The 56878-nt window shown below is 61.0% G+C and carries 52 protein-coding genes (1 of these 52 running past the window's edge); 23 read left to right on the forward strand and 29 right to left on the reverse strand.

The features are described from left to right. The 15 genes from ANTHELSMS3_RS20335 to ANTHELSMS3_RS20405 form a co-directional block, all read right to left on the reverse strand. On the reverse strand, positions 1–1069 hold the 5' portion of the coding sequence (locus ANTHELSMS3_RS20335; protein WP_094036461.1) for a sigma-54-dependent Fis family transcriptional regulator. Its footprint begins 899 nt before the window's first position; 1069 of the gene's 1968 nt are visible here — the first part of the coding sequence; its start codon is at positions 1067–1069; its stop codon lies off the left edge, out of view. A 103-nt stretch (positions 1070–1172) separates the two neighbouring features. Beyond that, entirely contained in the window at positions 1173–1661 is a 489-nt protein-coding gene (locus ANTHELSMS3_RS20340) for a hypothetical protein (protein WP_094037267.1), read from the reverse strand. 249 nt (positions 1662–1910) lie between these two features. Then, positions 1911–4127 carry a catalase/peroxidase HPI gene (gene katG, locus ANTHELSMS3_RS20345; RefSeq protein ID WP_094036462.1) on the reverse strand — a complete coding sequence of 739 codons (2217 nt, stop codon included), beginning with the start codon at positions 4125–4127 and terminating at the stop codon, positions 1911–1913. 110 nt (positions 4128–4237) lie between these two features. Then, complete coding sequence (locus ANTHELSMS3_RS20350) at positions 4238–5809, reverse strand: GMC family oxidoreductase (RefSeq protein ID WP_094036463.1); 1572 nt, start codon at positions 5807–5809, stop codon at positions 4238–4240. 15 nt (positions 5810–5824) lie between these two features. Next, on the reverse strand, positions 5825–6349 hold the full coding sequence (locus ANTHELSMS3_RS20355; protein WP_094036464.1) for a Twin-arginine translocation pathway signal: 525 nt from the start codon (positions 6347–6349) through the stop codon (positions 5825–5827). Positions 6350–6375: 26 nt separating this feature from the next. Beyond that, the gene (locus ANTHELSMS3_RS20360) at positions 6376–6771 is read right to left on the reverse strand and encodes a VOC family protein (protein WP_094036465.1); all 396 of its coding nucleotides are present in this window, start codon (positions 6769–6771) and stop codon (positions 6376–6378) included. 126 nt (positions 6772–6897) lie between these two features. Then, positions 6898–7941 carry an NAD(P)-dependent alcohol dehydrogenase gene (locus tag ANTHELSMS3_RS20365; protein WP_094036466.1) on the reverse strand — a complete coding sequence of 348 codons (1044 nt, stop codon included), beginning with the start codon at positions 7939–7941 and terminating at the stop codon, positions 6898–6900. Positions 7942–8008: 67 nt separating this feature from the next. Further along, entirely contained in the window at positions 8009–9640 is a 1632-nt protein-coding gene (groEL, locus tag ANTHELSMS3_RS20370; protein ID WP_094036467.1) for a chaperonin GroEL, read from the reverse strand. 67 nt (positions 9641–9707) lie between these two features. Then, positions 9708–10511 carry a metal-sulfur cluster assembly factor gene (locus tag ANTHELSMS3_RS20375; protein ID WP_094036468.1) on the reverse strand — a complete coding sequence of 268 codons (804 nt, stop codon included), beginning with the start codon at positions 10509–10511 and terminating at the stop codon, positions 9708–9710. Positions 10512–10515: 4 nt separating this feature from the next. Next, on the reverse strand, positions 10516–11541 hold the full coding sequence (locus ANTHELSMS3_RS20380) for an amidohydrolase family protein (RefSeq protein ID WP_089279104.1): 1026 nt from the start codon (positions 11539–11541) through the stop codon (positions 10516–10518). A gap of 83 nt (positions 11542–11624) precedes the next feature. Beyond that, complete coding sequence (locus ANTHELSMS3_RS20385) at positions 11625–11996, reverse strand: MmoB/DmpM family protein (protein WP_094036469.1); 372 nt, start codon at positions 11994–11996, stop codon at positions 11625–11627. Between the two features lie 21 nt (positions 11997–12017). Next, positions 12018–13079 carry an aromatic/alkene monooxygenase hydroxylase subunit beta gene (locus ANTHELSMS3_RS20390; RefSeq protein WP_094036470.1) on the reverse strand — a complete coding sequence of 354 codons (1062 nt, stop codon included), beginning with the start codon at positions 13077–13079 and terminating at the stop codon, positions 12018–12020. Positions 13080–13130: 51 nt separating this feature from the next. Beyond that, on the reverse strand, positions 13131–14189 hold the full coding sequence (locus ANTHELSMS3_RS20395; RefSeq protein ID WP_094036471.1) for an NADH:ubiquinone reductase (Na(+)-transporting) subunit F: 1059 nt from the start codon (positions 14187–14189) through the stop codon (positions 13131–13133). 80 nt (positions 14190–14269) lie between these two features. After that, entirely contained in the window at positions 14270–15934 is a 1665-nt protein-coding gene (locus ANTHELSMS3_RS20400) for an aromatic/alkene/methane monooxygenase hydroxylase/oxygenase subunit alpha (RefSeq protein ID WP_094036472.1), read from the reverse strand. A gap of 646 nt (positions 15935–16580) precedes the next feature. Then, positions 16581–17825 carry an RNA polymerase factor sigma-54 gene (locus ANTHELSMS3_RS20405; RefSeq protein WP_254694796.1) on the reverse strand — a complete coding sequence of 415 codons (1245 nt, stop codon included), beginning with the start codon at positions 17823–17825 and terminating at the stop codon, positions 16581–16583. A gap of 95 nt (positions 17826–17920) precedes the next feature. Between ANTHELSMS3_RS20405 and ANTHELSMS3_RS20410 the strand changes: the two genes are divergently transcribed. Continuing rightward, a complete protein-coding gene (locus ANTHELSMS3_RS20410; RefSeq protein WP_094036473.1) occupies positions 17921–18886 on the forward strand; it encodes a hypothetical protein in 966 nt (321 codons plus the stop codon). On the opposite strand, the gene ANTHELSMS3_RS20415 is transcribed toward ANTHELSMS3_RS20410, so the two are convergent. From ANTHELSMS3_RS20415 to ANTHELSMS3_RS25660, 4 genes are read right to left on the reverse strand one after another with little or no spacing between them, the layout of a single operon-like run. After that, positions 18883–19062 carry a hypothetical protein gene (locus tag ANTHELSMS3_RS20415; RefSeq protein WP_094036474.1) on the reverse strand — a complete coding sequence of 60 codons (180 nt, stop codon included), beginning with the start codon at positions 19060–19062 and terminating at the stop codon, positions 18883–18885. The two genes, ANTHELSMS3_RS20410 and ANTHELSMS3_RS20415, sit on opposite strands and share 4 nt — an antisense overlap. 25 nt (positions 19063–19087) lie before the next feature. Then, the gene (locus ANTHELSMS3_RS20420; protein WP_094036475.1) at positions 19088–20224 is read right to left on the reverse strand and encodes a WD40 repeat domain-containing protein; all 1137 of its coding nucleotides are present in this window, start codon (positions 20222–20224) and stop codon (positions 19088–19090) included. After that, positions 20225–20515 carry a hypothetical protein gene (locus tag ANTHELSMS3_RS20425; RefSeq protein ID WP_094036476.1) on the reverse strand — a complete coding sequence of 97 codons (291 nt, stop codon included), beginning with the start codon at positions 20513–20515 and terminating at the stop codon, positions 20225–20227. It lies immediately after the preceding gene. Then, positions 20512–20886, reverse strand: a complete 375-nt coding sequence (locus ANTHELSMS3_RS25660) for a hypothetical protein (RefSeq protein WP_157733595.1) — start codon at positions 20884–20886, stop codon at positions 20512–20514. Before ANTHELSMS3_RS25660 ends, ANTHELSMS3_RS20425 begins: the two co-directional genes overlap by 4 nt. A gap of 290 nt (positions 20887–21176) precedes the next feature. Between ANTHELSMS3_RS25660 and ANTHELSMS3_RS20435 the strand changes: the two genes are divergently transcribed. Further along, on the forward strand, positions 21177–22010 hold the full coding sequence (locus tag ANTHELSMS3_RS20435; RefSeq protein WP_094036478.1) for a GNAT family N-acetyltransferase: 834 nt from the start codon (positions 21177–21179) through the stop codon (positions 22008–22010). Here ANTHELSMS3_RS20435 and ANTHELSMS3_RS20440 read toward each other — a convergent pair. Then, positions 22007–23827 (reverse strand): sigma-54-dependent Fis family transcriptional regulator, encoded by a 1821-nt coding sequence (locus ANTHELSMS3_RS20440; protein WP_198319846.1) that lies wholly within the window; start codon positions 23825–23827, stop codon positions 22007–22009. The genes ANTHELSMS3_RS20435 and ANTHELSMS3_RS20440 overlap by 4 nt on opposite strands. Before the next feature lie 288 nt (positions 23828–24115). On the opposite strand from ANTHELSMS3_RS20440, the gene ANTHELSMS3_RS20445 reads away from it, so the two are divergent. Continuing rightward, entirely contained in the window at positions 24116–24946 is an 831-nt protein-coding gene (locus ANTHELSMS3_RS20445) for a bifunctional allantoicase/(S)-ureidoglycine aminohydrolase (RefSeq protein ID WP_094036480.1), read from the forward strand. A gap of 17 nt (positions 24947–24963) precedes the next feature. On the opposite strand, the gene bhcR is transcribed toward ANTHELSMS3_RS20445, so the two are convergent. Then, complete coding sequence (gene bhcR, locus ANTHELSMS3_RS20450) at positions 24964–25812, reverse strand: HTH-type transcriptional regulator BhcR (protein ID WP_094036481.1); 849 nt, start codon at positions 25810–25812, stop codon at positions 24964–24966. A 169-nt stretch (positions 25813–25981) separates the two neighbouring features. On the opposite strand from bhcR, the gene bhcA reads away from it, so the two are divergent. From bhcA to bhcD, 4 genes are all read left to right on the forward strand, one after another. Then, positions 25982–27172 carry an L-aspartate--glyoxylate aminotransferase BhcA gene (bhcA, locus tag ANTHELSMS3_RS20455; protein WP_094036482.1) on the forward strand — a complete coding sequence of 397 codons (1191 nt, stop codon included), beginning with the start codon at positions 25982–25984 and terminating at the stop codon, positions 27170–27172. Next, positions 27172–28143: a beta-hydroxyaspartate dehydratase BhcB gene (bhcB, locus tag ANTHELSMS3_RS20460; protein ID WP_094037269.1), complete on the forward strand. Its 972-nt coding sequence runs from the start codon at positions 27172–27174 to the stop codon at positions 28141–28143. Before bhcA ends, bhcB begins: the two co-directional genes overlap by 1 nt. A 40-nt stretch (positions 28144–28183) precedes the next feature. Next, the gene (gene bhcC / locus ANTHELSMS3_RS20465; RefSeq protein WP_094036483.1) at positions 28184–29347 is read left to right on the forward strand and encodes a 3-hydroxy-D-aspartate aldolase BhcC; all 1164 of its coding nucleotides are present in this window, start codon (positions 28184–28186) and stop codon (positions 29345–29347) included. A 211-nt stretch (positions 29348–29558) separates the two neighbouring features. Beyond that, the gene (gene bhcD / locus ANTHELSMS3_RS20470) at positions 29559–30524 is read left to right on the forward strand and encodes an iminosuccinate reductase BhcD (protein ID WP_094036484.1); all 966 of its coding nucleotides are present in this window, start codon (positions 29559–29561) and stop codon (positions 30522–30524) included. A 69-nt stretch (positions 30525–30593) separates the two neighbouring features. Here bhcD and ANTHELSMS3_RS20475 read toward each other — a convergent pair whose 3' ends face one another. The 4 genes from ANTHELSMS3_RS20475 to puuE form a co-directional block, all read right to left on the reverse strand. Then, positions 30594–31343, reverse strand: a complete 750-nt coding sequence (locus ANTHELSMS3_RS20475; protein ID WP_094037270.1) for a sulfite exporter TauE/SafE family protein — start codon at positions 31341–31343, stop codon at positions 30594–30596. 90 nt (positions 31344–31433) lie between these two features. Next, positions 31434–32858: a uracil-xanthine permease family protein gene (locus ANTHELSMS3_RS20480; protein ID WP_094036485.1), complete on the reverse strand. Its 1425-nt coding sequence runs from the start codon at positions 32856–32858 to the stop codon at positions 31434–31436. A gap of 55 nt (positions 32859–32913) precedes the next feature. Then, on the reverse strand, positions 32914–33399 hold the full coding sequence (locus ANTHELSMS3_RS20485) for an ureidoglycolate lyase (RefSeq protein WP_094034350.1): 486 nt from the start codon (positions 33397–33399) through the stop codon (positions 32914–32916). Next, positions 33396–34808, reverse strand: coding sequence for an allantoinase PuuE (puuE, locus tag ANTHELSMS3_RS20490; protein WP_254694797.1), 1413 nt, complete (start codon positions 34806–34808; stop codon positions 33396–33398). Before puuE ends, ANTHELSMS3_RS20485 begins: the two co-directional genes overlap by 4 nt. A gap of 149 nt (positions 34809–34957) precedes the next feature. Here puuE and uraH point away from each other — a divergent pair, with 149 nt between their 5' ends. Beyond that, entirely contained in the window at positions 34958–35311 is a 354-nt protein-coding gene (uraH, locus tag ANTHELSMS3_RS20495) for a hydroxyisourate hydrolase (RefSeq protein WP_094034348.1), read from the forward strand. Positions 35312–35318: 7 nt separating this feature from the next. Here uraH and ANTHELSMS3_RS20500 read toward each other — a convergent pair whose 3' ends face one another. After that, a complete protein-coding gene (locus tag ANTHELSMS3_RS20500) occupies positions 35319–36239 on the reverse strand; it encodes a LysR family transcriptional regulator (RefSeq protein ID WP_094036486.1) in 921 nt (306 codons plus the stop codon). A 99-nt stretch (positions 36240–36338) separates the two neighbouring features. On the opposite strand from ANTHELSMS3_RS20500, the gene ANTHELSMS3_RS20505 reads away from it, so the two are divergent. Beyond that, the gene (locus ANTHELSMS3_RS20505) at positions 36339–37571 is read left to right on the forward strand and encodes a urate hydroxylase PuuD (RefSeq protein WP_094036487.1); all 1233 of its coding nucleotides are present in this window, start codon (positions 36339–36341) and stop codon (positions 37569–37571) included. Between the two features lie 19 nt (positions 37572–37590). On the opposite strand, the gene ANTHELSMS3_RS20510 is transcribed toward ANTHELSMS3_RS20505, so the two are convergent. Continuing rightward, the gene (locus ANTHELSMS3_RS20510; RefSeq protein ID WP_094036488.1) at positions 37591–38550 is read right to left on the reverse strand and encodes a LysR family transcriptional regulator; all 960 of its coding nucleotides are present in this window, start codon (positions 38548–38550) and stop codon (positions 37591–37593) included. Between the two features lie 136 nt (positions 38551–38686). Between ANTHELSMS3_RS20510 and ANTHELSMS3_RS20515 the strand changes: the two genes are divergently transcribed. The 13 genes from ANTHELSMS3_RS20515 (at position 38687) to ANTHELSMS3_RS20575 (ending at position 54456) form a co-directional block, all read left to right on the forward strand. Beyond that, complete coding sequence (locus tag ANTHELSMS3_RS20515) at positions 38687–39475, forward strand: transporter substrate-binding domain-containing protein (protein ID WP_094037271.1); 789 nt, start codon at positions 38687–38689, stop codon at positions 39473–39475. 60 nt (positions 39476–39535) lie between these two features. Next, positions 39536–40330: a creatininase family protein gene (locus tag ANTHELSMS3_RS20520; RefSeq protein ID WP_094036489.1), complete on the forward strand. Its 795-nt coding sequence runs from the start codon at positions 39536–39538 to the stop codon at positions 40328–40330. Positions 40331–40372: 42 nt separating this feature from the next. Further along, a complete protein-coding gene (locus tag ANTHELSMS3_RS20525; protein WP_094036490.1) occupies positions 40373–41020 on the forward strand; it encodes an amino acid ABC transporter permease in 648 nt (215 codons plus the stop codon). 33 nt (positions 41021–41053) lie between these two features. Next, a complete protein-coding gene (locus ANTHELSMS3_RS20530) occupies positions 41054–41710 on the forward strand; it encodes an amino acid ABC transporter permease (protein WP_094036491.1) in 657 nt (218 codons plus the stop codon). 15 nt (positions 41711–41725) lie between these two features. Continuing rightward, positions 41726–42487 (forward strand): amino acid ABC transporter ATP-binding protein, encoded by a 762-nt coding sequence (locus ANTHELSMS3_RS20535; protein ID WP_094036492.1) that lies wholly within the window; start codon positions 41726–41728, stop codon positions 42485–42487. A gap of 13 nt (positions 42488–42500) precedes the next feature. Further along, entirely contained in the window at positions 42501–43838 is a 1338-nt protein-coding gene (locus tag ANTHELSMS3_RS20540) for an aminotransferase family protein (RefSeq protein WP_094036493.1), read from the forward strand. 9 nt (positions 43839–43847) lie between these two features. Continuing rightward, positions 43848–44774, forward strand: a complete 927-nt coding sequence (locus ANTHELSMS3_RS20545; RefSeq protein WP_094036494.1) for a 3-keto-5-aminohexanoate cleavage protein — start codon at positions 43848–43850, stop codon at positions 44772–44774. 70 nt (positions 44775–44844) lie between these two features. After that, complete coding sequence (locus tag ANTHELSMS3_RS20550) at positions 44845–45873, forward strand: histone deacetylase family protein (protein ID WP_094036495.1); 1029 nt, start codon at positions 44845–44847, stop codon at positions 45871–45873. A 266-nt stretch (positions 45874–46139) separates the two neighbouring features. Further along, entirely contained in the window at positions 46140–48881 is a 2742-nt protein-coding gene (locus tag ANTHELSMS3_RS20555; protein ID WP_198319847.1) for a PAS domain-containing protein, read from the forward strand. 272 nt (positions 48882–49153) lie between these two features. After that, positions 49154–51319, forward strand: a complete 2166-nt coding sequence (locus ANTHELSMS3_RS20560) for a PAS domain-containing protein (RefSeq protein WP_198319848.1) — start codon at positions 49154–49156, stop codon at positions 51317–51319. 181 nt (positions 51320–51500) lie between these two features. Then, entirely contained in the window at positions 51501–52667 is a 1167-nt protein-coding gene (locus tag ANTHELSMS3_RS20565; RefSeq protein WP_094036498.1) for a D-alanyl-D-alanine carboxypeptidase family protein, read from the forward strand. Continuing rightward, positions 52664–53311: a dTMP kinase gene (gene tmk / locus ANTHELSMS3_RS20570; protein WP_094036499.1), complete on the forward strand. Its 648-nt coding sequence runs from the start codon at positions 52664–52666 to the stop codon at positions 53309–53311. Before ANTHELSMS3_RS20565 ends, tmk begins: the two co-directional genes overlap by 4 nt. Continuing rightward, on the forward strand, positions 53308–54456 hold the full coding sequence (locus tag ANTHELSMS3_RS20575; RefSeq protein ID WP_094036500.1) for a DNA polymerase III subunit delta': 1149 nt from the start codon (positions 53308–53310) through the stop codon (positions 54454–54456). Before tmk ends, ANTHELSMS3_RS20575 begins: the two co-directional genes overlap by 4 nt. Before the next feature lie 107 nt (positions 54457–54563). Here ANTHELSMS3_RS20575 and ANTHELSMS3_RS20580 read toward each other — a convergent pair whose 3' ends face one another. Further along, entirely contained in the window at positions 54564–55628 is a 1065-nt protein-coding gene (locus ANTHELSMS3_RS20580; protein ID WP_094036501.1) for an Mrp/NBP35 family ATP-binding protein, read from the reverse strand. A gap of 13 nt (positions 55629–55641) precedes the next feature. Then, positions 55642–55797: a hypothetical protein gene (locus ANTHELSMS3_RS25665; protein WP_157733596.1), complete on the reverse strand. Its 156-nt coding sequence runs from the start codon at positions 55795–55797 to the stop codon at positions 55642–55644. Positions 55798–55850: 53 nt separating this feature from the next. Here ANTHELSMS3_RS25665 and ANTHELSMS3_RS20590 point away from each other — a divergent pair, with 53 nt between their 5' ends. After that, positions 55851–56069 (forward strand): DUF1127 domain-containing protein, encoded by a 219-nt coding sequence (locus tag ANTHELSMS3_RS20590; protein ID WP_094036503.1) that lies wholly within the window; start codon positions 55851–55853, stop codon positions 56067–56069. Positions 56070–56878 lie beyond the last annotated feature (809 nt).

Genomic DNA, 56878 nt, shown 5'->3' on the forward strand with positions numbered 1-56878 from the left:
GTTCCGCCAAACCGATCGCATCGACCATTTTCGGCGAAGACCCGACGATCTGGATTTGCGCCTCGGCGACATTGGCGCGCGGCTTGATCTTGCAACTTGCCCCGGTCTGTTGTGGCAGCTTGCGCCTGTCCTTCAGGAACAGCGCCGCGCCGCGAAACACGCCTTCGAGTTTCAGCCTCTCGATGCCCTCGGCCTCGACGTTGAGCGGTAGAAGTTTGGGGATATCCTGATCTGACAGACCTTCGAGTTTGGGAAGCAGCTTGTGCCCGACCGACAGCTCGCGGGCACTGCGCAGTGGGCCATCCTCTATCCCCCGGCGAAATAAAACCCGACCGGATTGATCCACCAGAATAACGCCATCATGCGCCCGGCTGTAGTCCGACATCAGAAAGGCTTCGAGCAATTGGGTGCGTTCTGCCTGTCTGTGTTCAGCCAGCGCAATTTCGATTTCTCGCGCCATGGCCAGGACTAGGGCCACGTTGTGTTGTTGAAAGATTTGTGGCGGGCCGGACAGATCGACTACTCCGATCACCATCTGGGTCAACGGGTCATGGATCGGGGCACCGGCACATGTCCAAGACTGCACACCCTCGACGAAGTGTTCGCTGGCATGAACATAGGCCGGTTTCCCGGTTCGAAGAACGGTTCCGATCCCGTTGGTGCCGATCATGTTCTCGTTCCAGTCGCCGCCGATCTCCAGATGGATCTCTTGGCCTTCGTCCAGAACGTGTTCATCCCCGATTGCATCGATAATGACGCCCTGATCATCAGCCAGGATCAGGATCGTCTGGGCATCCGTCAGATGGGGCTCCAGCCGTCTAAAGGCTGCGGACGCTGCCTGACGTAAGGCGGCATTACGTTCACGTCGCAAAAAAATCTGGTTCTCATCGACGATCTTACGCGATGCTGGAATGCAGGCATCGACGCCCAATTCTCTGCTGCGTTTCCAGGAATCCAAGATCTCTTCGCGCACGTTTACGGGCCGATCATCGACAGCCGTTCCGGAGGAAACAAAGCGTTCCCAAGCGTCACGGGTGTCGGTTTCCGAATAGCTGGAGTTGTCAGGCAATCACTTGGCCCCCTTGCTTTTCGATCCTGTTGGGTTGACCCGTTTTAGGGTCGATACGTCTTTTCCTTTGACTCGTTAAGCTGAACACCACCCGGCCGGTCGGTCAGGCCTCTGTTGGAACAATCAGAGCTTCCAGTTTCGACGCAAGATCCGCTTCGGTAAACGCATCTGATAGCTCGACGTTGTCAAGATGTCCGATCAGATCAATCATCTCAGCATCGACCGGAGAAAAGAACCCATTCTCTTTAGTGCACAACGCAAACCGCTTCGACATAAAGTTGCCCCGGATTTCTCCCAGCATCTGGAGTTGCAGGCCACTGGCCTTGTCGACCAAAACAACGCGATTGTTCAGACTGACCTTCACATACGGTTCCGGGACATCGACCCGGGTGCGCGCCTTGAGGTCGTGGATGATCAGACCGTCTGGTTTCGGGGGTTCCTTACGCCGCGCCTCATCGGCGCGCATCTTGGAATAGCCACCACCGCTGATCTGATCAGCCAGCTTGCGGATCGTACCCGCGTTTTCGGACAATATGCGCTTGGCCTTCACGTCTTCTAGACGCGGACCATCGCGTTTTGAGAATATGTCCACCGCTGTTTCCTCCCGTTGCAAGAACCTACCAAGCAGGCAGGTCAATATCCAATGTTATTCCCATAAAACACCTTTTGCGGGCACAGGCCTGTTCTGGGTGTTTTCGGGCCGTCCAATTCGAACCGCGTCGTTTTCCCCACAGGGTCAACAGGTTCGTAGTCACACTGCACGACCGAGGGCCAGAACACCGGCCCTCGGACTGTTCAAAAACTCAACACAAGTTTTTTCGTCTGCTCCGGTCCCGAGGTCTTAGTGCAAGTCGAAACGGTCAGCATTCATGACCTTAGTCCAGGCAGATACGAAGTCGCGGACAAACAATCCTTCGTTGCCTTTACTTGCGTACACCTCAGCAAGAGCCCGCAGTTGCGAGTTGGAGCCAAAGACCAGATCGACCCGCGATGCGGTCCATTTCTTTGCCCCACTTGCGCGGTCACACCCTTCGAACACACGCTCTGCGCCATCGACCGGCAGCCACTCTGTATCCATGTCGAGAATGTTGACAAAGAAGTCTGGGCTAAGCGTGCCGGGTCGTTTGGTCAGAACGTCAAGGCCGGACTGGCCGCAGGTCACACCCAGACTGCGCAGACCGCCAACCAACGCCGTCATCTCCGGCGCACTCAGGCCCAATAGCTGTGCCTTGTCGATCAGCAGCGCCTCTGCCGGGACGGTATAGGCCGCCTTTTCATAGTTGCGAAAGCCGTCGGCAATCGGTTCCATCGGCTCAAAGGAGGCCGCGTCTGTCTGTGCTGCGGTGGCATCACCTCGTCCGGGTGAGAACGGCACATCGATGTTGTGTGCGCCGTCGCGGGCCGCTTCTTCGATTGCGGCGTTGCCGCCAAGGACGATCAGATCCGCAAGCGAGACCTTCTTGCCACCCGATGCACCGCCATTGAAATCGGATGCGATACCGGACAGCACATCCAGAATGCGCGACAGGCGGGCGGGTTCATTGGCCGCCCAGTCCTTTTGCGGTGCCAGACGGATGCGCGCGCCATTGGCGCCACCGCGCTTGTCAGAGCCACGGAATGTCGAGGCAGAGGCCCAAGCGGCCCAGACCAGATCGGCAACCGACAGGCCAGAGCCGAGGATCTCGGCCTTGAGTGCGGCGATGTCCTTGTCGTCGATCAGGGGGTGGTCGACCGCGGGCACCGGATCCTGCCAGATCAGGTCTTCGGCAGGCACCTCTTTGCCCAGATAGCAGGCCTTTGGCCCCATGTCGCGGTGGGTCAACTTGAACCACGCGCGGGCAAAGGCATCGGCAAACTCGTCCGGGTTTTCGTGGAACCGCTTTGAGATCGGCCCATAGATCGGGTCCATCCGCATCGCCATGTCGGCGGTGGTCATCATCACAGGCACCTTCGCGGCAGAGCCATCGACCTGTGGTGCGTGGTCGATGTCCCGCAATTTTTGGGCGTGCCAGATGTGTGCGCCAGCGGGGCTTTTCGTCAACGCCCAGTCATAGCCGAACAGCACATCGAAATAGCCCATGTCCCATTGGATCGGGTTTGCTGTCCACGGTCCCTCGATGCCAGAGGTAGTTGTATCGGCGCCCTTACCCGTCTTGTGGGTGTTCTTCCAACCAAAGCCCATATCCTGCAACCCGCAGGCTTCGGGTTCAGAGCCGACCAGCCCGGGATCGCCCGCGCCATGCGCCTTGCCAAAGGTGTGCCCCCCTGCGACCAGCGCCACGGTTTCCTCGTCGTTCATTGCCATGCGGCCAAAGGTGTCGCGAATGTCCCGGCCAGAGGCCAGCGGATCTGGATTACCGTCAGGCCCCTCGGGGTTCACATAGATCAGCCCCATCTGCACGGCGGCCAACGGGTTTTCCAACGCGCGGTCCCCTGAATAGCGGCTGTTGGCCTTGTCGGATGTGGCCAACCATTCCCCTTCGGCCCCCCAATAGATGTCTTCCTCTGGCGCCCAAATGTCTTCGCGGCCACCGGCAAAACCAAATGTCTTGCCGCCCATGCTTTCAATTGCGACATTCCCGGCCAGGATCATCAGGTCCGACCACGACAGGGCGTTCCCGTACTTCTCCTTGATCGGCCATAGCAGACGTCGCGCCTTGTCCAGATTGCCGTTGTCGGGCCATGAATTCAGCGGCGCAAATCGCTGGCTACCGGTCGAGGCGCCGCCACGTCCGTCGGCGGTGCGATAGGTGCCCGCGCTGTGCCACGCCATTCGGATGAAAAATGGGCCATAATGGCCATAATCTGCGGGCCACCAGTCCTGACTGTCGGTCATCAGAGCGGTCAGATCCGCCTTGACCGCGTCCAGATCCAGCGCCTTGAACGCCTCGGCATAGTCAAAGCCTGCAGGCATCGGGTTCGATGCGGGCCCATGCTGATGCAGGATGGCAAGGTTCAGTTGGTTGGGCCACCAGTCACGGTTGCTGCGCCCGGATGTGTTTGTCGCGCCGTGCATGACGGGGCATCCGCCCCCCTGCCGCATGTCATTTCCGTCCATCTTTGTCGGTCTCCCTCAGTCGGATATTGGAATTTTGTTGCCCGCGCCTTTGCCACGGGGTTGGGCATCCCGCGACGCGGAATGCCCTGAGTGTTTTCGGATCAGTCAGATCAAAGCGTCTGCTTGTTCATCTCTGCCGCGATGAAATCCGCCTGACGGATCGCCAGCGCCACGATGGTCAGCGTCGGGTTTTCCGCCGCGCCAGAGGTGAACTGGCTGCCATCGGACACAAACAGGTTGGCAATGTCATGCGTCTGGCCGTGGGCATTGACCACACCGTCGCGCGCGTTGGCCGACATGCGATTAGTGCCCAAATTGTGCGTCGATGGATAAGGCGGCGTCGGGAACACCCGTGTGGCGCCGACCGCCTCGTAGACCGCTATTCCCTGCTTGTAGGCGTGGTTGCGCATGGCGACATCGTTGGGGTGGTCGTCAAAATGCACATCCGCGACAGGCAAACCATGCTGGTCGGTCACTGCATGGTTCAGCGTGATACGGTTGGTTTCCTGAGGCATGTCCTCACCCACGATCCACATCCCGGCCATGTTCTCGTAGTGGTCCAGCGCGGTGGTGAACTCACGCCCCCAACCGCCGGGATCAAGGAAGGCCGCCATGAACGGCAGGCCAAGCGCCAGCGTTTCCAACTCATACCCGCCGACAAACCCGCGCGATGGATCGTTGATCGCCTCATCCTGAATGATGCCCGCCATGGTGGTGCCGCGCCACATGCGCACCGGTTGATCAAACGTCGCATAGACCGATCCGGTGACGTGGCGCATGTAGTTACGTCCCACCTGACCCGAGCTGTTGGCAAGTCCGTCCGGGAACATCGCAGACGCCGAGTTGAGCAGCAAACGCGGGCTTTCGATCGAATTGCCCGCCACACAGACAACGCGCGCCTTTTGTTGTTGCTGATTGCCATCGGCATCGACATAGACAACGCCCGTCACCTTGCCCTGCTGGTTGTGCTCGATCCGCATGACGTGGCAGCGCTCGCGCACTTCCAGATTTCCAGTTGCTTCGCCGCGCGGAATGTCGGTGTAGGCGGACGACCACTTGGCCCCCCATTTGCAGCCTTGAAAACAGAACCCCGTCTGCTGACAGGCCATCCGGTCGTCATTGTCCGCGGAATTGATCGCCATGCGCCCAGTGTGGACATGTTCATAGCCCAGCGCCTTGGCACCCTTTTCGAAGACCTTGTAGTTGTTGTTGCCCGGCAGGCCCGCACGACCGCCCGTGCGGGTCACGCCCAGCTTGTCTTCGGCTTTGGTGTAGTAATCGTCCATCTCACGCGGGTCGATGGGCCAGTCCAGCAGGTTGGCCCCCTGCACATCGCCGTAGTTCGTCTTGGCCTTCCATTCGTGATCCTGAAAGCGCAGCGAGGCACCCGCCCAGTGCGTCGTGGTGCCGCCCACCGCCTTGACGATCCACGCAGGCAGGCCACTGAAATCCTTGGCCACCCGCCAGTCGCCCGACGTGGTGCGCGGATCGGTCCAGGCCAGTTGGCCAAAACTGTCCCATTCGTCGTTTATGTAGTCCTCTGGCAAATACCGCCCGCCTGCTTCAAGCGCGACAACTGACACGCCTTTCTGGGCAAGCTCATTTGCCAACACGCCGCCGCCAGCGCCGGTTCCGATAATGACAACGACGTTGTCGTCGTTCAGGTCAAATGGTGCACTCATTGGTCAAGCCCCCCCTCAAAGCCAGTTGATGTCGTCAAAGCCGCGGTACATGTAACCGCCTTGGGAATAGCTCTCGCCCTCGTATCCGAAGATCGGCCAGACCGCTTTCTGGTTGTACAAACCGGTGACAAGCCCGCCCCGGATCTGTTGGAAGAACGCGCTGTTTTCCATCCCGCGCAACAGATCCACCCGGTCCCGTTCCCAACCAACGTCGATGTAGCTGGCGTAGCCGATGCCCTGCGCGGCGGCGTTCAATGCGGCGATACCGGTCTCGGTCGCATCGGCGGCCTCGGCGCTGTCATAGCCCTTGACCGCTATGGCATAAAATTCGTCCGACACCTGATCGTGTGGATAGATGTCGCGCGCCATCTGAATCAGCGTAGCCATCGTCTCCGGTTTCAGATGCACAACCTCAAGCGCCCAGTTGGCAGCATCGGCCCGACCAGCGACAAAGCTGGCACCAATGGCAAAACTGGTGCCCATCATCGCGCTTTGCGACAACAGTTGGCGCCGCGTCAGCGTTTGTTTACGAATTGACATGGTGTCCTCCCTCTTTCGATTTGGCGTTATTTGAAGCGACCGGCCCGTTGCAGGACCTCGATCTCGTACCCGTCAGGGTCCTGAACGAAAAAGAAATGGGCCAGCGATCGGCCGTCGTGTTTGAAATCGACCAGCTTGCGTGGGGAGAGGCCCGCGGCCTCGAACCGGGCGTGTTCTGCTGCCACATCCTCGACACTGACGGCCAGATGGCCGTAGCCGTTGCCCAGATCATACGGCTCGGTTGTGCCCTTGTTGATTGTCAGCTCAAGCTCGAAACCGGTTTCGTCGTTGGACAGATAAACGAGCGTGAACCCGTCAAAATCGATCCGGTCCGCGACGGTCAGTCCAAAAGCCTTTTGATAAAAGGCGACAGAACGGTCTTCGTCCAGCACGCGGATCATGGAGTGTATTGCTTTGGCCATTACGTCCTCGGCGGTTTTGATTGGAATTGAGGCCCTGCGGCGAAGACAGGAGGAGCGTGCCGCAGGGCGGGCGCATTGGGCGGAGGATTAGACCCCCAAGGCGCATCCGGATGGCAAGACGGGCGATCAGGGGACGATCACGCCCCGCCCGGTAAACTTGCGATCCTTGAAGTCGGAAATCGCCTGATTGATGTTCGCAAGGCTGTATTCCGTCTGGTGCATCTTCACCAAACCGTCGGCGTTCAGCTCCATCAGTTCGACCAGTTCGACGAAGTCACCCACAAGGCTGCCGCCGATCTTGATCTCATTGGCGACCAGCTCCAGCGTCGGCACCTCGACCGTGCCGCCGTAGCCAACCATGATCAGTTCACCGCCTTGGCGCAGCAGTTTCCAGCAGATGTTCTCGGTACCATGCTCTCCGACGAAATCGATCGCCACATGCGCGCCGCCGCCGGTGGCCTCTTTGACCTGCTCAATTAGATCCGGGCCGCCGTCCAGAATGATATCGGCGCCCAGTTCACGCGCCAGTTCCTGCGCCGCTGGTTCGCGGTCCACCGCGATGATCCGCGCACCAGAGGTGTGCTTGAGCACCTGAAGCGCGATGTGCCCCAGCCCGCCAATGCCCAGAAGCAGGATGTAACCGCCGGGATTGACCAGCTTGGCGGCCTTCTTTGCAGCGCGGTAGGCGGTGATGCCCGCGTCGGCCATCGGTGCCACGGACAACGGCGTGATGCCGGTGTTCAGCTTGATCAGGGATTTTTCGCTGGTCTTGAAATACTCGGCAAAGCCGCCGTCCAGACCAAGGCCGGGAAACAGCCCATGGTCGCAGTACATGTCGTGCCCGTAGCGGCAGTTCAGACAGATGCCACAGCTGTTGAACGGGTGGCAGATCACCGCGTCGCCGGGCTTGACCGATGTCACGGCGCTGCCGACATCCTCGACCCAGCCTGCGTTTTCATGACCCAGCGTATAGGGCAACAGGCTGCCCTCTCCGTCCATGATGTCTTTCCAGACGCCTTCGATGATATGCAGGTCGGTGCGGCATAGTCCGGCCGCACCGACCTTGACGATCACCTCGTTGGGGGCAGTGATCGTAGGGGCGCTCACGTCTTCGATCCTGAGTTGGACGTTCATCGCGGGGTCGTATTCGTATAGTCTTGCTGCTTTCATGATCTCATTCCTTCAGTCTGATCGGGCCGGTTCCGATATGGACCGGCCCCGTGATGTCACAGAGCGGTCAGGCCCGGCCCAGCAGTTCAGCGCCACCACCAAGGGCGGGTCCTTCGGTCGGATCGGCCTCACCTTCGTCGAGATCGCCAACAAGGGTTTCGGTAGTCAGGATCAGGGTTGCGACAGAGGCCGCATTGACCAATGCGCTGGCGGGCACACGCGCCGGATCGATGATCCCGGCCTCGTACATGTCGCCAAAGACGCCCGTTGCGGCGTTGTAACCATGACCCGGCGCGCCTTCGGCCACCGCCTGCGCCACAGCGGCGACATCCGCCCCCGCATTGCGCGCAATGCGACGCACTGGGTCGGTCAGGATCGACCGGACAAGCTGAATGCCCTTGGCCACGTCACCCAGCGCATCAAGGTTGTCGAGACAGGAGCCGATCTGTGCCAAGGCCGTGCCGCCACCGGCAACCACACCGTCCTCCGCCGCCGCCTGAACCGCGCACAGCGCATCTTCGATCAGTTGGATCGTCCGTTTCTGTTCCACCGGGGTGAACCCGCCCGCGTAGATGATCGCGCTGCCGCCGGTCAGTTTGGACAGGCGCTCGCGCAGTTTGTCCTTGTCGATGTTGGGCGGCGCGTTGTCATGCTGACGCTGCACCTGATTACGACGTGCCGTGATGGCATCCGGATCACCCTCTCCGCGCAGGATAGATGTGCCAGAGGCGTGAGACCGCACAGTTTCCGCCCCGCCAAGCTGCGCCCGGGTGACATTCTCGATCTTCTTGCCCAGATCGCGCGCCAGCACCTCGCCGCCGGTCAGGATGGCCAGATCGTCCATCATGGCGGTGCGCCAGTTGCCGTACTCTGGCGGATGCACAATCAGGTATTTCCCTGCCCCACCGTGTTCGAGCAGTTTGACCACCACTTCGGGCGCGATCTCTTCGGCGACGATCAGCAGGGGCCGGTTTTCGCCATCCGCGATAGAAATTGCCTGATCCAGAAGCTCGGGCTTGAGGATCTTTTGGTCGGTCAGCAGGATCAGCGGATTGCGCAGCACCGCTTCCATGTTCTCGCGGTCGGTGACCATGTGGTGCGAGATGTAGCCGCGCTCAAAGGACATGCCTTCGACCACTTCCATCGTCGTCTCGATGGTCACGCCGAAATCTGCAGAAATCACGCCATCCCGGCCCACACGGCTATAGGCCTCGGCGACCAGTTCACCCAGCTTGGGGTCGGTCGACGACACCCGCGCCACCGCCTCCAGGTATTCGGGGTGGTCGTCGCAGCTGAGCGATGAGGCATCAATTGCGGCGACGACCCGCGACACCGCAAGGTCGATCCCCTTGCACAGGTCCACAGGTTTCGCGCCAGCGTCAGTCAGATCAACGCCACGCTGGATCAGTGCGTTGGCCAGCACAATTGCCGTCGTGGTGCCGTCCCCTGCCACATCGTTGGTCTGCATCGACACTTCGCGGACAACCTGCGCGCCCATGTTTTCAAATCGATCGCGCAACGCAATCTCGGACGCGATGCTGACGCCGTCACGGGTGACAAGCGGTGTGCCCACCGGGCGGTCGATCATCGCGTTCAGCCCCTTGGGGCCAAGGGTGGGTTCCACCGCCGCGGCCAGCCGGGCGACCCCGCGAGCCAGACAGTTGCGAGCAACCTTGCCGTGTACCATGAGTTTAGCCATATCTTCCTCCTTCGCCGCGGGGCCTGACCCGGGCGTCCTCCCTAAAGTTTCTTGGTGGTTCCGCGACCTAGCGGCGCGCGCCGACGTCGTCGCGGGGCGGCACGCGCCCGGCGATGAAATCGACCAGCGTCGGACCGTCGGGCCCGATCTCGACCTCTTTGTAGCGTGTTTTTGCAAGCCCTCGGCACAGCGCGCCGTTGAACTCCATGTTGATCCGCGTGCTGCGCAGACGGGCCAGATGCTCTGACAAGGCCATCGGCTGGATCGGTTGCCCGTCCCAAGTGGGAAAGGCCAGATCTGCCGAGGCTTTCGCCAGCCCTTGATCCAATAGCAGCTCGATGTAACGCGGCAGCTGACGCAGCTCTTCCTCGCCGTCGAACCGCACCATGCGCAATTGGCCCAGCGTCATGGTCACGATCTCTGCCGGACACAGACCAATCGCCTGCAACCCCAGCACCACGGTTTCTTGGCGGCGATCGAAGGCCTTGGCCAGAAACGTCTGCACCACTTCGTCCAGCCGGGCACCATCACAGTACTCGGCAAAAACGTCGTGATACTCACGCCCGCTGTTGACCCCTTCGTTGACCTTGTCACCAAAGCAATGGTCGTTCAGGTGCACATTGGCCTCAACCACCCACGGAAGGGCCATCACCTCGCGCCGGATGCCGAACGCCATCAGAAAGGCGAAATTCGGCGAGCACCAGTAGGTGGGGAGCCGAAAATCGACTCTCACCTGTCTTGCATCCGTCACCTCGATCCGCTCGACAAAGCCCATGTCAGTAATGGGCTCGTCGAGTTCCGGGTCCGTCACCGCATCGAGACGTTCCCAGACTTCGATCTCCAGTTCTGCCTGTAGATTGGCAACCAGCATTGGATCACTCCGCCGCGATTTGAACAGGGGAACCGGCGAGTTGAGACTTCTTCGCCTCGACGTCGATGTTGTACAGCTTGGCCGCGTTCAACCCGAGGATCTTTTCCTTGATCTCATCGGTCAGTTGCACGCCACCACGCTCGGCAGAGATGTCCTCGGGGATCTGATAGTCCCAGAACTTTTCGACCAGCCATTTCGGCGTCCAGATCGCATAGTCCGAGCCGAACAGGATCTTGTCCTCACCAATCCACCACAGCAGTTCAGCCATCACTTCGCCAAAATAGCGCGGGCGCGAGTGGATGAAGGGCATTGCCACCGCAAGACCAGCGTAGACGTTGGTTTCCTGCGTCGCGATCCAGCAGAAATCATCCAGACGCGGCAGACCACAGTGTTCAACGATCCAGTTCAGGTTCTGGAAATCGGTGGCGGCATAGTCCACGTCATCGACGCTGAAGGCGTCCTTGGACAGCGGGATGATGGTCGGGCCCTTGTGGACGTGGATATTCTTGATGCCCAGCTTGTCGCACAGCTCAAAGCACTTGTAAGCCGCAGGATCGTTAAGCGCCCAGCCCTTGGAGTCCCCGTTCCATTCGGCGGTGTACATCTTCACGCCGGAAATGTCGTAGGTTTCCTTCATGTAATGGATGTATTCCAGCGCCTGCTCACCATCGCGCGGGTCGAAAGATCCGTTGACGATAAAGCGTTCGGGATGACGCTTGGCCATCTCGTTCGACCGTTCCAGACAGCCAAAGCCGTTCTTGTAGAAATCCTTGAGCACGGTGGTCTGGATGATTGCCATGTCGTTGGGACCGTCCACAAACAGGTCGCGATAGATGTCATCCTCGGACTGCTTGTCGAATTTGGCCTTTTCCCACAGCTCTTCGGGCGGGCTGAGGTTGGTGTGATAGGCATAAAAGCAGTCAATGAACTGTTTGCCGTGCACGTTGGCCTGATTTTCCGGGCTCCCGTCCCAGAAATGGGTGTGGCCATCGAGTACGAATACCTCTTTGCCCTGCGGTGTCTTGAACATGGTGTCCTCCCTAGATCGTCAAATGTGTGTCTGGACTGTCTCCGGGGCCGCGCGGTGCGGGCCCCGGAGGATGTCAAAATGGGTCAGATGTATTCCATGACCTCGTTCATGTCGCCGAAGAGGATCACCGTATCGTCGTCGATCCGGACCATCCGCCCGTAGTGGGTGGAGGTGTTGACCTCAAAGGTCTCGGCCGTCATTTCGCGGCCAAGGAATTCGGTGATCTCATCCATCTTGAAGATCAGCTTGCCTTCGCCGTCGATCCGGATGGTTGCCGGGTTGTAGGTCACGGTCACTTTCGGATCCTGACCCATGAACTCGGCGATGGCGCGTGCCTCGACGCTGTCGTTCATGGTGACGCCGCACTGGTGCGAAACTTCGCGCGAGGTCAGGTCGATGTCCTTCATCTCTTTGAAAATGTTCTGCTTGGTTGCATTGCGCGCTACGCTAGACATGTTTCTATTCCTTTCAGGAGGTTATTCGAGGCCCAGCTCGGCAACGATGTGGTTCAGGCGCTCATGAGAGACGGCCTTGACGTCCTCGAAAGAGACCGGCTTGGAATGCGGCTGCGACCAGATGGGTTGCAGCGCGGCGGCGGCCTTGTCGGCAAGGTCGCGATGCTTTGTCAGCCAGGATTTGAACAGCGCCTTATTATGTGCGCCGTGCTTTTCATCGTTGGCCAGCAGATAGATCAGGTCGACCGTGTTCGCGAGATTGCGCTCATAGTCAGCCTCTGCAGCGGAAATCACCGGCGGCGTGATGAAGTCATTGTTGGCTGCGGCCGCTTGCATGAAAAAGCCAGAGCGGATCAACTCACCCACCAGCGGTTCGAACACGATGTTGATGGCAAAGTACTGTTCGAGGTAATCTTCACAGCCCATGATCGTCTCGACCGCCAGGCGGGTCGGCTGCCAGATCGGATCTTCCAGCCACGTCTTCTTGCCCAGTTCGTCGTTCCACCCGTCGATATCCATGCCAATTTCGGCCAGATACAGCGTGACGTCCTGCGTCAGGCGCATCTTGTAGGACGAGTTGGTCAACGTGGCGTTGTTGATCATCTGGGTATAGCCGTAGCGCTGCGCCTGCATGAGCGAGGTGCCAAGGCCGAATTCCGCATGTTTCCACGCACCCAGGTGTTTTTGCAGAATGCTCTGCCAGTTCTTGTCAAAGACCTTGTGCGCCCCTGCCTTACGAGCGTTGGTAATGACGTTCTGCACCATCGTCTCGATCTTGGACTGGCGCTGATAATGGGTGCGTTCCCATTCTTGGTCGGGCGCGCGGAAGGCGTGCCAATTCGATGACAACGCAGCGGTCGAGTCCTTTTGATAAGCGCCACCGCCCTTGCCGCCTTCGAACTCGATGATCCAGTTCTGGATCAGATAGCGCTCGGGATCGGGTTGCACGTCAACGGTGACGTCTTCGTAGTGGGTCGCTCGCTTTCCGCGCGGTTCAAAGTAGTTGTACTTGCGGCTGGTAGAGCCAACGAATTGCGCGGCACCGGCGGCACCGGATCCGACTGAGCTGGATGTAGCTACCATGGTAGTCTCCCTTGGTTTCTTTTGTTCACGTCACTAGCGTCCGGGCCGGTATCAGTGGCCCGAAGAACCGGAAGTGGGCGTAAACTTGTCGTAGAAGATGCGGTCGGTTTCGAAGTCGTGCATGAACAGCACAGGCGACAGGGCATCGATCATCGGCGGCGGACCACAGGCATAGACATCGCCCTCACCGTCAATCCCAAGTGCCTTGAGCCGGGTATCGACACACTCGTGAACAAAGCCGCGTTCGCCGGTCCAGCTTTCGTCATCATCGGCATGGCTGAGGACCGGAATAAACTCGACGTTCGGATGGGCGGCGGTCAACGCGCCGATTTCATCCAGCTTGAACAGGTCGTTCTGACTGCGCGCGCCATAGAAGAAATAGATCGGGCGATCCTCTCCGCTGGTGACCTGATCGTTCAGGATCGACCAGACCGGCGACATGCCGGACCCGGCGCCCACAAGGATCACCGGTCCTTGTCGTTCTTCCCGTCGGAAACACATCCCGTAGGGTCCTTCGACGCGCACTTCGGCACCGGCTTTGATGCCTCCATCGTCGAGTTCGTTAGAGAACCGTCCGTCTGGGTACTTTTTGATGATGAAGCCAAGTTTTTGGGTTTCGCTCGGCGGATTTGCCATGGAGAACGAGCGTGTAATCTCCTCCCCCATTTCTGTTTTGACCGTGATGTCGACATATTGACCCGCCCAAAATTTGAGAGGCGCATCCAGCTCTATTTGGACACCGCGAATATCGTGGGTCAGTTTATTGAAATCGACGATCTTTCCGGTGAACTGCTTGACCGGAATGGATTTCGCCAGAACTTCTTCGTCGTAGTTGAGCAGCTCGATTTCGACATCGCTATAGGCCAGCGTCCGGCACATCAGGATGTGGCCACTGTCCTTTTCCATGTCGTTCAGGGCGAAGGTGGAGTATTTTAGCATCTCCGTTTCGCCATCCAACTGGACGCACTTGCAAGCCGAACACTGTCCTTCCTTGCATCCGTGGGGCAATGCGATGCCCTGGCGGAACGCGGCGTCAAGGATGGTTTCATCCTCCTCGACCTCGAATTCCACGCCGACCGGCTCCAATCGGACTGTGTATGTGTCCGTCATCGTTTCCTCCCTATCCACGTCGCGCGACTTTCGCGCGCTTGGGGGCGAGGGCCGCGCAAACGGCCCTCGCAGTTCTGCAATCAGTTGCAGGGATTGATGGTGAATCCGGCCTGATACTCGGCGATATGCGCCGCGCGGTCGGTTTCATTCATGCCGCGCAGCATGTTCAACGGCGACCGCAGAGTGTGGCCACGGACGTGCTCCAGCTTCCACATGTCCTTGTCGTCGAACCGCAGGTGCGGTTGCGGCACCAGGGTTTCGCCGTCGTCGCGGACAAAGTTGAGATCCTTGATGGCATCCGCCAGATCCCAGCCGTCGTAGACGCTTTCCCATTCGCGCTTGCCCGAGAACTTGCCCATCGCCGGGGTCGGACGACCCTGGTATTCGTCAGCAAAGGCCTCGACGGCGGTCCAGCGGTCCAGTTCGTGCGCGAATGTGTGCAGCTGACCGTCGATTTCGTCGACCACCATGTCCTCGCGGATGAGGCAGGGCACAAGGCACGACCAGCAGCGGTGCGGATAGACGTAACCAGTATCCTGGTTAAAGGTCATGACCGTCTCGCCCGGCTTGGACAGTTTGGCATACCACTTCCAGTATTCGCCAAATTCCGCATACCAGCCCGGGTACTTGTTTTCGAACCATTCGAAATCTTTTTCGGTCTGGGCTTCGATCCGCCAGAAGTTCACCGGCCAGCCAACCGAGAAGAACTGAGCGACCTTGTGGACGTAGTTCTTTTCAGTGATCCGCTTCCACGCTTCTTGAACGTCGTCGTGGTGGATCTTTACGCCGTATTTTTCGAGCGGCAGCATGTAGGTCCGGTAGTAGTCTTCGAAAATCCACCGGTGCCACATCTCGGCATAGGACTCTTTGTCCTTGTCGCGGTTGGTGGTGCCGTATTCGATAAACGTCCCGATGGCGGCGTCGACGATGGCGTGGTTCTGCCAGAAGGCATAGCGCAGGTCGCGTTCCAGCAGCAGGTGATTTTCCGGCTCTTTCAAAGCAGCCATCAGCAGGGAGTGACCATTGCCGATGTGGCGGCTTTCGTCCGACTGAACCGACAAGAACACGGTCGGCAGGGCGTAGTCACCGTTGCGCGCAGCCTCAGACGGCATTGCCACAAACAGCGTGTTGGTGAACGCGGTTTCCGCAACCACCGTCAGGTACATGCAGGCGGCGGTCATGGTATCGCCGGTGATGAACCCCTCGCCGAACTGGCGGCCGATGGTGGTGGCGTAACACTTGCCGAACGCCTCTTCGGTGATGTCGAAACCAGCCGGGTCGATGTAGTTTTCCATGTACCACTTTTTCAGGTTCATCTGAATCGTGGAGTGGCGGAATTCGTCGACCATCTGCATGGTAAACCCGGTGCGCAGGTCTTCGCCCGGTGACAAGCGTGCCACCATGGCCATCGAGCGCGCAGCCGAGATTTCCGGGAACGGGATGATCGCCAGGAACAGCTTCATCCACTCGATCCAGCGGGGCTCCACGTTGCGGAACATGTCGCCGCGCAGCGCCGCATCAAGCGCGCCGTAAACCCGGTTATCCTTCTCCTCTTCCATCGGGAAATAGGACCGCAGGACCTGCTTCATCGGGTCGCGCGGGGCCTTGGTGATCTTGTAGTCCGTCGGGTAGGTGCTGGCCTCCTGAACATAGGAAGGATTCCAGCCGAGATCCGAAATCTTCTTGGTTGCCTCCCCGATCGAGATACCACGTTGAGACGTGATCTTGTTAAGCGTCAAAGTCATGTCATGAGCCTCCTTAAAGCTCTGCAGCCGGTTGCCCGGCCACCTGTTGGCGGCTTTTGCCGTTGCGTCGTTGAGCGCCTGACGGTCAGGCGCCGGTTCTCGGCAAAGGTTGAAAAGCTGGACACTGCCCGATGTCGCCTTAGTTCACGGTAGCGACGTAGTTGGAGGCTGGTGCCTTACTCCCTGTCCTTCGTTCTTTGAGCCGACCGTTTGGCTGGCCGCCCGCATCTTGTGTCCTTCTTCTGGCAAGGCTGGTTCCAAAATTGAGGAGACACAGATTTTTTCGCCAACAAATCCACCAACCAACTGATTTCAGAGTATATTTTCTGTAGAAAAAATTTGCGTGACGTCTGAAACCCGGGAAACGCACATCCTGACGCAGAGACGGATTGTCGCATAACGTTACAGGCGTTTCATTGACGCCTTTACAAAGCGTTACACTGTCCGATTTGGCAGAAATCTCTGGACGGTAATTCTGGTGGTATCGACCCGGAAAACCGTCCCGCACGAGGTGCGCAATCCTGTGAAACAGCCCGCAGAAAGGCCCCGATTGGGGCCTCTGTCGGTGAAAATTTTGTGGATTGGAAGGGGGTGTGAGACTCGGCAAATCGGTCCGAGAAAAACGCCGCGGGCTTTCCGGCCCGAGTCAGGCGTGGCGGCGGCGTTTTGCAGCTGGCGAGATACCGATTTCCTGACGGTAGCTGGACACCACGCGCCGCGAGACGGCAATGCCATCGGCCTGCAATAATGCCGTCACCCGCCGATCAGATAGCGGTCTTTTCGGATCTTCCTTGGCAAGGAGCGCCCGGATTTTTGCCTGCACATAAGGTTTGGACACCTGCGTCCGGGACGAAGCCGTGCCGCCAAAAAGCGTTCGGCCAGCGACAATCCCGTTCGGCCCTTCGATCAACAATCCGTTGAGAACACGGCTGACCGTGCTGAGGTGAAACCCCGTAGCCTGCGCAATGTCCGACATGGTCAGCGGTTCCATGGCCGCCGCACCGAGGCGGAAAAACGCCCCCTGACGGTCGACCAATACGCGCACAACTTGACGCAAGGCCGATTGGCGCATCTCCAGCGCCTGCTTTAACGCCCGCGCCTTGGCTAGGGCCTCGCGGGTCTCTGCCGTCTGGCCATGTCTTGGCAGCTGGACGATCTGGATGTCTCTTTGCATGGCCGACAGAAAGTCGATGTCCCAACCCGCGCCTTGAGGTGTGATCCGAACATCCGGCTCTCGCACTAGGGTGGGATCATTGCTAAAGGCGCTGCCCGGTTTGGGATCAAGACAGCGGATCCGTCCAAGGCAGTCCTGCACCTGTTCCTCGTCCAGTCCCGTCGCCGCGACAAGGCCCGCCATACCCTTGGCCTCCACGATCGAAAGGGCCGACAAGACACGCGCCATGTCATCGGTCAGCGCATTTCGATCCTCGAGTTGCAGACGCAGGCAATCCTCAAGGTTCCGTGCAAACAACCCGGCCGGTTCCACCCGTTTTTGGACAACCTGCAGCGCTGCGTCTACCAATCTGGTCGGGAATCCAAGGCTCTTGGCGATCTCGTCGGTCGCGCGCCCCAACCATCCCGAAGGTTCAAGTTCTTCTATCAGAGCGGTGATAACGCGTTCCATCATTCCGCCCTCGGCAAGCAAGCCCGCCAACGCTCGAGAGACATGATCGTAAAGACTGCCCGCTTCTGCCACGGCGGCCATTTCCAGCACATCCGTGGCACCGGATGTGGTCATCGGCCTGCGTCGCAAGATGAGCATCGGATTGTCGCGCGCCGCGTCTTCCAGATGCGCGTCCAATTCGCCCGCCGACATTTGCAGAACGCTGACCACCTGTCCCAACCGGAACACCTGACCTTGTTTTGTACGCAGTTGAAACCCTAGCGTCATGGCAACATCCGGACGACGTGGCGCAGACAAATTGCTGGCCTTGAACGGCGGGGCCGGTCTATCGTTGACCGAAGAAGCCCTTGAATTGCAGTGTGATGAGCAAGACACCCCCGATTGGCAGTATTGTCCCGCTTGTTGGCGCAGCGCCGGAATTGTCTTATCCCGGCCTGTCTCCGCAATTGCTGGCCCGCGTAAAACAATTGTGGTCGGCGGCGGGCCTGGATTTTGACAGCACCTGGCGCGGCGGCCTGCGCAGTCTGCCCGGGTTCCGCGCAGTTCCTCGGGTTGAGGCCTCTGCCAGCAGCACCGACGTGGATCTTATTTTCCTGTTCGATCAATGCGTGATCTGGGTGCGCGCCTTTCACGAGGCAACAAATGCCGGCAAGGCGCGGGAAAGCAGCGGGTTGAGCCCGGCGCAATGGCACGGGTTGGCGGCAATTTCGGCCCGGCTGACCGAACAGCTTGCGGCTTTGCGTCTTTTGGCCCTGACCGATCTGCCGATGCCCGCAATGCAGATTGCCCGGTCGATCACCGAAGACGTGGACATGGCGCTGGTGCTGTTGATCCGCCCCAAGCTGGCCCAACGCTTTGCCGAGTGTCGCACAGTTGATGAGGCCAGCGATTTCTGGCGTCGCCACATCGCCGGAGGCCGCGCCTTTCGCAGCATTTCCGAACGGCTGTATTCCGTGGGCATCGATCATTCGGCCGACACCGCTTATGCGAAATGGCGCAAATCCGTGCTCACCACGCTGGGGGCCGCAGTCCACAGCAACGCCCTGAAGACCAGCGTCTCGACGCGTCAACAAGGCGATGTTCTGTTGAATGGCGACAGCCTGCACTTTGCGGCCTTCCGTATCCATGAGCTTTGTGCCTTTGCGCAATTGATCGAGCCGGACCTGATCGACGTACTGCAAGGTGCATACCGTTCGGACAGCACAGCAGAGGCCACGGCCCGCACGCTTGGCGCGCTGGCCGGTCCGCTAAGCGGTATTCTCGTCAATCAGATTGCCAGCTTGTCGGCACCGCCTGCTGCCTCGCAACAGGCGGCCAAACCGCATTAGTTCGGGCGGTTATCCGTCTGGCCAAGACGGTTTTCGGCCACCCAGCGCGCGGCAAGCACCAGCGCTCCGGCGGCAAAATCTTTGCCGTGTTCGTCGACCATTTCCTCTGCAACTTTCGCGAGTTGCTGGAAATACCGGTCCTTGCTTTGCTCTTCTGTGGACAAGGCTTGTGTCATGGATCTCTCTCCCTTGGAGTTGTTGTTACTTGAACATGTTCTTGGGGAACGTCGTGATCGAAAGCGATCCGTCCTCCCCCGCGATCGCCAGATGCGCACCATCGTCGGACCAGGCCAGCGCATTGACCGCAGCGCCCGTACCTTCGCGCAAGAGCATCTCATCCGGGTGGCCGATCCGGCAGATCATCACCAGCCCGTTCACATAACTGACGGCGCAAAGATCCCGCTTGGGGTGCACCGCAATCCGGTCGACAATCGTCAAACCCGGTTTGCCGGTTTCAATCGGTGTGCCTTCGTGCTCGCCAAATGGCAGGTCGGGCAGATCCCAGCCCACCACCCGGAACGCACCCGACGCGACCATTGCCCTGGCCTTGTCGCTAAAACCCACAGTTCGGACGGCGGCTGGGAAATCGACAATCCGGTCAGAGGTACCCGCTTGAGCATCGACCAACACCATGGCCTTGTCCTCACAGCCAGCCACCAGCCAGCGCGCACAGGGCGACCACGCCATATCGCTCACCTGACCGTCACAGTCGACGGTTTTGCGCACGCTGAGATCTTCGGTCGACACTAGGCTAACCTGCCCGCCGCCCCAACATCCTGCCATACGTCCATCCGGCGAGACAACGATCCGCGAGACTTCGTGCGGCAGGGTTGCGTTGCAAATCTCTGCGCCGCCTTCGGCAACGGCCAGCACCAGCACCTTGCCACTGGCCATCAATATGCGGCCATTGCGCGGCGCGGCGGCCAGCGCCGTAACGGCATCGATCGGCGCGGCTGAGACGCGCAGGGTCTGCCCACGCCCCGTGGCCCGCCACAAGGCACCGCTATCGGCGTGAGAAAAGGCAAATCCCTGTTCGCCAAGCCGACAAAGCTGGACATCAGGCCGCGCAACAGGCTCTTCGCTGATCACCGGCAATGGCAGCGGCTTGGTCCGGGGGCGGATACTGGGACGTCCGGTGTCGGCCTCTACCCGGACACGGCTTTCGGGATGTTCGGCGTCATTGACAGAGAAAAAGGCCATGCGGCCATCGCCCAACACCGCGACCACAGAGGTTCCCGCGCCATTGAAAAGAACATGGCGCACATCCGTATCCAGAACCCATGTCCGGGCAATCAGATCAAACAGCGTCATCGCCTGCGGCGGCTTGTGCATTGTCATTTAGCGTTCCTTCGTGATGACGGTTTCAAGCTCTTCGTCCAGCGCCGAGAGCTTCTTTTCCAGATCGGAGATCTTGTTCAGGTTGGCGTCGCGCGCGGCGTCATTGCGGGCCTGTTCGTCCTCGTGGGCGCTGTCGGCCACGCCGTCGCGTTCGTCTTTCAGGTCCAGCACCATCATCCCGCTGGCTTTCTGGTTCAGCCGCAGTTGCGTGGTGTTCGCCTCGGCGATCTGGAGTGTGACCTCCAACCGATCCTTGAGGATTGCTTCGATGCTTCGTGATTGACCGCTCATGACTGCCCCCTGTAAACGACGGCCCATGTTCGACCCGAAAGGCCAACACGATGATTGATCCCGCTGACATCCGCTTTTTTCAGGCGTTGCAGCAGGTCTGCCGCCAAACCGACGGCGTTGATCAGAGTTGCCAGAACGCCATCGGTCACGCGATCAAGACCGGCGATCCACACGACTTGCGGGCGGCGCGTCAGGCGGTGGACAACCTTGATCAAAGAACCCGGGATCAGGTGATGCGGCAGGTTCACCAGCGCATGGCGACCGACCTGACGGCGATACTGGATGCCATGTCCGGCGCTCCCGGCAGGCAACGGCCGAATTGATCCGTTCCGGCGCTTGCGTGCCGGTGAAATCTGTTCTGGTTCGTACATGGGTTCCCCCTCCCCTGGGCGCCCGGTCGTTCGAGTGTCGTAAAGGCTAGCAGAGCGACCCCACGACACAATGAATTCAGGCGGGATTCGGCGATTGCGCTGTGCCGTGGCCGAAAAGTGTAAATTTGCGTTACGTTTGGAATCGCGGCCTGTAACGCTCTGTTTCACAATAATTATTCTGCGTCGCAGAAAGATGCGCCGCACTTGCAAAAGAAGCGAATCAATCACTTGATTTCATGACGCGTATCGCCCTTTGATGGCGATGATCCGCAGTTACACCATGCAGGCAGATGGACGATTTCCCCGAATTTCTGGAACAAGACGATCTGACGTTGCGGTTGCCGACCGATGCGGATCTGCCCGAAATCGCACGCCAGTTGAGCGACCAGCGCACGGCCCGCTGGCTGGCCACCGTGGCGCATCCGGTCGATCCCGAACAGGCCCGCGCCCTGCTGATCCACGGCCAACATCCCGGCGAGGCGTTCCGCCTGATCGAGCGGGAAAACCGCGTGGTCGGCGCGCTGTGTCTGGGTGCCTCGTTATGGTACTGGCTGGACCCGGATCATTGGCGGCAGGGCATTATGCACCGCGCACTCAGTTTGGCGATCCGCACCCGGTTTGCGCGACCGGCCCCGCCGCTTATCGCCACCTGCCACGAAGACAATGATGCCTCCCGCGCGCTGTTGGCACGGTTGGGGTTTGCGCCCTACCCGGTCGGCAGGCGCATGTTTTTTCAAGGCACGCAGACAGCGGAACCCTGCCGTGATTATCTGTTGGCCCCCGAACAGTGGCACCTACTGCACCCGCCCGAAATCGCGGCCGGTCCGGCTCTGCTGCGTCCAGCGCGGCAGACAGATGCGGCCGCGCTGGTCCACATGCTGCCCGGCACCGGGGCCGGTCCCTGGCCTGCGGCAGAGGCCTTGACGGCCTTTATCGAAACCCATCGCTACCGTGGCCGCCCTGAGGGGCTATTCGTGATCGTGGACAACAATCGCCGCAGCATCGGCATGGCGTTGGAAAGTCATGGTCGCACCGCGCTGCTTTTCTTGTCTGCCGAGGATGAGACCCGCCATCGCACCCGGATCGAGGCGTCCCTTGCCACCCAATGGCCGGCCCCTATCTAGTCTTTCAGATGGGTGTAGACCGTGTTGCGCGACACGCCCAGCCGCCGCGCCGTCAGCGCCACGTTGCACTGGCAGACCCGGTACATGCGACGAATCTCAAGACAGCGTTGCCTGCGAATGGACGTACCGTCGCAACGCGGGCAGACTTGATCCGCGGCGTCCTGAATCGTCAGAAATCGGGCAACATGCACATCGCGCAGCACCCCGGCAGGACACTGCGCAGCCAGAACCTGAAGGTGGTGCCGCAAGTCGTTCAGATTGTCCCGCCGGTCTATTTTGCCAAGCGCCTTGATGGCTTTCGCTGAAAGCCGGTGGTCCGGTGACAATTCTGCCAGCATGCTGCGGGCAATCTTGGGAAAGTCCGTGCGCGCCGCAAGGCTGGGCAGTTCGACGGTCAACATCCGCAATTCGCCAATCGCCCTTGGATGCCAGTCCACCTTTTCGGAATCGGTCCGATCCGTCGCCAGAACACACCATTGGCGTTCCGTGATTGCGTGGCGCAGGGTAGTAAGAAGACCGGCAAAGGCATCCGTCCCCAGATCCTCCAAACTCGCGATATTCTCGAGCACCAGCGTCCCGCCGGACTCTGCCATCAGATCGGGGGTCACATACCCCTGTAAGAGCGCGTGGACCGCCGCAATGCCTTGCGCTGCAGGGCCCAGGCTGTTGCAGTCGACCGCGATCAGGGTGCCCTCCCCATGGACATGACGATGCACCGCCTCTGCCAGCCGGGTCTTGCCGGTGCCCGACAGTCCCCGGATGCAGACCGCCTGCCCCAACGACACGGCCCGCTTGGCCACACGCGCGCATTCACGCACCATATCGTCGTCCAGAACGATAGCCCCCGTCTGCGGGGCAACCCGCCTGGCCGCCGGAACGTCCCGCAAGCGCCACCCACGCGCCACCTGCGGCTGCAATGATCCCGGGTGTAGGCGCGCGAAAAACCCGGCATTCGACCGATCCCACAGCTGCACGGTTTCCCCTCGGGCCAAGGTGCGCAGGACGGCCTGCACATCGCCCCGAAACAAGTCACTGAACAGACTGGCCGTGGCAAGATGCTCTCCGTCCAACAGTCTTGCTGACATGCGGTTCGCCCCGGTGATCCTCCCGCCCTCATCGATGCCGATCAAACCAACGCTTTGCGTGGCTAGGTATTCCGCACGCTGGTGAAACTGGACGATGTAATCGTCCTGATGTGCCTCGGCAAATAGCCGGTTTTCGATGTTCGTGGCTGCCAGAGTGACCAGTGCCTGAGTGTGATACTGCCGCTCCGTCACCTCTGACGACGCGTCCAGCAGCCCGACGATCCGGCCATCCGAGGCCATGATTGGCGCGGCGACACAAGACACCCCACCATGGCACGAAAAGAAATGCTCTCCACCCATCACCATGCTGGACCGTCCAGACAACAGCGCCAACCCAAGAGCATTGGTGCCGCGCTTTTCCTCAAGCCAGATCGATCCCGGACGGATAGAGCGTCCGCACGGGCCTTCGCTAAAGTCCGCGTCCATAATCGTGTCCAGCACGACACCGGTCTCATCGGCAAAGGCACACATAAAATTGGCCCCGGCGATCTGCGCACTCAGTAGTTCCAGCTCTGGGCGGACAAGTCGCATCAGACGCTCTCGCGCCTGCCGGGCAATCCTGAGCGACTGATTGGACACCGCCGCATCCTCGGGCATGCCGCAAGGGTCCAGACCACTTTGCAAGCACCTTTGCCAGCTTGCGGAAATCTCTTGCCGAATGGCGACAGACGCCAGAGCACTGCCCGTGCTCAACGTCTCGCGCGTCTGCACGAATGTCGATCTGGTCGTCATGCGACCGCCCCCTCCCAAGGTATCGGGCCATTTTCGGGCACCCAGCCTGAAAAGCAACCGGGATGTTCGTCGATGTCGGCAGAGTTTCGGAAAAGCGCCGACACCCCAAATCGCAACAGCGAACACTTGCTGAGCGCACGCACCCGCCGTCCCATTTTTCCAATCTTTCCGCAGATTCACAGCATTTTCAAATCTTTCGGAAAAGAGCTGTTTCTTCATTGCGGGTGGTCCATGGCCACTCTGCGACGCATATTCCGGACAACACCTTTTTTGCCTTCAGGAGCATCCATGAGCACCAAGTACTATGCCCCACACGGAGGCCATCCCGGCCAGGACCAATTGCTGACCGACCGCGCAGTGTTCACAGAGGCGTATGCAGTGATCCCCAAAGGCACGATGCGCGATATCGTGACCAGCTTTTTGCCGTTCTGGGATCTAACCCGGCTTTGGGTCATCTCACGCCCGCTCAGCGGCTTTGCCGAAACCTTTTCGCAGTACATCATGGAAGTGCAACCCGGTGGCGGGTCCGATCACCCAGAGGCGGACCCAGAGGCCGAAGGCGTTTTGTTTGTGGTCGAGGGCACCGCCACACTGCGTGTCAATGGCCAGACCCATAAACTGACACCGGGCGGTTATGCCTATCTGCCGCCTTCCAGCGGCTGGACACTGCGCAACGACGGCCCGGAAACCCTGCGGTTTCATTGGGTGCGCAAAGCCTATGAGCCGGTCGGGGGGTTGGATACCCCCGATGTGCTGATCCTGAATGAGCAGGACATCGCGCCGACCGTAATGCCCGGAACAGACGGCAAATGGGCGACAACCCGTTTTGTCGACCCGTCCGATCTGCGCCATGATATGCACGTCACCGTGGTCACGTTCGAGCCGGGGGCCGTGATCCCGTTTCTGGAAACCCATGTCATGGAACACGGGCTGTATGTGCTGGAGGGCAAGGCGGTCTACCGGCTGAACAACGACTGGGTCGAGGTCGAAGCAGGGGATTACATGTGGCTGCGCGCCTTCTGCCCGCAGGCTTGTTACGCGGGCGGTCCCGGTCGGTTCCGTTATCTGCTGTACAAGGACGTGAACCGGCACATGCCCTTGCGACTTGGCCGCAGATAGACCGCCGCCTTCGCGCCTCAGGTCGGGGGTGCCGCAACCGCCCCCCCGATTGCAAAGGTCAAGTGCCGAGCCGCCTCCATCACGGGGCGGCTTAGCCGTTCGATATGTGCCTCGCTGACCCGACTGGTTGGCCCGGACACCGAGATCCCCGCCACCGCCTCTTGGTTCATGTCGAACACAGGGGCCGCGATGCACCGCATCCCAGAGTTCTTTTCCTCGTTGTCGACGGAATATCCCTGTGCTTTCACTGTCCGCAAATCCGCCTTCAGCGCCTCGGGATCGGCCAGCGTGCATTCGGTGAAAGCGATCAGTTCGGACATGGCCAGATGCCGGTCCAACCGATCCTCATCCATATGGGCCAGCAGAGCCTTTCCGATGCCCGACGCATGCATCGGTGACAGGGTTCCCGGCGGAAAAAAGGCGCGAATGTTGGCGTGCGTCTCGACCTGGCTGAGGAACAGCACCGCCCCCTCCTTTTCGATGCCAAGGTTGGCGGTCTCTCCGGTCGCCTCCATCAATTTACGCATGATCGGGCGCGCGCGATCCACCAGCGAGGTGCGCCGCAGGAACCGTGCACCGATGACAAAGGCTTGTGGCCCGATATGCCACAGCTGTTCCTCGGGATCGAACTCGACCAGTCCGCGCCCCTCCAGTGTGACAAGGATGCGGTAGACCGTGGCGGGCGACTGGCTCATTTCATCTGCAAGCAGGGTCAGCGGTTTGCCCTGAGCTTCGCTCAGATACTCGAACACCTCCATCGCCCGATCCAGAGATTTAATCGTGTTCTGGGCGGTCTTGTCCTCCCAACCCCGGGGCCTGCCGCGCGCCTTGCGGCGTGGTCCCGCGTCATTACCTTGAGAATCCATAAGAACCCTTTGTTTTTCAGTGAAAGGCGAATTCATCATATGAAAAAAACAACCCTCTGACAAACAAAGATTAATCCGGACTTCACGCATTGTGCAGGTCATTTTCAAAATAGTATCGCGCACTCCGCCCCCCTCGTATGGTGCACATAACGATGGAAGGAGACCACCCATGAGCTTTCAGAACCCCGTTTTCATCCCGGGTCCGACCAACATCCCGGAAAACCTCCGCAAGGCTTGTGACATGCCGACGATCGACCATCGCTCGCCGCTGTTCGGCCAGATCCTGCATCCGGCGCGAGAGGGCGTGCGTAAGGTTCTCAAGAGCGACAGCGCCGAGATCTTCATCTTTCCCTCGACCGGAACGGGTGGCTGGGAAACCGCGCTGACCAATACACTGTCGGCGGGTGACAAGGTGCTGTCGGCCCGCAATGGCATGTTCAGCCACCGCTGGATCGACATGTGTCAACGTCACGGGTTGGACGTGCAGATAGTCGAAACCCCATGGGGCGAGGGCCTGCCTGCCGACCGCTACGAGGAAATCCTGACCGCCGACAAGAGCCACCAGATCAAGGTCGTTTTGGCCACCCACAACGAAACCGCCACCGGCGTCAAATCCGATATCGCGGCGGTCCGCCGGGCGTTGGATGCGGCGGGCCACCCTGCCCTGCTGTTCGTTGACGGCGTGTCCTCGATCGGGTCAATGGATTTCCGTTTTGACGAATGGGGCGTCGACGTTGCCGTGACCGGCTCACAAAAAGGGTTCATGCTGTCTGCCGGTCTGGGCATCGTCGGTTTCAGCGCCAAGGCGATGGCGGCCACCAAGACAGGCACCCTCCCGCGCACCTTTTTTGACGTGCATGACATGGCCAAGGGCTATGCCAACAACGCCTACCCCTACACGCCCGCCGTCGGCTTGCTGAACGGATTGAATGTCGCATGTGGGATGCTGCTGACCGAGGGGCTGGAGAATGTCTTTGCCCGTCACAACCGGATCGCATCGGGTGTGCGCGCCGCCGTCGCGGCCTGGGGACTGGAGCTGTGTGCCGCCAATCCGTCAGTCTGGTCCGACACGGTCAGCGCGATCCGGACGCCGGACGGCTTTAACGCCACCGACATCGTCACCCACGCCGCCAAAAAATACGGCGTCGCCTTTGGTGTCGGTCTGGGTGAGGTCGCGGGCAAGGTGTTCCGCATCGGCCACCTTGGCAGCCTGACGGACGTCATGATGCTGTCCGGCATTGCCACGGCGGAGATGTGCATGGCCGACCTTGGTCTGGACATCACGTTGGGCTCTGGCGTCGCTGCGGCACAGGACTACTATCGCAATCACGGGATCGCTGCCCAAAAGGACGCCGCATGATGACCGAGGGCGACATGTATATCCCGACCTATGAGGACATGCTGGACGCGCACAAGCGGATTGAACCCTATATCCGCCGCACCCCGGTGCGCGTGTCGGACTACCTGAACGAGCTTACAGGCGCGCAACTGTTCTTCAAATGCGAGAACTTTCAGGAGCCGGGCGCCTTCAAGGTGCGCGGCGCTGCCAACGCGGTGTTTGGGTTGAATGAGGATCAGGCGAAGAAGGGCGTGGCCACACATTCGTCGGGCAACCACGCGTCTTGCCTCAGCTACGCCGCCATGCGGCGTGGCATCCCCTGCAACGTGGTTATGCCGCGCACCGCCCCGCAGGCCAAAAAGGACACCGTGCGCCGCTACGGCGGCAACATCACCGAATGCGACCCGTCAACGTCTTCGCGTGAGGCGACATTTGCTCAGGTACAGGCCGCGACCGGGGGCGATTTTGTCCATCCCTACAACGATCCGCGTGTGATCGCGGGTCAGGGCACCTGTGCCAAAGAGTTCATGGAACAGACCGACGGGATGGACATGGTTGTCGCCCCTATCGGCGGTGGTGGCATGATCTCTGGCACCTGCCTGACCCTGTCGACGCTGGCCCCCCAAACGCAGGTCATCGCGGCAGAGCCGGAACAGGCCGATGACGCCTATCGCAGCTTCAAGGCCGGGCACATCATTGCAGATGATGCGCCCAAAACCATCGCCGACGGTCTGCTGGTGCCCCTCAAAGAGCGGACATGGCATTTCGTGTCCACCTATGTGAGCGAGATATACACCGCGTCCGATCAGGAAATCATCGACGCGATGAAGCTGACATGGAAACACCTGCGCATCGTGATGGAACCGTCCAGTGCCGTGCCTCTGGCCGTGATCCTGAAAAACCCCGACGCCTTTCGCGGCAAACGCGTTGGCCTGATCATCACCGGCGGCAACGTCGACTTGGACAAGCTGCCTTGGCTCAACGCCGCCTGACCGACCCGAACACCATCAATTCCGACAGAGGAGCGCGGACATGAAAGACATGACCAATCTCGACGATTTCGAAGTAGGCTATGACATTCCGGCCAAGCCCGGCATGGATGAGGCCGACATCCAGACCCCCTGCCTTGTGCTGGATCTGGATGCGCTGGAGCGCAACATCAAAAAGATGGGCGATTACGCCGCGTCCCACGGGATGCGCCACCGGGTGCATGGCAAGATGCACAAATCCGTTGACGTGGCCAAACTGCAGGAAAGCCTTGGCGGCTCATGTGGCGTCTGCTGCCAGAAGGTGTCCGAGGCCGAGGTCTTTGCCCGTGGCGGCATCAAGGATGTTCTGGTCTCCAATCAGGTCCGCGACCCGGCCAAGATCAACCGTCTGGCGCGGCTGCCCAAACTGGGCGCGCGCACCATCGTCTGCGTGGATGACGTGGCCAATGTCGCAGATCTGTCGGCGGCGGCGGTCAAGCACGGCACCGAAATCGAATGTCTGGTGGAAATCGACTGTGGCGCGGGCCGTTGCGGCGTGACCACCACACCGGCTGTTGTGGACATCGCCAAGGCGATCGACACGGCCGAGGGCCTGAAATTCTCCGGCATTCAGGCCTATCAGGGCGCGATGCAGCACATGGACAGCTACGACGACCGCAAGGCCAAGCTGGATGTCGCGGTGGCCATGGTCAAAGACGCCGTAGACTCGCTAAAATCCGAGGGGCTGGAGTGCGACATCGTCGGCGGCGGCGGCACCGGGTCATACTACTTTGAGTCGACCAGCGGCGTGTACAACGAACTGCAGTGCGGATCGTACGCCTTCATGGATGCCGATTATGGCCGCATCTTGGACAAAGACGGAAACCGCATCGACCAAGGCGAATGGGAAAATGCATTTTTCATCCTGACCAGCGTCATGTCCCACGCCAAGGCCGACAAGGCCATCGTTGACGCGGGCCTCAAGGCGCAGTCAGTCGACAGCGGTCTGCCGGTGATTTTTGGCCGCACGGACGTGGAATACGTCAAATGCTCGGACGAACACGGCGTCGTCATGGACCCGACCGGCGCGCTGCAAGTCAATGACAAGCTTAAGCTGGTTCCGGGCCACTGCGACCCCACCGCCAACGTGCATGACTGGTACGTCGGCGTGCGGAACGGCAAGGTCGAAACCGTTTGGCCGGTGTCGGCGCGCGGTCACGCCTACTAAGCCTGTCGCTGGGTAAGGAAGGTCCGTCTCGGGAGGAGGCGGAGAGACGCCCGTGTGTATGCTCGCCTTCCGGCAATGGCACATGGGCGCACGAAATCATTGATACTCTTCGGCCCCCCGCTGATCGTCTGCCCCCTTGTCGCGCACTGCGTCCCGGCGGCCATTGGCGCGACAGCGGGGCCAAGGTCGAAACCCCCATTGGGAGACTACCATGCTGATCGTACCCGAACGCGAAATCGCCAATCTGATGACCCGCGACGTGGCCTTTGACGCGGTGGAACAGGTGTTTGCCGCCATGGCCTCTGATGACGCCTACAACTTTCCTGTCGTGCGAGAGGCCATTGGCCACGAGGACGCCTTGTACGGTTTTAAGGGCGGCTTTGACCGCGCCGGTCTGACGCTAGGTCTGAAGGCGGGTGGCTACTGGCCGCACAATCTGGAAAAGCGCGGGCTGATCAATCACCAGTCCACGGTGTTCCTGTTCGACCCCGACACCGGCATGGTCAAGGCGATGGTGGGCGGCAACCTGTTGACGGCCCTGCGCACCGCGGCGGCGTCGTCGGTGTCTATCAAACATCTGGCGCGCAAGGACGCCAAGGTGCTGGGCATGATCGGGGCGGGCCATCAGGCAACTTTCCAACTGCGCGCCGCACTGGAGCAGCGCACATTCGACAAGGTGATCGGCTGGAACTACCACCCCGAAATGCTGCCCAACATCGAAAAGGTCGCGACAGAGGCCGGTGTCCCGTTTGAGGCAGTGGACCTGCCGGGGATGCGCGCGGCGGATGTGATCATCTCAATCACCTCGGCCTTCGGCCCGTCGCTGATGGCCGATCACGTCAGTCCCGGCACGCATGTGGCCTGCATGGGCACCGACACCAAAGGCAAACAAGAGGTCGAGGCGGCGTTGCTGGCCCGCGCCGCCGTCTTCACCGACGAGGTCGCGCAATCGGTCAGCATCGGCGAGGCACAGCACGCCGTGGCGCAGGGTCTGATCCGCGACAGCGACATCGCCCAGCTTGGCGCGGTGATCAACGGCAGCCATCCGGGACGGACGTCGGACGACCAGATCACCCTGTTCGACGGCACCGGCGTCGGTCTTCAGGATCTCGCGGTTGCCGCGGCGGTGGTCGATCTAGCGGTCGCACAGGGCATCGCCATCGAGGTCGATTTCTGACGCCGCTCCCGACAGGGAAAGTGACAGCTTCCAACCGCCCCGGCCCCTATGGGACCGGGGCGGTTGCGTTCAGAAAAGGCGCAGCAGAAAGATCACGCTCATCCCGTAGCCGATGGTAGCAACGATGGCGCGGACGACCCATGCAGGGATGGCCTTGGCGACATGCGCTCCGGCGTAGCCGCCGATGATCGCGGCAACCATCATCACCATGGCCATCGGCCAAACGACAATCCCGGCCACGGCGAAGGTCACAACCGAAATTGCCGACAGGGCAAACGACAGCCCGCTTTTGACGCCGTTCATCAGATGAATGTCGCGCCAGCCCCAGAGCGCGAAAAGCGCCAGCAAGACAATCCCCAAGCCGCCGTTGAAATACCCGCCGTACAGACTGACCAGAAACAGGCCAACCGCGCCTTCGGGGCGAAAGCCGCCCGCCGCATGTTCTGCCCATGCTTTCAGCCGTGCGCCGAACAGAAAGGCCGTGGTGGCGAACAGCAACAAAAAGGGCACGATGAGTGAGAAGGCTTCGTTCGACGACACCAGCAGCAACAGCGACCCGACCAATCCTCCGGCCAGCGTGATTGCCGTCAGGCGGATCAACTGTCGGCGCGACAGGGTCTTGAGTTCGGCGATATAACCCAGCGTGCCGCCAAGGTATCCGGGGAAAACCGCAACTGTGCTGGTGGCATTGGCCGCCACCGGCGGGACACCCGCCCACACAAGCGCCGGAAAGGTCAAAAAGGTGCCCCCGCCCGCGATGGTATTGACGACACCCGCGCCAAATCCCGCAAGTATCAGAATAACATAGTCTGGGCTCATTTTTTGGTCTCCCCCCCAAAAGCCAAAGCGGCGCGCTTTCGCACGCCGCTTCGCCTGTTTTTTGGGCAGGGTCAACGCCACCGGGTGTCGTCAGGCCTGACCGCTCTGTCCCAACGACCCTTTGCCATGTCCGGCCATACCGCCGGAGACTTCTTCGGTGGATTCGTCGGACAGATCTTCGGGCAGCACCAGGTTCAGCACGATGGCGATCACGGCGGCGGGCAGGATGCCGGATGTCGCCAGCACCTTGATCGTGCCGGGCAGGTATTGCAGCGCCCCCGGCTCCAGCTGCAGGCCAAGGCCCAGCGACAGCGCAATCGCAAAGATCACCATGTTGCGGCGGTTCCAGGTCACGTCCGACAGCATCGAGATACCGGCCGCCACGACCATGCCGAACATCACGATCACACCGCCGCCCAGCACTTCGATCGGGATCGAGGAGATGATCGCGCCGATCTTGGGCACCAGTCCGCACAGGATCAGGAACACCGCGCCGATGGTCACCACATGGCGGCTCATCACGCCGGTCATCGCGATCAGCCCGACGTTCTGGCTGAACGAGGTGTTGGGCAACGCGCCGAACAGGCCAGAGATTGCCGTGCCGATACCGTCGGCAAAGGTCGCGCCCTGGATCTCTTTGTCCGTCGCCTCACGCCCCGCGCCGCCCTTGGTGATACCCGACACGTCGCCGACGGTTTCCACCGCCGACACAAAGGACATGGCGCAAAAGCCGACAATCGCCGCGACCGAGAACTCCAGCCCAAAATGCAACGGGTTGGGCAGTGCAAAGCTGGACGCGCGGCCGACATTGCCAAGGTTCACCTGACCCAACACAAAAGCCAGCCCATAGCCGACCAGCAGGCCGATCAGCACCGCCGAGACCGACAGCATCCCGCGGGCAAAGAACTTCAGCCCCAGCGTCACAAGGATCACCGTCCCGGCCATCAGCCAGTTCAGCCCCGAGCCGTATTCCGGCGTGCCAATCGCAGGCACGCCCCCGGCGGCGTACTGGATGCCGACCTTGACCAGCGCGAGGCCGATCATCGTCACCACCAGCCCCGTCACCAGCGGCGGCAACGCAAAGCGGATCTTGCCGATGAACAGGCCAAGGACCGCGTGGAACAGACCGCCCACAAGGATGCCGCCCATCAGCACCGCAATGGCATCCACGCCCTTGCCCGCCACCAGCGGGATCATGATCGGGATAAAGGCAAACGAGGTGCCCTGCACGATCGGCAGCCGCGCCCCCACCGGACCGACACCGATGCTCTGGAACAGCGTCGCGATGCCGGCAAAGAACATCGACATCTGGATCATGTAGATCATCTGCGGAAAGTCGGGTGAGTTCGAGCCAAAGCCGAACCCCGCCGCGCCGCAGACGATGATCGCCGGAGTGACGTTCGAGACGAACATCGCCAGAACGTGCTGGATGCCCAGCGGCACCGCCTTGATCAGCGGCGGTGTGTAATCCGGATCGCGCAGTTGCTCTGGCGTTCCGATGCTTGTGTCAGCCATTTCCAGTCCCCTCTGATGTGTCCTTCCGCACCCGCCGGTCTTGCGCGGCGCGGTCTTATCCTTCGATGTGATAGGGCGTGTCGAAAAAATGCTCTTGCAGGTTGGCGCCCGCGCCGATCCGGTCGACCACCGCAAACAGCCCCGGCGCATGCAGCGGCGTCAGCACCCCGTGCCAGACGCCCCGGTGATAGTTCACCCCCTGCCCCGGCGCGGTCATAAAGGCGATGGGCTGCCCCGGCGCACCGCCCTGATCCGGCGCCACGATGACCAGAAACGGGTCCAGGCTCATTGGCAGGAACGCCTGACTGCCGTCCGGGTGACGCTCCATCATGTCCAGCCTCAGTGGCAGCGCGCGCGGCTCTGCCTTGAACAGGCTGATCCCGGCGCGGCCCTCGACAAACTCCAGCGCCGCGCGGTCGTGATAGCGCCCGCACAGGCCCTGATTGATGATCTTATCCGCATCGCCGCTGACATCCAGCACATCGCCAAAGGGGGCAAACCCCTGCGCCGTCAGCGGCTGTACCGGGATGCGCGCGCTCATGCGCCCAGCTTTTCGATCAGCCGCACCTCGGCGATGCGTTCGACCTGACGGCAGGCCTCGGCGAACTCCGCGTCGCGGCTGTTGGCCAGCCGCTGCTGGAACGCCGCCATGATCGACGCCTTGGTGTGGTCGCGCACCGCAATGATGAAGGGAAAGCCGAACCGGGCGGTATAGGCGTCGTTCAGTTGGGTAAAGCTGTCGCGCTCATCGTCGGTCAGCAGGTCCAGCCCCGCGCCCGCCTGTTCCGCCGTGCTCTCGGCGGTCAGCTGTCCCGCCGCCGCCAGCTTGCCCGCCAGATCCGGGTGCGCCGTCAGCACGCCCAGCCGCCGCTCCTCGCTGGCAGAGCGGAACACCCGCGCCAGCGCCGAATGCACCCCTGTCGCCGTGTCATGCGCAGGCCCCAGTTCCAGATCGTGCGCGCCTTCGGCGATCCACGGGCTGTGTTCGAACACACCGCCGAATTCGGCGACAAAGCGCACCTTATCCATCGTTGAGGGCCGCGCGCGCGGCACCGGCGGGTGCGCCTGCGCCCAATGATCAGCAATCTGTTCGCGGGTGGCGAACCAGACGCCCTCATGGCCCTGCATATGGTCCAGCGCGCGCTTCAGCGCCATCGCCCGCCCCGGCCGGCCCGCGATGCGGCAATGCAGCCCGATCGACAGCATCCGCGGCGCGCCCGCCTGCCCTTCGGCATACAGCATGTCGAAACTGTCACGCAGATAGCTTTCGAACTGGTCGCCATTGGTGAACCCCGCCTGGATCGCAAAACGCATGTCGTTGCAGTCCATCGTATAGGGCACGATCAGTTGGTCCTTGCCCCCCGCGCGGGCCCAATAGGGCAGATCATCCGCATAGCTGTCCGAAATATAGGCAAAATCGCCCGCCTCTGCCGCCAGATCGACCGTATTCATCGAACAGCGCCCGGTGTACCAGCCGCGCGGCGCGCTGCCGGTCACCTCTGTGTGCAGGCGGATCGCCTCGTGGATCTGCGCGCGCTCCTGCTCGGCCGACATGTCCTTGTGTTCGACCCATTTCAGCCCGTGGCTGGCAATCTCCCAGCCCGCGCCCTGCATCGCCCGCACCTGATCCGGCGACCGCGCCAGTGCGCTGGCCACGCCGAACACCGTGATCGGCAGATCGCCCAGCAGCCGGTGCAGACGCCAGAACCCGGCCCGCGCGCCGTAGTCATACAGCGATTCCATGTTCCAGTGCCGCTGCCCCGGCCAGGGCTGCGCGCCGGTGATCTCTGACAGGAACGCCTCGGATGCCGCGTCGCCATGCAGGATGTTGTTTTCGCTGCCCTCCTCGTAGTTCAGAACGATCTGAACCGCGATCCGGGCGCCCCCCGGCCAGGCCGCCGCCGGGGCCTGGGCACCATAGCCGATCATGTCTCGTGGGTAACGTGTCACAGGTGTATCCTTTTTCTTGAACTCATGAATAAACCAGAAAATCCTCACTGTTTTTCAAGAAAAACAAAAAGGACCATTCGGGCAGACCGGCTTTGTCTCTGCCAGCGCAGTTGGCCTAAGACTGCACATGATCTGAGGAGACGCACACCATGACCGGCTATCTCACCACCCATGTTCTTGACACCGCACGCGGCTGCCCGGCGCAGGGCATGCGCATCGACCTGCTGCGCATCGACGGCGACACCCGCAGCCTGCTCCGGACAGTGATCACCAATGCCGATGGCCGCACCGACGCACAGATCCTGCCCGCAGACCAGTTCGAAACCGGCACCTACGAGCTGGTCTTTCACGCCGGAGCCTACCTCGACGCCTGCGGCACCCCGCCCGAAGACCCCCGGTTCCTCGACATCATCCCGATCCGATTTGGCATGTCACACCCCACACACTACCACGTCCCCCTCCTCCTCTCCCCCTTCGGATACGCAACATACAGAGGAAGCTGAAACACCCTCAAAGAACCCCAGACGTCGCACGAATCGTTGAGGCGATGCGGTCAATCATGAACTCCATGAACAGCCGCGTCTTGGGGTCCTGCATCCGGCGATGGGTGAACAGACACGCCATCTGGATCGGTTCCGGCGATGCGTCCTTGGCCACCGGGATCAATGTTCCGGCCCTGAGATGGTCGGCGATTTCGAACACCGGCTTCATCGCGATGCCATGACCCGCCAGCGCCCAGTCGGTCAGCACATCGCCATCGTCGGATTCGTACCGGCCCGCCACGCGGAACCGTTTCGGCCCCGCCGGGGTGCGCAACAGCCACTGGAACTCTGTCGCGCCAGGAAACCGCAGGCTCAGACATTCATGCGCATCGGAGACCAGATCGTCACCGCTGACGGGCATCCCACGTTCGGCGACATAGTCCGGTGAGGCGCACAGGATCCGGTCCACATCCGCAATCTTTCGGATGCGCAGGTTACTGTCCTCTGGCTGGCCGAGGAAAAAGGCCAGGTCTAACCCTTCGGTGGTCAGATCGACCTTTCGGTCGGTCAGCCGCAGTCGCACGTTCACCTCTGGGTACTTGGCCAGAAACGCGGGCACCTGCGGCGCGATCAACCGTCGTCCCACCCCCAACGGCGCGGCGACATACAGCGAGCCCTTGAGATTCTCAGTGATGTTGACGATCTGCGCCTCGGCGCTTTCGACCGCTTGCAGCACATCGGTCGCGCCACGGTAAAATGACTGTCCCTGTTCTGTCGGCGTCAGGCTGCGTGTCGTACGCTGGAACAGCCGCACACCCAGATGTTCCTCAAGCTGCGAGATTCGGGACGAGGTCACCGCCGGAGAGACCCGCAAATCGCGCCCGGCTGCGGACATACTGCCCAATTCATAGACACGAACAAAGGTGCGGATGTTGTCGAGATAGGACATTGTTCTGATTTTTTTGATGCTGCTTGGTCTTTCCCGGCGATACCAGAATAAAGGTGTCACGACTAGAGTGATGAAAATTCGAATCTCGGGAGGAAGACAATGTATGATCTGGCAATCTTGTGGGATTGGATCGCCTTTTCCGTGCGCTGGCTGCATGTCGTCACCGCGATGGCCTGGATTGGGGCATCGTTCTATTTCATCGCGCTTGACCTGATGCTCAAGCCCAACGCCGCCCTGCCGGACGGCGCCTCTGGCGAGGAATGGGAGGTCCACGGCGGCGGGTTCTACCACACGGTCAAATACATGGTGGCCCCGGCGCGGACGCCCGAGCATCTGACCTGGCACAAATGGCAAAGCTATTCGACCTGGCTGTCCGGCGCGGCCCTGATGATGATCATCTACTGGGTTGGCGGAGAGCTGTTCCTGCTGGACCCGACCAAGGCGGATCTGTCGCTGTGGCAGGGCATCCTGATCTCTGGCGGATCACTGACCATTGGCTGGCTGGCCTATGACGCGATGTGCAAGTCAAAGCTGAGCGAACACCCGACCCTGTTGATGCTGCTGCTGTTTGTCATCCTTGTGGTGATGTCGTGGGGCTATAACCAGATCTTTACCGGGCGGGCCGCGCTGCTGCATCTTGGGGCCTTTACCGCCACGATCATGACCGCAAACGTGTTCTTTCAGATCATGCCGAACCAGCGGATCGTGGTTGCGGATCTCAAGGCCGGGCGCACCCCGGACGCCAAATACGGCAAGATCGCCAAGGTCCGTTCGACCCACAACAACTATCTGACGCTGCCAGTCGTGTTCCTGATGCTGTCGACGCACTATCCGCTGGCCTTTGCCACCGCTTATGCCTGGATCATTGCCAGCCTTGTGTTCCTGACCGGTGTGACGATCCGGCATTATTTCAACACCATGCACAAGACCGGCAAAGGCCCGCATTGGACATGGATTGTGACCGTTCTGCTGATGGTCGTGATTGCCTGGCTGTCCACCGTCCCCGGCGGCGACACCTACGAAGAGGCCGAGGCCCGCGCCCTGACACCCTATGAGGCGAAATTCGCCGAGGCCGAGGGGTTTGAAGACGCCTATTTTGCGGTCGTCGGCAACTGTTCGATGTGCCACGCGCGTGAACCGTCTTGGGACGGCATGTACTGGGCGCCCAAGAACATCATCCTCGAAACCGAAAGCGATGTCGCCCGCCACGCCGATCAGATCTATCTTCAGGCCGGGCTAAGTCACGCCATGCCACCGCCGAATGCAATCCAGATGGAGGAGGCAGATCGCCGCTCCATCGTGGCTTGGGTGCGCGAGGTCCGCGCCCAATAGGCCGGTCCCTTACAGGCCGCTAAACATGATAGGTGCGCTCTGTCAGCGGGACGGTATCCAATTCGGTCTGCAACATGTCCAGCAAAGCCATTTCGGCCCGGTTCATGCTGCGCTTAGGGTTGGTCAGCATGTGAATATCCACCGCAGGCAGCGCACCATAGGGCGGAACCTGCCACAACAGACCGGACTGAACGTCCTTACGCGCGATATGCACCGGCAGGGCACCGATGCCGATATTGGCCACGATCATGCGGCGCACTTCGGGCAGGTTGGACGACAGCCCTCTGGGTTCGGACCGCATCCCCAACCGGCGGCGCAGCCGGGCCACACCGGACAGAGACCCCTCCAGCTCATCGGTCTGGAACGACACCGCATCTTCGTCCCTCAATTCAGCGACGTCGATGTTGTCCTGCCCATACAGACGATGTGACGGCCCGCAGTAAAAGCCAAAGAATTCGCGATACATCACCCGCGCCTCCAGCCCGACAGGGTCCTGTTGCATGAGGCAGATGCCAAAAGTGACCTGATTTTGTTGCAGATGCGCGATCACATCCGCGCTGTCCATGGTCGAGATCGTATAACTCACCCTTGGATATTGGGCGTTGAACCGCTCCAGCACACTGTCGAAGTGCGACGACACCACATGACTGGCCACTGCAATGCTGATCTGGCCGGTCACCTCGTCCTCTAGCCCGCCCATCAGGTCCGGCAGTTGCGCAACCGCGCCGAAAATCGTGCTGGCCTCCGCGTACAGCACCCGCCCCCAGGGCGTGACGCTGAAATGTTTGGGCGACCGGTTGACCAGCTTGCGGCCCATGATGTCCTCAAGCCGTTTCAGCGCGACGCTGATTGTCGGCTGTTTCAGACCCAGAAAATGCGCGGCGGGCGTGATGCCCCCCTCATCCACGACTACCATGAAGGTGCGCAGCAGGTTCCAGTCAAGGTTCCACGGAAAGCGTTGCGCGTATGGCTTAAGCATAGCTCACATCTATCTTAGGGATTGTTAATATCTATTTGCCCTATGATCTGACGCAGCGCAACCTGTGAGTCACTGTGTCTTTGGACTGCGCCTTTGAATGCGCAGGCAAAACCGTGACAACAACAGGGAAACTGACATGACAAAAACACTCAACATCCTGCGCCGCAGCGTCCTGACCGGAGCCGTCGCCATGATGGGGCTGAGCGTTGCGCCGTTTGCGGCCAGCGCCGATGAACTGGCCGAAATCAAGGAACGCGGTGTGCTGAGCATCGCCATGAGCGGACAGTACCCCCCCTTCAACTTTGTCAACGAACAGAATGAGGTCGTCGGCTTTGACCCCGCCATCGGGACCGAAATCGCCAAGCGTATGGGGCTGGAGGTCAAAATTGTCACTACCGCATGGGATGGGATCATCGGTGGCCTGCTGGCCAGCAAATACGATGCGGTTGTCGGCTCCATGTCGATCACTGAAGAGCGCGACAAGGTGATCGACTTTGTCGGCCCCTACTACAACACCAAGCGGGCGATCTTTACCAAGGCCGGCTCTGACATCACCACCGTCGAACAGCTGGACGATGCCAAGGTCGGCGTGACGCTGGGTGAGACGCATGAGCAATGGGCCCGCGAACAGGGCTATGACATCAACACTTACAAGGGCCTGCCGGAACTGCTGCTGGAACTGGACAATGGCCGGGTTGATGCCATCGTGAACGATTCCATTCCGGTCATGCTGGCGATGAAGGCCGGTCAGTACGATCTGGCCATGGTCGAAGACCCCGCCGCCGAACCCATCGGCGCAGGCATCGCCATCCGTGAGGGCAACCCCGATCTGGCCGCCGCGATGCAAGAGGCTCTGGACGCCATGATGGCGGACGGCACCTATCTTGAGATCGCCAATGAATGGGTTGGCGGCGACATCCGTTAATCGCCCCCTCGCCTGCCGGGCCAGTCCCGGCAGGCCCCCTCTCTTGCGGAACCTGCCCACATGACAACCACCACCTATGGCCATCTGACATGGGAAGACGTGCGCGATGCCGACAAGGATCGCGTGGTCATTCTGAACGTCTCGGCGACAGAGGATCACGGCCCCCACATGCCGCTGGACACCGACACGGTGCTGGGCATGGCCGTGGCGACCGGCGTGGCGCGCGCCGCCCCGGACGAAGTCTTTGTGATGCCGCCCGTGCCATACGGGTTCAACGAACATCACAAGGACTTTCCCGGCGTGATCTGGATTCAGCCCGAAACGCTGATCGCCTTTGTCACCGACATCACCAAATCGCTGGCCCATCACGGGTTCCGGCGCATCCTGCTGCTGAACTCGCACGGGTCGAACCATCCCTGCCTTGATCTGGCCGCGCGCAAGACGGTGATCGAGACCGGCATCATCTGCGTCTCCGCCTCCTACTGGAACCTGATGTCGGCGCGGATCAACGAGGTCCGCAAATCCGACATCGGCGGCATCGCCCACGCCGGAGAGTTTGAGGCCGCGATGTACATGCACCTGCACCCCGACCGGGTGCATATCGAGAAATCGACGTCGCAGAACCTGCACAACCCGGACAGCAAGTTCTTCAACCTTGATCTGGCGGGCGGCGGCGGCGGCGCGATGCTGATGCGCTGGTGGTCCGAGGTGTCGCCCGACGGCACGATGGGCGATCCGACGGTGGCCGATGCCGAGACGGGCAAGAAATTCCTCGACGCCGCGATCGAGGAGACCACCGCCCTGATCCGCGAAATCCGCGCGCTGCCCATTCTGCCGCGCCATGATCACCATTAACATGACGTTTCTCGTCATGGCCCTCACGGAAAGGCCGCCGATTTGGACACAGAACTGATCCTGCGGGTCTACCCCTTTTTCCTCGAAGCGGCCTGGGTGACGATCCAACTGTCGGTGCTGACAGCAGCCTTGGGCCTGGCCTGTGGCGCGCTGGGGGCTGCGGCGCGGTTGTCGCGTCTGGCAGTCTTTCGCTGGATCGCAGCGGTTTATGTCAGCGTCATCCGGGGCACACCCGCGCTGATTCAGGTGTTTATCCTCTATTTCGGCGGTCCACAGGTGGGCATCCAGCTGGATTCCTTTGCCGCGGGCACCATCGCGCTGGGGGTGAACATCGGCGCCTACATGACCGAAACCATTCGTGGTGCCATCGTATCCGTCGACAAGGGCCAGTCCGAGGCCGCCCGCACGCTAGGACTCAGCCGATGGCAGACCATGCGCAAGGTGGTTCTGCCACAGGCCGCGCGCCTGATGATCCGCCCGTTGGGCGTCAACATCAACGCGCTGATCAAGGGCACCGCTCTGGTCGCGCCCATTTCGGTGGTGGAACTGACCTACACCGCGCAACGGTTTATCGGATCGACCTACAAACCGTTCGAAATGTTCCTGCTGTCCGGGCTGCTCTACATGGTGATCATCTATGTGGTGGGTCAGGGCATTCACTGGCTTGACCGCCGGGCGCGGATCACATGAGCGGCGGTTTGATTGACATGACAGGAGCCCGCCATGGGACTTGATTTCTCCGTGGTGCCCGGCTTTTTCGGCGTGCTGTTGATGGGGGCCGGATGGACCGTGGCCATCACCATCTGCGCTGGACTGCTCAGCTTTTTCGGCGGCATCGTCTTTGCGGTTATCGCGCTCTATGGCCATTGGGCACTGCGCTGGCCGTTCCGGGCCTTTGCCTTTTTGTTCATGGGCACGCCGCTGCTGTTGCAGCTGTTCCTGATCTACTTCGGGCTGATCCAGATCGGCATCGACCTGCCCGCCTTTGTCGCCGGGGTGATCGGTCTGGGCCTGCACTTTGCGGTCTACAACTCCGAACTGATCCAGGCCTCTATCCTGGCGGTGGACAAGGGCCAGTATGAGGGCGCGCGCACGCTGGGCCTGTCGCGCGGCCAGACCCTGCGCAAGGTCGTGATCCCGCAGGCGGTGCGCGCCGTGGTGCCGCCCATGGGCAACAACATGATCGCCCTGCTCAAGGATTCCGCACTGGTCTCCGTCATTGGCGTGATGGAACTGACCCTTGCCGCACAGCAGGCCATCAGCCGCACCTACCGCCCGTTCGAATTCTACCTTGCCGCCGCCTTTTGCTACTACATCGTCAACCTCGCGCTGGAGGCGGGATTGCGCCGTCTGGAACGCCGCATCGCCGCCTCGCGCTGAGAAAGGAACCCATCCATGTCCGATCAGGCCTTTGTCACCATCAAGAACGCCGCCAAAAGCTATGGCACGCTTGAGGTACTCAAGGACATCAACCTGACCGTCCAGCGCGGTCAGATCGTTGCCATCATCGGGCCGTCCGGCTCTGGCAAATCGACCCTGCTGCGCGCCATCAATGAACTGGATCCGCTGTCCTCGGGGGAGGTCTGGCTAGAGGATGTGCAGATCAACAAGACACTGCCGCATCGCCAATATGAGGCCCACGTCAATCAGGTGCGGCAGGACATCGGCATGGTGTTCCAGCACTTCAACCTGTTCCCCCACCTGACGGTGCGCGGCAACATCACGCTGGCGCCGCGGATGCTCAAAGGTCTGTCTGAGGCCGACGCCAACAAACTGGCTGAGGAACAACTGGCCAAGGTGGGCCTGTCGGACAAGATTGATGAATACCCCTCACGCCTGTCGGGCGGCCAGAAACAGCGCGTCGCCATCGCCCGCGCGCTGGCGATGAAACCCAAGGTGATGCTGTTCGATGAGGCAACCTCGGCGCTGGACCCCGAACTGGTCGAAGAGGTCAACCTTGTGATGAAGCAACTCGCCGAAGAGCACATGACCATGATCATCGTCACGCACGAGATGGATTTCGCCGCTTCCGTCTGTGACCGCGTGTTGTTCATGGATCAAGGCGTTGTGGTCGAAGAGGGGCCGCCCTCGGTGATCTTTCAGAACCCGGAAAACGAACGCACGCGCAATTTTCTGCGCAAACATCTCAGTCGCTGAAAGCCTGACAGACATGACCAACCTGTTCTACCAGACCAAATCGCCGCGCCCCACGCTCGACCGGGCCGAAGGCATCTATATGTGGGACACCGACGGCAAGCGGTACATCGACGGCTCAAGCGGCGCGATGGTCAGCAATATCGGTCATTCCAACCCCGCCGTGCTGGACGCCATGCGCGCCCAGATGGACAAATCCACCTTTGGCTACCGGCTGCATTTCCAGACCGACAGCTCTGAACAACTGGCCGCCAAAACAGCGGCTTTGGCCCCCGACGGATTGAACAAGGTGTTCTTTGTCTCCGGCGGGTCAGAGGCGGTGGAAAGCACGCTGAAACTGGCCCGTCAATTCGCGCTGACCCAAGGCCAGCCGCAGCGGTTCAAGGTGATCTCGCGCTATCCCAGCTATCATGGCTGCACGCTGGGGGCGCTGGCAATCACCGGCTATGCGCCGATGACAGCCCCCTTTGACCCGATGATGATGCGGATGCCCAAGGTGCCCGCCCCGCGCGCCTATCTGGACGGGCTGGACCCGACGGACCCGGCCACCGGGCTGCATTACGCCAACATGTTGGAGGCCAAGATCCTTGAGGAAGGCCCCGACACCGTGTTGGCCTTTATCGTCGAACCCGTGGGCGGCGCATCGACCGGCGCGCTGGTGCCCCCCGCCGGGTACATGCAGCGCATCCGCGAGATCTGTACCGAATACGGCGTTTTGCTGATCCACGATGAGGTCATGACCGGCGGCGGGCGCACCGGGCGCTTTTTCGGGGCCGGGCACTGGGGCGTGACGCCGGACCTGATCTCGATTTCCAAGGGGTTCGGCGGTGGCTATGTGCCCTTGGGCGCGATGATCGCGCGGGATGACATCGTCGATGCCGTAATGGGCGCGGGCGGCTTCATCCACGGGTTTACCTACGCGGGCAACCCGCTGGCCTGTGCAGCGGGCTGCGCGGTGCTGGACCAGATCGCGGAACATGACCTGATCGGCAATGCCGCGCGGATGGGTGACGCGCTGGCCGACCGGCTGCGTGGGCTGATGCAGCGCTATCCGCTGATAGGCGACGTGCGCGGCAAGGGCCTGCTGATGGCGTTCGAACTGATGGCCGACCGCGCGACCAAGGCCCCCCTGCCCGCCCATCTGAACGCCCACGCCCGGCTGGTCGACATCGCCTATGACAACGGGTTGATCATCTATTCGCGGCGCACACGCGGCGGCACATCCGGCGATCACTTTCTCGTCTGCCCGCCGATGATCGTCGATGCGGCGCAACTGGATGACCTGACCGACCGGCTGGACCGGTCTCTGGCCAGCTACATGGCGGAAATCCCGCAGTTTTCCGGCGCAGCGTAAGGAGCCTTTATGTCCAAGATCATCATCACCTGCGCTGTCACCGGGTCGATCCACACGCCTTCGATGTCGCCCCATCTGCCGATCACGGCGCAACAGATCACCGACAATGCCATCGGTGCCGCCGAGGCCGGGGCCACGATCCTGCACCTGCACGCCCGCGACCCGGAAAATGGCCGCCCCTCTGCGGACCCGGCGCATTTCATGGCCTTTCTGCCGCAGATCAAACAGCGCTGCGGCGCGGTTCTGAACATCTCGACCGGCGGCAGCGCAACGATGCCGCTGGAGGACCGGCTGGCCGCGCCGAAACAGGCCGAACCGGAGATGTGCTCGCTCAACATGGGGACAATGAACTTTGCCCTCTTCCCGGCGGTGGACAAGATCACCGATTGGAAATTCGACTGGGAAAAGCCGTTTCTGGAGGACTCCGAGGATCTGGTGTTCAAGAACACGCCGCGCGACATGGCCTATATCCTGCATGAGCTGGGCGAAAAACGCGGCGCGAGGTTCGAGTTTGAATGTTACGACCTCAGCCATCTCTACATGCTGAAACACTTTGTCGATCGCGGGCTGGTGCGCGGGCCGCTGTTCATCCAGTTCGTCTTTGGCGTGCTGGGCGGCATGGGGCCGGACCCGGAGAACCTGACCCACATGAAGATGATCGCCGACAGGCTGTTCGGTGACACCTATACGTTTTCCGTGCTGGCCGCAGGACGGCACCAGATGCCTCTGGTCACCATGTCCGCCATTCTGGGCGGTCACGTCCGCGTCGGGCTGGAGGACAGCCTGATGATCTCACGCGGGGTGCTGGCCCGGAACAACGCCGAACAGGTGGCCAAGATCCGCCGCATCGTCGAGGATCTGGGCCGCACTGTCGCCACCGCCGATGAGGCGCGCGAGATGCTGCACCTCAAGGGGGCGGACCGCACCGCGATCTAGCACGGGCCAATCCGCCCCTTTTCCCGACCTGCCCACAGACCTCTGCCCACAGCCCCCTGAAAGAACCGACATGAAAGCCATCTTCGACGACCGCCAGTGGAAACATCAGCCGCGCCATTTCATGGCAAATGGCGCGATCCTGCCGAATCCCGAACAGGCAGAGCGCATTGACCGGCTGCTGACCGGCGCACAGGCCGCCGGGTGTACCGTCGAGGCGCCAAAGGACGCGGGCCTTGCCCCGATTGCCGCGCTGCATTCGCCCGAATACCTCACCTTTCTGGAGAACATCCACACCCGCTGGCGCCGGATAGAGGGCGCGGGCGATGAGGTCATTCCCAACATCCACCCCGCCAACCGCACCGACAGTTACCCCAAATCCGCCGTCGGTCAGGCGGGCTATCATCAGGCCGACACCGCCTGCCCGATTGCCGCAGGCACATGGGAGGCCGCCTATTGGTCCGCGCAAAGCGCCGTGACCGGGGCCGATCTGATCCTTCGGGGCGAGACATCCGCCTATGTGCTGTCGCGCCCGCCCGGCCACCATGCCTTTGGCGATCTGGCGGGGGGCTTTTGCTTTTTGAACAACTCCGGCATCGCGGCAGAGCGGTTACGCGCGCAGGGTCTGCGCCCCGCCATTCTGGATGTGGATGTGCATCACGGCAACGGCACCCAAGGCATCTTTTATGACCGCGACGACGTGCTGACCGTGTCGATCCACGCGGACCCAGAGCGGTTCTACCCCTTCTTCTGGGGGCAGGCCCATGAGCGCGGCACCGGTCCCGGGCTGGGCTACAACCTGAACCTGCCGTTGGCGCGCGGTACAACGGACGACGCCTATCTTGCCACACTGGACGTGGCCCTGCGGCGCATCCGCAGCTTTGGCGCGGATGTGGTTGTGGTGGCGCTGGGGCTGGATGCCTTTGTTGACGATCCGTTCAAGGGACTGGCCGTCACGACCACCGGCTTTTCCCGCATTGGTGCCGCGATTGCCGGGCTGAACCTGCCGTGTCTCTTTGTGCAAGAGGGCGGCTATCTGTGCGATGAATTGGCGGATAATCTGACCGCCGTTCTGACCGGCCATCAGGAACACAGCGCCTGAGCCAGTGGCTGCCGCATACCACAGCCGTCGCAGCCCCGGACAGGGAGGTCTTTCGTCTCATGCCGCCACTCTCGGACAGGTGCCTAATCTTTCTGCACGACAGCCCGGCCCTCATTTGCGATGAAGGATGGGATGGATGAGCAACGAGACAGAGATCAGTGCCCCACGTCCCGTCAGCACCCGACGTCGGTTACGATCAAATCCTCCGGGATTTGCTGACAAATCGAGAAAATCGCGACCTTGGCCCTGAACAGGCGCTTGCGCAGTTGTGCAAGACATTGGCAACCACGCTGGACGCCCATCAGGCGGGCCTCTGGACCCTGAACAAGGCGACAGGCGCTTTAGACGCCAAATTCTATTGGGACCGTGACACCTGCGACGCCGAAAACGGGGCCGATCTGCCCAACGGGACCGCAGACCGGCCCATCTCGGAAGTCGATCAAGACCAGATTGTCGCCATCGCCGACATCCGGACCGATCCCCGGTGGGCGGCCTCCGCCCCGAACGCCATGTACAGCACCGAATTGCGCGCGGTGCTGGAATGCCCCCTGCGCACCCCCGCCGGACCAGCAGGGGTGGTAAGCATCGGGCACAGAGGCGCGCCCAGAAAGTGGACCGCCGAGGACATCAGCTTTGCCGCTGCGGTGGCGGGCCTGATCTCTCTGGCGATCGAACGCCATGACCTGATTGTCGCCGAAAAGGACGCCCGCGATCATGAACACAGGCTGAAGGTCTATACCGACTTGGCAACCGACTGGTTCTGGGAAACCGACTCCGACTTCAGGTTTCAAAGGCTGCATGGAAAACAGGCACGCGATGGGCAAATCCCCAAAGACTACCTAGGGCACAAATTGTGGGATGTCCCCATTCTGACGCCTTTGGAGGGAACATGGGACGCGCTAAAGAAACGGGTCGACCAAAGAAAACGGATCTTTGATTTCGTGGTGTCTGCATCCGACGGGATTGGCGACAGACATTATGCCGAAATCGCCGGTCTGCCCAAATTCAATGCCGCAGGGGAGTTTGAGGGCTACTGGGGAACCGCAAAGGATGTCACCCGACGCACACAGCATGAACTGGATCTTGCCGAAAGCCAGACAAGAGACAAGACCGCCGCAAGGCTGGTGAAACTCGCCAGTTGGACTTGGGACAAGGTCGAAGATAGGTGTTCTTATTGTTCGCCCGAACTTGCAGAGATGTTCGGTGTCACGGTCGATGAATTCCTACGCCGATCCACGTCCTGGGAAAAGGATCTGGACTGGTATCACCCGGACGATCGGGAAAGATATGCACAGGCCTCAGAGTCGGCCACGGCAACACAGTCCGGATACGACATCATTGCCCGTGTCGTGCTTGGCGATGGCACAATCCGCACGGTGCACGAAACCACAGAGCCTGTTTTCGACTCATCGGGGGCATTCGTGGCGACGATGGGCGTCCTTCTGGACATCACCGATAAGGTCGAACTGCAAGATCGGCTAATGATTCAGGAAGACCGGCTGAAAAACATCATCGACAATATACCCGGTGCGGCCTACCGCGTGAAATACGATGCGACCTTTACCAACGTGTACCACAGCAGCGGGTACCTGACGCATTTTGTCGACCCGAACACGCCGCCTGTCAAATGGCAGCAAGACCGGAACTTTCCGACGCTGGATATACCCGCAGCAGATCGCGACCGCGTCGAAAAAAGTTTGCGGCGCGCGGTATTGCTCAATCAATGCTATTCGGTCGAATACCCCGTCACCTTGCGCGATGGATCACAGCGGTGGGTGTCCGACCGTGGCCGACCGGTCGAAACGTCTGACGGCGAAATCGAACTTGAAGGTATCATGCTTGATGCCACAGAGAAACATGCGGCTCAGGACGCTCTGGCACACGCGCAGAAATTGGAAGCGGTTGGCAAATTGACCGGCGGCATTGCGCATGATTTCAACAATTTGCTGGCCGTCATTCTGGGAAATCTGGAACTATTGCGGGATGAGACAGAAAAACCCGGTCAGATTGACCTGATCGACGCGGGAATTGAGGCTGTACGACGCGGCGCCGACTTGACCAGAAACATGCTTGCGTTTGCGCGAAAGTCGCCCTTGAAACTAGAGGTTCTCAACCTCAACAGTCTGGCCGGAAAGACCAAGAACTGGATTGGTCGGACGCTTCCGGCGAACATCCTTGTCGAGACATCTCTGCTGGCCGGGTTGTGGAAAATCGAGGCCGATGCCAGCGCGACGCAAAGCGCCATACTCAATCTCGTTCTGAACGCGCGGGACGCCATGCCCAACGGCGGCAAGATGACCATTGAAACGTCGAACGTGCGCATAGACGAAGAGTATATCGAAAACCGGTTCGAGGACATGGAACCCGGTCGCTATGTGATGCTGGCGGTCAGCGATAATGGTCATGGAATCCCGAAGGACATTGTGGACGACATCTTTGAGCCGTTCTTCACGACAAAACCGCCCGGGTCCGGATCCGGGCTTGGCCTGTCGATGATCCTTGGGTTCATGAAGCAATCCGGCGGCAGCGTGCGGGTCTATTCAGAGCCAGGTGTCGGAACAACTTTCAAACTCTTTTTCAAGGCCTTGCACTCAGATACGCTGATTTCGGACGTCCCGAACGCCGGCTTGCCGTTGGCGCAGGGGGCTGCGCGGATTCTGTTGGTCGAGGACAACACCGGGGTTCTTGCCGTGTTGCGATCCACCCTGACCAGAGCGGGATATGACATCAAAACCGCAAGTTCCGGCGATCTGGCCCGCGACATATTCGAGGCAAATCCCGATTTTGATTTGCTGCTCACCGACATCGTCATGCCCGGCGCGCTCCAGGGCACGGCCCTGGCCAAGGCCCTGCGCGAAATTCGCCCGGACCTAAAGGTCATCTTCATGTCCGGCTACGCCAGTGAGGCCACCGTCCACGGCAACGGGTTGCGCCCCGAAGACATCAGACTGATGAAGCCTATCGGAAGAACCGTCTTGTTTCAGGCCATCGAAAAGGCGTTGGGCTGACAAACGAGCCGCACCGCCAATCTGTGCCGTTTGCGGACACCGTCCGGGGCAAACCGATCCCCGGCCACGCCAGACTGCCGTGCGGGTCGCTGGTGCCCTTGGGACACGGATCAATTGCGGATCACACAAGTGATTGCCGCCATTTTCCGCTCTCAATCGGCCAATACGGTATAACCGCCTTTCGACAGGTCAATTAACAGGACATTAAATTTGCGCCGTCAACTGACGTAGGTTAGCCTGATTTTCAGAGCATGGTTTGCGATGGACACCTGATGTTTATTCAAATTCTTCAGAACACCGCGTTGCTTTGCTTTGCAGCTGTTGGACTGCACCTTGTCTGGCGGCACGGCGAATTGGCGCGGTCTCTTGTCGGAAAGCTGCTGATCGGTCTCAGCTTCGGCTTTGTCGCCTTTCTTGTCACCGCAACGCCTGTCGTTCTGCCGGACGGGGCCACGATCGACGCCCGCGCCGGACCGGTCATTCTGGCCGGCATCGTCGGCGGACCGGTCGCCGCCATTATCGCCGGTCTGCTTGGTGCGCTGGCGCGCGGCTATTTTGGCGGGTATTTCGTGTTCTCTGGCGTCGTCTCCTATGCGGCATACGCACTGGCAGGGTCGGCCTTGTCCATGCGCTATTTCACAAACGCCCTCGGCACGCGACTGGGCCCACTGCGCATCGCGGCGGCCTCGGCCCTGAGCATTTTCGCCGCGTCTCTCATGTACTTTCTGATCACCCCGCAAAGCGTCGCTATAGACTGGATCACGCAGGATTTTCCGGTGATCGCGGTGGCGAACACTTTGTCGATCATCATGACCGGATATGTGGTGCATTTTGCGATCGAATTCGCCGAACGCAAGGCAAAGCTCATCTCAGCGCTAAAGACGCTGGAACTCGCCAAATCCGCAGGCGGGATCGGCATATGGGAAATCGACACCCGGACCGGGGTCGCATCATGGGACGACATCAACCAGAACCTGCACGGCCTCACCTTGAAGGACGGCAAGGGGACGTTCGACGACTGGGCCAAAACGCTGCATCCCGAAGATCAGCCCCGTGTTCAAAAGGAATTCGAGGCCGCGCTGAGCGAAACTGAGCCCTTCAACACAACCTACCGTGTCATCCACCCGGACGGATCAATCCGCCACCTGAAGGGAAACGCAATCATTCAGCGCGATGAGGCAGGCACACCGATCAGGGTGGTCGGGGCAAACGTCGACCTGACCAGCGCCGAGGCCAAGGACCGGGCGTTGTTGCAATCGCAAAGGGTCGCCGCCCAAGCACAAAAGCTGGACGCCATCGGCAAGCTGACCGGCGGCGTCGCCCATGATTTCAACAACCTTCTTGCCGTCATTCAGGGCAATCTTGAACTGCTGCTGCAGGATCAGGACGAACATCACTTCCCCGAAAGCGAACGGGCCGACATTCTTACCAGCGCGATCTCGGCGACCCGGCGCGGCGGTGAGCTGACGCGCAACATGCTGGCATTTGCGCGCATGTCGCGGCTGGAACCCAGACGTATCAAGGTCAACGATCTGGTGCGGGAAACCGAGACGTGGCTGGCCCGTGCGATCCCGTCCAGCATCGAAATGGAAACCAATCTGCAACACGGGCTCTGGCAGGCCGAACTGGACCCGGCCAGCCTGCAAAGCGCGCTGGTCAACACCGTCGTCAATGCCCGCGACGCCATGCCCGACGGTGGCAAACTGACCATCGAAACCAGTAATGTCCGCATCGATTCCGACTATATCATCGACCGCGAAGAAGACGTGCCGCCCGGCAGGTATGTGATGCTGGCGGTCACAGACACCGGCACTGGCATCCCCGAGGATCTTTTACCAACCGTGTTCGAACCCTTTGTCTCGAGCAAGGACAGCTCCGTCGGCAGCGGTCTTGGACTTTCCATGGTTCAGGGGTTTGTCAAACAAAGCCGTGGATTTGTCCGGATCTATTCCGAGATCGACGTCGGGACCAGCATCAAGATGTTCTTCCCCGCGCTCGATTCTCCGGATCAGGCAGAGCCGGTTGCGCAATCCGCCCCCCCCGACAGCGGGCAGCCAGAGGCAACCGGGCTGGCGCGGATTCTGATCGCCGAGGATCAGCTCGAGGTGCTCTCGATGATCGTGCGCACCTTGACCTCTGCCGGTTACACGGTCGATGCGGCCACTAATGGCCAGGATGCCTATGACCTGTTCAAGGCAAACAGATCCTATGATTTGCTGCTCACGGATGTGGTCATGCCCGGAGAGATGCGCGGCCCGGACCTGGCCCGCGCCTGCCGGGCGCTCGAGGCCGACCTACCGGTCATTTTCATGTCTGGCTACGCCAGTGAGGCAACAGTGCACGGCAATGGCCTGCGGGCCGACGATATCCGCCTGATGAAGCCGGTCCCGCGGGTGGAACTGCTGGGATCGATCGAACGGCTACTGGAAAAAGGGTGACGGACCGGGATTGACGCACCTGCGCCCTGGGGCAGCTGGGGCAGAGGAACACGCAAAAGCCCCCCGGGCGCGGGCTCTTGCGCGCAAATCCCCACCGATTGACCACCCATCGGGATGACAGCGCGCGCCACATGGGCGATAAGCGCCAAGGGTGACGCACAACCGACTCAAAGGGGTATCCATGAGCATCATGTCCCGCAGCCTCCTGGCCGCCACAGCACTGGTCTTTGCCGCCACGGCGTCCATGGCCTTTGACACACGCGCAAGGGCCGCCTTTGTGCTGGATCAGACCACCGGCACGGTCTTGCTGACCAAAGAGGCCGATCAGGCGCTGCCGCCCGCGTCCATGTCAAAGCTCATGACACTTTACATCGCGTTTGAGGCGCTCCGCGATGGCCGCCTGCAACGGGACGAACGGTTGCCGGTCTCGGCGCACGCCATGTCCTTTGGCGGCTCGACCATGTTTCTGGACACCACCGACCGGGTCAAGGTCGAGGATCTGCTGCGCGGCGTCATTGTCCTGTCCGGCAACGATGCCTGTGTCGTGCTGGCAGAGGCGCTGTCTCCCGACGGCACCGAGGGCGGCTTTGCCCGTCTTATGACTCAGCGCGCGCAACAGCTTGGCATGACTTCCTCGACTTTCAAGAACGCCTCTGGTTGGCCCGCGCAGGGGCACGCCATGTCGATGCGCGATCTGGTCTTGCTGGCCAACCTCATCATCTCCGATTTCCCCGAGTTTTATCCGATGTTCTCGGAACGGGTTTTCGAGTTTGACGGCCGCGCGCCGTCGAACGTCAACAACCGCAACCCGCTGTTGGGGCTGGGCATCGGCGCGGACGGGCTAAAAACCGGCCACACCCAAGAGGCGGGCTATGGACTTGTCGGCAGCGCCACCAACGGCAACCGCCGCGTGGTCTTTGCCATCACCGGATTGGACAGCACCCGCGCCCGCGCCGAAGAGGCAGAGGCCATCGTCAACTGGGCCTTTCGCCAATTTGCCGAACAGACCGTTGTGACCAAGGACAAAAGCGTCGCCACCGCCGAGGTCTGGATGGGCTCTGCCGATGAGGTGCATCTTGTCGCTGAAAAGGATGTGACCTTGCTGCTGCCCACCATGACGGCGGGCGGCATCAAGGCCGAGGTGGTCTATACCGGCCCGATCGAGGCCCCTGTGGCCAAAGGTCAGAAACTGGCCGAATTGATCATCCAACCCGAAGGTCTGCCGGAAACCCGCGTGCCGCTGGTCGCCGCCGACAAGGTAGATGCAGGCGGCTTTGTCGACCGGATCATGACCGTCAGCAGCCTGCTGATAAAACGCTTTTCCGAAGACGCCGGGGACGCAATGTGAATGAGACGAACAGGCCTTGGCCGGGCCTTTTCATCAGTTTTGAGGGCATCGACGGTTCGGGTAAATCCACCCAGGCCCGCCGCCTGTCCGAAACCCTGCGCAATCGGGGGCTGAACCCCGTCCTGACCCGCGAACCCGGCGGCAGCCCGGGGGCAGAGGAAATCCGCGCGCTGGTCCTGCAGGGCGATCCGGACCGCTGGTCCGCCGAAACCGAATTGCTGCTGTTCACCGCCGCGCGCCGTGATCACCTTGAACGGGTCATCCGACCCGCGCTGGAAGCGGGCCGCGTTGTGATCTGCGACCGTTTTGCCGACTCGACCCGCATGTATCAGGGCCGAGGCGGCCTGCGCGACAAGGTCGACGCCCTGCACAACCTGATGATCGGGGTTGAGCCTGACCTGACGCTATTGGTGGACATGCCTGCCGATGCAGGCCTCTCCCGCGCCAAGGCGCGCGCCACCGATGAAGAACGGTTTGAGGACTTCGGCCTCGCCCTGCAACAACAGATGCGCGACGGCTTTCTGGCTCTGGCACAGGATCACCCGAACCGCTTTCGAGTGATCGACGGCAACCGCGACATCACCACCGTCGCGACAGAAATCCTCGATACCGTCACGCCCTATCTGCCCGCGTGCCCGGCATGAGCGACCTCGCCGATCTGCCCGAACCGGACCGCCTGACCGGCGCGCCGCACCCGCGTGAAACCGCGCGCGTGATCGGCCAATCCGAGGCAGAGCAGACCTTTCTGACCGCCTACACTTCGGGCCGCCTGCACCACGGCTGGCTGCTGACCGGACCGCGCGGCACCGGCAAGGCGACTCTGGCCTGGGAAATCGCACGATTCCTTCTGGCGACGCCCCCGGATGAGGGTGACGGCCTCTTCGGTGCGCCGCCCCCGCCCGACACCCTGCATATCGACCCCGAACACCCCGTCGCCCGCCGGATGCTGGCCCTGTCGGAACCCGGCCTGTTCCTGCTGCGCCGAGGCGGCGCCGGCTCCACCGACACGGAACGCGACAAGGCGCTGAAAGAGGGCCGCTTCTCTGACGTTATCCGCGTCGATGAAATCCGCAAACTCAACGCGTTCTTCGGCCTCTCGGCGGCGGATGGCGGGCGCCGCGTCGTCATCGTCGACAGCGCCGACGAGATGACCAATCAGGCCGCCAACGCCCTGCTGAAAATGCTCGAAGAACCGCCCGCCCGCACCACGCTCTTGCTGCTCAGCCACCAACCCGCCCGCCTGCTGCCCACAATCCGCTCCCGTTGCCGCACCCTGCGCCTTGCCCCACTGCCCCCGGAGGACATGGCTCAAGCACTGGCCCAAGCCGGGGCAGAGGTCGCGCCCAATGACGTCGCTCCCCTGACCACCCTTGCCGAAGGGTCCGTCGGCGCGGCCATGCGGCTGCTGACCCTCGACGGGCTGGCTCTGTATCGCGAAATCCTGAAACTGCTCTCCGGCCTGCCCGCCCTCGACCGCGCCGCCCTGCTGTCATTGGCGGACAGCTGCGCGGGCAAGGGAAAGGAATCGCGCCTTGATCTGGTGCTGACGCTGGCCGACCAACTGGCCGCCCGCCTCGCCCGAACCGGCGTCACCGGCCACCCCCCGCCCGAAATCATGAGCGGCGAAGGCGATATGCTGACCCGCCTCGCCCCCGATCCCGCAGCGGGCCGCCGCTGGGCCAATGTCTCACAAGAGGCAGGCGACCGCGCCCGCCACGCCCGCGCCGTGAACATCGACCCGGCGGCGCTGATCACCGACCTGTTCCTGCACCTGCAAAAAGCGGCCTGACACTGGTCCCCGTCAAACGCATTGGGCGGGACATCATGCCCCGCCCCAGCTTCTTCTTTGTCCAAATACCCAAACCCGCGCCGCAGGCGCGCCAGCACCGGCAGGGATCAGACGATCCCGCTTTTGATCAGCCGATCCGCCAACTGCGCATAAGACTGCGCCATCGCACTGTCACCCAGCGCAATCGGCTGACCGCCATCGCCGCCCAGCCTTGTGTCCAGATCAATCGGCAACTGCGCCAACAGCGGCAGTCCCATCTTCTCGGCCTCCGTCACCACACCACCGTGACCAAAGATATGACTGTCCTTGCCGCAATGCGGGCAGGTGAACACCGCCATGTTCTCGATCAGTCCTAACACCGGCGTGTTCAACGTCGCAAACGCATCCAGTGCCTTGCGCGCGTCCAGCAGCGCCACATCCTGCGGAGTCGAGACCACAATCGCCCCCGCCACCTCGGATTTCTGACACAACGACAGTTGCACATCCCCGGTGCCCGGCGGCAGATCGACAATCAGCACATCCTTGGTGCCCCACTCGACCTGCATCAGCATCTGCTGCAGCGCGCCCATCAGCATCGGCCCGCGCCAGACCACCGCCTTATCCTCGGCCAGCATGGACCCAATCGACATGACAGTGACGCCATGCGCCTCCAGCGGGATGATCGTCTTGCCGTCCGGGCTGGCAGGTTTTGCGGTCAACCCGAACATGCGCGGCTGACTGGGGCCATGAATATCCGCATCCAACAGGCCCACCCGTTTGCCCGCCCGCGCCAGCGCCACCGCCAGATTGGCCGAAACTGTGGATTTGCCCACGCCGCCCTTGCCCGACCCGATGGCAAGGATCGTCTTGACGCCTGCGGGCTTCATCACGCCCTCTTGCGGTTTGGCGTGTCCCCCCACCTTTAGCTGTGGCGGCGCTTTGCCGGCGGTCGGCGCGCTGAGCACCGCACTGGCAGAGGTCACACCAGCGACAGAGGCCGCAGCCCGCTCTGCTACCTGCCGCAACGGCTCCATCCGTTTGGCCGACTCGGCGCTCTGCGCCTCAATGACAAAGCGCACAACCCCGCCATCCACCCGCAAGGCTCGAATCATGTCTCTGGAAATCAGGTTTCCACCATCCGGCAATTCCACCTGTTTCAGCACTGTTTCGACGGCCGTCTTGATCTCAGACATGATTCTTCCTCGCTCACATTCCATTTTGGGTGGCGGTGACCTTGCGGCAACACAACCCATATCCATCTTTCTGCGCATCCATAGGGCGCTCGACGAAAAAATGAACATCATTCATATGCAATTTCTGCATGGCGGCATTGCCTATCCGTCCATTGTGCAGCTGCAGCATTTGCCCCATCTTTAGCGCAACCAAACGAACACAAACACTGAGGCACCGAAACAATGGCACTTGCAACTGCGAACATCACCAAAGCCCACGGCGGTTTGGGCGCACGATTTGCCAATTTGGTAGAGGCCCTGCAGGCCCGCGCCGCGCGCCGCAAAATCTACCGCGAAACCTATAGTGAGCTGGCATCGCTCAGCAACCGCGACCTTGCCGATCTTGGTCTGGCGCGCAGCGAAATCGGTCGCATCGCCTGGCAGGCGGCCAACGAAATCTGAGAATACAGGCCGGAGCGTTCTCCTCCCTGCTCCGCCTGAACTGGTGCCGATCTTCTCCTCCTCCCTTGAGGATCGGCGCCGCTAACAAAAGGGGCGAAAGCCTCGACTGAATGCGGGATCTCCTCCCAATTGACCCGCAGACAAAGCGGCGGCACCTCTCCTCCTCCCTGGTGTCGCCGCACCTAAATTCCGGGTCCCGATGACCCAACCGAAATGTGCGGTCCCTCTCCTCCTCCCTGGGACCAAACATTCGCGGCGATGCCTCTCCTCCTCCCTGGCATCGCCGCACGCTATTTCCGGGTCCCGATGACCCGACACGCAATGTGCGGTCCCTCTCCTCCTCCCTGGGACCAAACATTCGCGGCGGCACCTCTCCTCCTCCCTGGTGTCGCCGCACCTAATTCCGGGTCCCGATGACCCAACCGAAATGTGAGGTCCCTCTCCTCCTCCCTGGGACCAAACATTCGCGGCGATGCCTCTCCTCCTCCCTGGCATCGCCGCACGCTATTTCCGGGTCCCGATGACCCGACACGCAATGTGAGGTCCCTCTCCTCCTCCCTGGGACCAAACATTCGCGGCGGCACCTCTCCTCCTCCCTGGTGTCGCCGCACCTAATTCCGGGTCCCGATGACCCAACCGAAATGTGAGGTCCCTCTCCTCCTCCCTGGGACCAAACATTCGCGGCGATGCCTCTCCTCCTCCCTGGCATCGCCGCACGCTATTTCCGGGTCCCGATGACCCGACACGCAATGTGAGGTCCCTCTCCTCCTCCCTGGGACCAAACATTCGCGGCGATGCCTCTCCTCCTC

The organism is Antarctobacter heliothermus, from assembly GCF_002237555.1.
GTDB classification, from domain to species: Bacteria; Pseudomonadota; Alphaproteobacteria; order Rhodobacterales; family Rhodobacteraceae; genus Antarctobacter; species Antarctobacter heliothermus_B.

What these genes read in the sequence shown, in the direction of transcription:
- ANTHELSMS3_RS20435 (WP_094036478.1), top strand. Translation starts at nt 21,177, where the DNA reads ATGGACGATTTCCCCGAATTTCTGGAACAAGACGATCTGACGTTGCGG.
- ANTHELSMS3_RS20420 (WP_094036475.1), bottom strand. Translation starts at nt 20,224, where the DNA reads ATGACAATGCACAAGCCGCCGCAGGCGATGACGCTGTTTGATCTGATT.
- ANTHELSMS3_RS20415 (WP_094036474.1), bottom strand. Translation starts at nt 19,062, where the DNA reads ATGACACAAGCCTTGTCCACAGAAGAGCAAAGCAAGGACCGGTATTTC.
- ANTHELSMS3_RS20375 (WP_094036468.1), bottom strand. Translation starts at nt 10,511, where the DNA reads ATGCTGGTTGCCAATCTACAGGCAGAACTGGAGATCGAAGTCTGGGAA.
- ANTHELSMS3_RS20540 (WP_094036493.1), top strand. Translation starts at nt 42,501, where the DNA reads ATGACCAACCTGTTCTACCAGACCAAATCGCCGCGCCCCACGCTCGAC.
- ANTHELSMS3_RS20355 (WP_094036464.1), bottom strand. Translation starts at nt 6,349, where the DNA reads ATGTCAATTCGTAAACAAACGCTGACGCGGCGCCAACTGTTGTCGCAA.
- ANTHELSMS3_RS20575 (WP_094036500.1), top strand. Translation starts at nt 53,308, where the DNA reads ATGAGCGACCTCGCCGATCTGCCCGAACCGGACCGCCTGACCGGCGCG.
- ANTHELSMS3_RS20560 (WP_198319848.1), top strand. Translation starts at nt 49,154, where the DNA reads ATGTTTATTCAAATTCTTCAGAACACCGCGTTGCTTTGCTTTGCAGCT.
- ANTHELSMS3_RS20360 (WP_094036465.1), bottom strand. Translation starts at nt 6,771, where the DNA reads ATGGCCAAAGCAATACACTCCATGATCCGCGTGCTGGACGAAGACCGT.
- bhcD (WP_094036484.1), top strand. Translation starts at nt 29,559, where the DNA reads ATGCTGATCGTACCCGAACGCGAAATCGCCAATCTGATGACCCGCGAC.
- ANTHELSMS3_RS20500 (WP_094036486.1), bottom strand. Translation starts at nt 36,239, where the DNA reads ATGTCCTATCTCGACAACATCCGCACCTTTGTTCGTGTCTATGAATTG.
- bhcB (WP_094037269.1), top strand. Translation starts at nt 27,172, where the DNA reads ATGACCGAGGGCGACATGTATATCCCGACCTATGAGGACATGCTGGAC.
- ANTHELSMS3_RS20405 (WP_254694796.1), bottom strand. Translation starts at nt 17,825, where the DNA reads ATGACGCTAGGGTTTCAACTGCGTACAAAACAAGGTCAGGTGTTCCGG.
- ANTHELSMS3_RS20565 (WP_094036498.1), top strand. Translation starts at nt 51,501, where the DNA reads ATGAGCATCATGTCCCGCAGCCTCCTGGCCGCCACAGCACTGGTCTTT.
- ANTHELSMS3_RS25665 (WP_157733596.1), bottom strand. Translation starts at nt 55,797, where the DNA reads ATGCTGCAGCTGCACAATGGACGGATAGGCAATGCCGCCATGCAGAAA.
- ANTHELSMS3_RS20410 (WP_094036473.1), top strand. Translation starts at nt 17,921, where the DNA reads ATGAGCAAGACACCCCCGATTGGCAGTATTGTCCCGCTTGTTGGCGCA.
- ANTHELSMS3_RS20365 (WP_094036466.1), bottom strand. Translation starts at nt 7,941, where the DNA reads ATGAAAGCAGCAAGACTATACGAATACGACCCCGCGATGAACGTCCAA.
- ANTHELSMS3_RS20550 (WP_094036495.1), top strand. Translation starts at nt 44,845, where the DNA reads ATGAAAGCCATCTTCGACGACCGCCAGTGGAAACATCAGCCGCGCCAT.
- groEL (WP_094036467.1), bottom strand. Translation starts at nt 9,640, where the DNA reads ATGGCTAAACTCATGGTACACGGCAAGGTTGCTCGCAACTGTCTGGCT.
- bhcR (WP_094036481.1), bottom strand. Translation starts at nt 25,812, where the DNA reads ATGGATTCTCAAGGTAATGACGCGGGACCACGCCGCAAGGCGCGCGGC.
- ANTHELSMS3_RS20485 (WP_094034350.1), bottom strand. Translation starts at nt 33,399, where the DNA reads ATGAGCGCGCGCATCCCGGTACAGCCGCTGACGGCGCAGGGGTTTGCC.
- ANTHELSMS3_RS20510 (WP_094036488.1), bottom strand. Translation starts at nt 38,550, where the DNA reads ATGCTTAAGCCATACGCGCAACGCTTTCCGTGGAACCTTGACTGGAAC.
- ANTHELSMS3_RS20515 (WP_094037271.1), top strand. Translation starts at nt 38,687, where the DNA reads ATGACAAAAACACTCAACATCCTGCGCCGCAGCGTCCTGACCGGAGCC.
- ANTHELSMS3_RS20445 (WP_094036480.1), top strand. Translation starts at nt 24,116, where the DNA reads ATGAGCACCAAGTACTATGCCCCACACGGAGGCCATCCCGGCCAGGAC.
- ANTHELSMS3_RS25660 (WP_157733595.1), bottom strand. Translation starts at nt 20,886, where the DNA reads ATGTACGAACCAGAACAGATTTCACCGGCACGCAAGCGCCGGAACGGA.
- katG (WP_094036462.1), bottom strand. Translation starts at nt 4,127, where the DNA reads ATGGACGGAAATGACATGCGGCAGGGGGGCGGATGCCCCGTCATGCAC.
- ANTHELSMS3_RS20580 (WP_094036501.1), bottom strand. Translation starts at nt 55,628, where the DNA reads ATGTCTGAGATCAAGACGGCCGTCGAAACAGTGCTGAAACAGGTGGAA.
- uraH (WP_094034348.1), top strand. Translation starts at nt 34,958, where the DNA reads ATGACCGGCTATCTCACCACCCATGTTCTTGACACCGCACGCGGCTGC.
- ANTHELSMS3_RS20350 (WP_094036463.1), bottom strand. Translation starts at nt 5,809, where the DNA reads ATGAGTGCACCATTTGACCTGAACGACGACAACGTCGTTGTCATTATC.
- ANTHELSMS3_RS20590 (WP_094036503.1), top strand. Translation starts at nt 55,851, where the DNA reads ATGGCACTTGCAACTGCGAACATCACCAAAGCCCACGGCGGTTTGGGC.
- ANTHELSMS3_RS20530 (WP_094036491.1), top strand. Translation starts at nt 41,054, where the DNA reads ATGGGACTTGATTTCTCCGTGGTGCCCGGCTTTTTCGGCGTGCTGTTG.
- ANTHELSMS3_RS20390 (WP_094036470.1), bottom strand. Translation starts at nt 13,079, where the DNA reads ATGGTAGCTACATCCAGCTCAGTCGGATCCGGTGCCGCCGGTGCCGCG.
- ANTHELSMS3_RS20480 (WP_094036485.1), bottom strand. Translation starts at nt 32,858, where the DNA reads ATGGCTGACACAAGCATCGGAACGCCAGAGCAACTGCGCGATCCGGAT.
- ANTHELSMS3_RS20380 (WP_089279104.1), bottom strand. Translation starts at nt 11,541, where the DNA reads ATGTTCAAGACACCGCAGGGCAAAGAGGTATTCGTACTCGATGGCCAC.
- ANTHELSMS3_RS20545 (WP_094036494.1), top strand. Translation starts at nt 43,848, where the DNA reads ATGTCCAAGATCATCATCACCTGCGCTGTCACCGGGTCGATCCACACG.
- ANTHELSMS3_RS20440 (WP_198319846.1), bottom strand. Translation starts at nt 23,827, where the DNA reads ATGACGACCAGATCGACATTCGTGCAGACGCGCGAGACGTTGAGCACG.
- ANTHELSMS3_RS20385 (WP_094036469.1), bottom strand. Translation starts at nt 11,996, where the DNA reads ATGTCTAGCGTAGCGCGCAATGCAACCAAGCAGAACATTTTCAAAGAG.
- ANTHELSMS3_RS20520 (WP_094036489.1), top strand. Translation starts at nt 39,536, where the DNA reads ATGACAACCACCACCTATGGCCATCTGACATGGGAAGACGTGCGCGAT.
- ANTHELSMS3_RS20475 (WP_094037270.1), bottom strand. Translation starts at nt 31,343, where the DNA reads ATGAGCCCAGACTATGTTATTCTGATACTTGCGGGATTTGGCGCGGGT.
- ANTHELSMS3_RS20425 (WP_094036476.1), bottom strand. Translation starts at nt 20,515, where the DNA reads ATGAGCGGTCAATCACGAAGCATCGAAGCAATCCTCAAGGATCGGTTG.
- ANTHELSMS3_RS20395 (WP_094036471.1), bottom strand. Translation starts at nt 14,189, where the DNA reads ATGACGGACACATACACAGTCCGATTGGAGCCGGTCGGCGTGGAATTC.
- ANTHELSMS3_RS20400 (WP_094036472.1), bottom strand. Translation starts at nt 15,934, where the DNA reads ATGACTTTGACGCTTAACAAGATCACGTCTCAACGTGGTATCTCGATC.
- bhcC (WP_094036483.1), top strand. Translation starts at nt 28,184, where the DNA reads ATGAAAGACATGACCAATCTCGACGATTTCGAAGTAGGCTATGACATT.
- ANTHELSMS3_RS20535 (WP_094036492.1), top strand. Translation starts at nt 41,726, where the DNA reads ATGTCCGATCAGGCCTTTGTCACCATCAAGAACGCCGCCAAAAGCTAT.
- bhcA (WP_094036482.1), top strand. Translation starts at nt 25,982, where the DNA reads ATGAGCTTTCAGAACCCCGTTTTCATCCCGGGTCCGACCAACATCCCG.
- ANTHELSMS3_RS20505 (WP_094036487.1), top strand. Translation starts at nt 36,339, where the DNA reads ATGTATGATCTGGCAATCTTGTGGGATTGGATCGCCTTTTCCGTGCGC.